The sequence below is a fragment of the Tautonia rosea genome (genome assembly GCF_012958305.1).
GTDB classification, from domain to species: domain Bacteria; phylum Planctomycetota; class Planctomycetia; order Isosphaerales; family Isosphaeraceae; genus Tautonia; species Tautonia rosea.
In genome coordinates, this window is the sequence record NZ_JABBYO010000005.1 from 461,372 (window position 1) to 519,042 (window position 57,671).

The following is a 57,671-nucleotide window of genomic DNA, read 5'->3' on the forward strand; positions in this document are numbered from 1 at the left end:
CCCCTCCGGGAGCGAGCGGTTTCCAGGGACAACCCGGCGCGGAAGGGTACCCCGGGGCTGCCGGTGCAAGCGGGTATCCCGGAGCTGCCAGCGCAGAAGGGTATCCCGGAGCTGCCGGCGCAAGCGGTTACCCTGGGGCTGCCGGCGCAGGCGGTTATCCTGGGGCTCCGGGCGTAGCAGGTGCTCCCGGAGCACCCGCCGGTCCAACTACGATCCGTATTTCCCCAACACTGATTCCTTCGCCCGACTCCCTCCGACGCTACCTTGGCACGGCCGTCTACTCGGTTTCGGCCGATGAGGGTGGCATCCGGATCGAGGCCCGGGAATCCGTGCCCGGTCAGTGGGGCCTTGATGGCCTCGGTGCCGGACCGGCCCTTTCACTTCCGGCTTCGTCTGCCCTGGGCGGACGAAACTAATCGTCCCGTCTTCGACCGGGCCTGCGGCCTCGGTGCCCTCCGCAAGGGCGATCGAACTCCCGGCTCGGTCGAGTTCTCGGCCTGACCTCTCAGCCCGATCCTCGCTGCGGATTCCCCAGCAATTCAGACGGATCGGGCCGGCCGATCATGTGTGGAGTAGGCTTCTCTCGCCGATTCCCCGCACGATCCCGTTGAGGTCGGACCCGTTCCTGCGTGTCAATCACGTCCTCCGATCCTCATTGCTCGCATCACGCGACTGGAGGCGTCTGATGGAATTCGTTAGCGAAGTGACTGCCCGGCTCGAAAACAAACCCGGTCGGCTCGCCAAGATCTGCGCAGCCATGGCTCATGAGAAAATCAACATTCGAGCCATGTCCGTCATGGATTCCGGCGATCGGAGCGTCCTCCGGATGATTGCCGAGCCGATCGACTCCACGCGCCAGGTGCTCACCTCGCTCGGCGTCGAAGCCGAGTTCCACGAGGTTATGGCTGTCGAACTGGACAACAAGCCCGGTGCCCTCGCCAAGCTGCTCCAACGCCTAGCCGACGAGCATATTAACATCGAATATGCCTACACGTCCGCCGTCGGGCAGGGGCGCGCCCTCGGCATCTTCCAGACCGATACGCCGAAGAAAACCGCTCAGGTCCTCTCCGCCGCCTCGACCTCCGCAAACGGCTCAGACCGAGAGAGTGGCCGTCGGCCGCTCCATACCCGCTGAGTCGATCGGCCTCGGTTTCCTGCCCCTCGGGATCGCTCAAGCCGTTGGCTCGACAGCGGTCCTGAGGGCTTCAATCCGCTCGTCGGCGAAAGCATCATTCAGGCCACCGGGCTGGGGAATCCGACCCCGGCCTTTGCCGATCGCTCCCGAAGAGGTCCAATGACCGACTCAGCCAGCGCAATTCCCCGCTGCTGCGCCTCCGAGCGATGCCGCTCCCAGGCTTCGGGAAAGATCCATCCGGCGGGCGCGGTCCGTCCTTCGAGCGCCTCCGCCACGCGGCGGTGAAACGAGCCGAGCGATTCGAAAGCAGCGACCGCCAGAGCCACAACCACCACTTCCTGCGCCCCCGAGAGCAAGAGCCACGGAGCCACCCGATCGACGATCATCCGCATCGGCTCATCGCCCGTCGTCGGCCCGTCAGTCACCTCGATCTCGCCCCCGGCATCTCCCAGAATCGAGTCAAAAATTAAGGGAACCCCTTCAGGTGCCGGAATTGCGGCCGATTGCGCCGAACCCGGGCCCAGCACCAGACCCAGAAATGGCCCAATCGCCAGATCGGCCGCAATCGCCGCTGCCGGGCCTGCCGAGGGCGGCAGTCCGATCACCCGAACGATCCCCACTCCGGTGTCTCGGGCCTTCTGCCCCGCAATCTCCGCCGCCCTTGCCAGCAATAGCGGCGGCAACCCCCCGGAAGCCTCTAGCACCGCCGTCGAGGCATGCTCCGGACCCACCCGACCCTGCTGCTTTGGGTCAAAATCGCCGTGATCGAGCCGGGTCAGCCAGTCTCCCAGCCCCACAATGCCGAAATCGTGCGCACCGATCGCATCATACCAGAGCAATAAGCGACCCAGAGCCGACGCTCGCTCGCGTGCCAAACCGGCCCGAGAAAGCAACTCGGTCGCCAATCGCCGCAGGTCGTCCGGCCGATAGCGGGGGGATTCGCTCACGATCGTCGCGCTCCAGGGCGGTTCACTCAGACGTTGGCGCTCGCGTCGCCACACCTTCCCAGTTTACCGCAGAACGCTCGAATACCCAATCCCCCCTGCCTCGGCTCACGACTCCAGGATCAGACCCTCGCCGGCTTCTCCCCGCTCCCACTCCTGTCGGACCCGCGAGAGGCCAAAGGCACAGAGCTCAAACTCCATGCTCAATCGCCTCAGGACCGGGGCCTGATCCCCTTCGTAAGTGCTTGCCAGATAATACGATCGCTTTCCTTGCTCCTGAAACGTGATCAGGTGATCCACCGAAAGCGTCGTTCGAAGTTTCGGCAAGGCTTCCGGATACACGCCCGTCCAGAAAAGCGTGAAATCGCCGACATGCCGATGACACTCTCGGCGGCGTTCCTCGTCGCTCGACGATTCCGCTTCGGCAATCATTGCCACCACTTCTGTCAACCGACGCCCCTGCCCGTCGGCAATCGGATAGAACGCCTGCGCGGGCACAAACCTCGCGAGGAGGCCCGCCACATAACCCACCAGATGCGGGTCGGCGATTCCCAGCTCCGCCTGAAACGTGTTCTCGGTGATCCCTCGGAACATGCGGTGCAACGGATGGCGTTCAGGTACGTCTCTCGTCATGGTACGGGCGCTCCTCACCCAGTGGGACGGAAACGATCGTGGGACGCAAGCCTCGTCGAACTTTGCGCGACGCTCGGCCCATGCAAATCCTACGCCAAGACTCAGGATCGGACAACCCTTCCTTCAAACTTCTCCTTCTCGAAGCGCTCCCTTGAAGCAACATGGAACTCTTGGCATGATGAGAGGTTATCGAAATGTTCCGTGTCCTCCGTGTTCGGCGGGCGAGCCCCGACCCTGGGGCCCGGTATGGACGGAGGGAGGAGGGGTCTTGCGTATCTCGTTCCACGGCGCGACGAAGCAGGTCACGGGAAGTGCCCACCTCGTCGAAATCAACAATCGCCGCATCTTGCTCGACTGCGGACTCTTCGAGAGTGACCGATTTAACCCCGAAAGCCCGAACCGCCAGTTCGACTTCGACCCTGCCTCACTCGACGCGGTCATCGTCTCCCACTCCCACAACGACCACATCGGCCGCCTTCCCGTCCTCATCCGCCACGGCTTCAAGGGGCCGATCTACACCACTCCCGCCACCGCCGACATTCTCAACATCATGCTGCGCGATAGCGCTCGCATCCAACGCGAGGATGCCCGCAACGCCCAGCTTCGCAACCCCGACTCCGAACCGCTCAGCCCTTTGTTCGAGCTCTCCGACGTCGAGTGGGTCATCGAACGCCTCGTCCGACTCCCCTACGAAGAGGCCACCGAGCTCCTCCCCGGCATCACCCTCACCTACCACGACGCCGGCCACATCCTCGGCTCGGCCATGGTCCAACTCGACTTCAAGGAAGGGGACGATCGCCGCCGCTTCCTCTTTACCGGCGACCTCGGCCGGCGCGACATGGGAATGCTCCACAACCCCACCGTCGTCAAGGACATCGACGTTCTGGTTTCCGAAAGCACCTACGGAGCCAAGGAACTCGACATCTACGACACGCTCCTGAAGCAGCTCCACGCCATCGTCCTTCGTGCCATTCGTCTCCAGAGCAAGATCATCATCCCGGCCTTCAGCCTCGGCCGGACTCAGAAGATGATCCACAGCTTCCTCGAACTCTTCCACCAGCACCGCGTCAAGCCGGTCCCCATTTACGTCGACAGCCCGCTTGCCACCCGCCTCACCGAGGTCCACCGCGAACACCCTTCCTGCTACACCCCCGATTCGATCAAGCTCCTCGAATCCGACGGCTCCCTCTTCAGCGCTCCCGAGTTGCACTTCTGCCCCACCTGGGACGACTCCCGTCGCCTGAACTACCTCAACGGCCCGCTCATCATCATCGCCTCCAGCGGCATGTGCGAGGCCGGTCGCATCCGCCACCACCTCCGCCACGCTGTCGAAGACCCCGACAACGCCATTGTCATCGTCAGTTACCAGGCCGAGAAAACCCTCGGGCGCAAGATCGCCGAAGGGGCCGAACGCATCCAGATCATGGACCGTTGGCACGACCTCAACTGTGCCGTCTACGTCCTCGACGGCTTTTCCGGTCACGCCGACCGCAACGACTTCGCCTGGTGGTACGAGCAAACCGGCGGAAACATCTCCTCCGCCTTCCTCGTCCACGGCGAGCCCGAAAGCATGGAAGCCCTCGCCCCCCTGCTCCAGCCCTACGTACAGAATCCCGTCGTCATCCCCGAAAAAGGCCAGAGCTTCGACGTCTAGAGCGTTCTTCGTTTGCCTGTTGAAGGTCCAGGGAACTGGGGACTGGCTCCGAGTCTTCGAGGTGCCCGTCCCCCATGTCCCGGCGAGCCGCTCCGCTCAATCGATAACCGATCTATGGCGGTTTCCGTTCACCTGTTGAAGGCCCAGTGAGTACAGCTGGCTCGGTGTTTTCGTGGGGCCACGCCTCGTTTCCGTCGAGCGGCGATGACCAGGCGGAAGGCGGAAGCCGCTCCGAGTGGTCTTGTTTCGAACGTGACTCCACACACCTCACCAACCCGCCCACGCCGCGACGAGTCACGTCCCCTCGGGAACAGGGAGAAACTGCAATCCCTGGTGACAAGGGTCAAGGGCGATCCGGATTCCTCCGGCCTTGCTTGGTCGCCGCTCCCCGCTGCGGAACATCTCCCCGAGGACCTCGCCGGTTGGGCTCGACCTGAGTAAGTTTCAGACGAAGCACGTTCCCATCCGTCTTGTAGTTGCCTGCGGCGATCGCCATGCCGGGCGGTAGGTTCAATCGCCTGGCGGTCGCACGATCGATCCGGTACGTGCCGTCCAGTGCCATGCGGCTAACCTTCGGCCGACCGGGTCGGAAGCGAATCATCAACGTCTGTGATCGCTCGTTCACACTCGCATCGGCCACCTCCACCACGGTCAGAGGAGCGAGGAGCGCCCTGGTCGCGGACGGGGCCCGGTTCCGGCCAGCTCGACTCGGATTGCTCGTGTCGCCACCCCGTCCGCGATTCCCTCCCGCCGGATTCTCACTCGGTGGATTCTCACTGGGGGGATCGGCGTTCGGTTGACCACCACCTTCTCCTCCGCCACCCTCACCGCCACCACCACCACCGCCACCGCCACCGCCTTCACTGTTTCCCAGAAGCCAGGAGAGCAGATCCTCGAACCAGCTAAACGGCCCCCCTGCCGGGTCTTCATACCGGAGCGACACTTTCCCACCGTTGAGTGTCCCCGAGGTCGGCCCGGTCACCGATCCCGAAGGGAACTCGATCTCGATGTCAACCGTCGTGCACGGAGGATCCGGCTTTGGACCATCGACCTGTGCTCGGGTCGAGGAATCCTCAAGGCAACCGAAAACCACCAGGGCTGCCAACACCTGTCCGTATCGCATCAACGTTTGCATCGATCGATTCTCCAAGGCTTGAGCAAACAGAACCGACGCCTGCGAAGTCCTTGGCGAACAACACGCCCCTTTCCACAGGCCAAGAAGGAATTGCCCACACATGTTCGGCTTCGAGATATCTCTCGTCAAGAAGCTCGCCCCTGTTTGATCTCATCACAATGCGCGTTTCGGGCGAAGCCGAATACATGGGCTCCATCGCTTCGTCCCGGGACAATCAGAAAAAAAAGTGACTATCCCCCCGCTTCATCACGATGATTTTGTGAGGAGGATTCATCACCTGGACCAGCATTCCTGACATGAACGTCCCTCCTCCCTACGGCAATCCTTCAGATTGTTCCCAACGCCTGATGAAGCCCCGAACCGTATTGGTCCAGAACAACGACCAAGAGGGTCCGAAAAACAAACACCACTTTCGTATTGCAACTCTTTGGGCATTCTCATCATGGATACCGTCTCCACCTCCAACGACCGCCGCACCGAAGCCAACCGCCGCAACGCTCAGAAATCGACCGGCCCGAAGACCGCCGAGGGCAAGGCCCGCTCACGTCGCAATGCCCTTCGGCACGGCCTGGCCGCCGAGGTCCTCGTTCCCGAGGCCGATCGTGGCGCCGTGGCCGCCGCAATCGACGAATGGAATCACGAGATCTGGCCGGAAAACGTTGCCGAACGCGCCGTCATCCGTCGCATGGCCGTTGCCGACGTTCGACTGCAGCGCTGCGAACAGGCAACCGAGCGAAACCTCGAAGCCACGGCACGATCGGCCGTCGATCGCTGGCGTCTTCGGAAGCAGAACGCCGCTCGAAAGCGCGCCTGCAACCTGAAGACCGACCCCCTCAATACCTTGCTCGACCTCGAAGATTCCGCCTTCGGCTGCGACTGGCTCATCCGACGCTGGTCGGCCCTCGATCGGACCTTGGAGCAGGGACTCGGCTGGACAGACGACGACCGCGATACCAGCATGCGTCTGATCGGCTACGTCCCCGTCGCCCCCGGCCCCGACGGCGCTCCCGAGGCCCGCCAGATGTGGCGGCTCGGTCGGCTTGCTTCAGGCCTGGAAGTCGAACCGGCCGAACCTGACGAGCCCAACGACCCAGCTTCTGCCCGTCTTGCCCTCCGCGCTTTGATCGCCGACCGGCTCGATCAGCTCGAACAGCGAGCCACCGCATCCTGGAACGCGATCGAAGACCCCGAACGCTCGGCCGTCATTGCCCGCAGCCTCTCCGGCGACGATGGCCCCGAGGCCCAGCTCCGCCACCGCTACGACCGCGATGCCCAGAACTCTTTACTCCGTTCCATCACCATGCTCATCCGCATTCGTAAACGACGCGACGAACTGGCCGAGCACCATCGCAAACAAGCCCGAGACCACCAGGTCGAACGCATCAATGTCGGCGGCGGCTGGTGGAAGGAAAAGGACGCCAACGCATGCCCTCCCGGCTTCCAGCCCATCAACCGATGCTCCTCTCACCCCAGAGAGCCGATTCCCTCGGCCGATTCGTCCACCGCTCCTGATCCACCGATTGATTCACGGAACGAACCCAAACCCGAGGGTTCTTCTCCGAGACCCCCTCACCACAAACCTCACATTCAAAACAACTTGCGATCGTTTCTATCCGATCGTTCTCCTCCTCGTCCCGAGCGCTCCCGGCCCGATCCTCGACCGTTGATCGACCGCCCCGAATTTCCGGATCGAGCTTAGTGCGGTTTCCTCTCGCCTGTGGAAGGTCAGGGAAATGGGGACTGGCTCCGAGTTCGGAAGGTGCCAGTCCCCATGTCATGGCCGGGTTACCCTGAAGAAACGGCTCGCTCCTGACGCAGCGCGCCCTGCGGACGTTCCGGATCGGCTCATGCGTCGCGCGAATGCGGGGAACACCAGGGCAGAACATGCTCACAAACGCGTATCCTTCACCCTCGATCACCAATGCCAAACTCATGGACCGACTCCGATCACGACCCTTCCGCCCCTTCCGGGACGAGCAGCACCATCTCATCGATCTGGAAGCGGCTCGGCTGGTTGTCGTGCTGGAGGCGGAAGCTGTCGATCGGCTCGGCAATCCAGATAACCATCTCACGATCGGGACCAACAGGAAGTGTCCACTGCTGGTACTGCTGGTCCTCCGAAAATTGCTCCTGGCTCGCGTGCTTCCACTGGAGTTTGAAGCGAGCCGAGGTCGCCGGGCCGTTCTCCAGATCGTACCGGATCCGGATGCCGGCCACGAATGTTCGCTCGGGCAATTCGAACGTCGCCCAGGGATCGACACCAGTCGCCTCGATGGTTCCGGTCCTGGTGTCCCAACGAGCCAGGCTAACCCGCTGCGGAGGCCCAACCGGGACTTCCTGGAACGTTGGATTGGGCCTCGCCCCTCGAAACACGCCCCGATTCGCCTCGACGAGCAACGGCAATCCCATACCCAGATCATCATGCGACGAATGCAGAAATCCTGTATGTCGCGCTGCGATGGCGAACGGCGGCAACCCCGCCCGCAGATCGGCCACTACGGCCTTGGAACCGAGTCTGCGCTGTCGACCCTCGTCCAGGCCGATCTTCGTATTCGGCCAAAGCAAGACCAGACTCCCCGTGAACAGGAGCATCAGTACCAACCGCCTCAGCACCCTCGGCCCGAACCGCGCCCACGCCAGACCCACCAGGCACGGAATCTGCGCCGCCAGGGTCACATACCGCGGTTCCAGCCCGCCCCGATCGTTCGTCCCCGATCGACCCCACGCCAGACTTGCTGCCAGGATCCCGAACCCGGCCAGCACTGCCAGCATCCCGAGCGCCCTCGACCGCTCCTCCGGGTTCCGCCAGGCCGTCAGGACGAGCAGAAGCGTTGTCGCTCCCGAGAGTACCAGCACCACCACCCCTCCGATCCGCCACGATGCTCCCGCAGTCGGCCCGAATCCGATGGCCAGGAATTGCAATCCCGTCCGGACCATCGCCCCGATCCCCGGCGCTCGGTCGATCTGCGGCGGCCGCTCGTATCCCACGAAATACGCGACCGTCACCACCACGCCCGGCACCGCCGCTGCAATTGCGGTCCAGCCACCTGCCCTGCCCGATCGCAACCGAACCACGCCCAGCCCGATCAACCAGGCCGCGATCGGCGGGACCATCACCAGGCCACTCGCGGCGCAGAGCGGCAATATCATCAGTGCCGTCCCCAGCCCGATCAACGTTCCCGATCCGATCGCTCCGGATCGGCTCGCGATCATCGCCCCCACCCCGACCGCCAGGAGGGTCGAGAGCCCGAAGGCAATCTGCCAGCTCCAGAGGAGATTGCTGTAATGCCCCCAATTCAAGAGCAAGACTGGAAACCATGCATCAGCATAACTCAATTGACCCCGAGCCATTCGCAACGCAATCATCAGACCTGCGGACAGAACCGACAAACAACCAACCGTAGCAACCATTCCCGCCCGGAAATCATTCCCCGAAAGCGAAGAAGCCCCAATCAGGATCAGTCTCGGCAACGGCACCCGGTGTTCGAAGTGCTGCGACCAGAAAAAGCTCGGGGTGAGCGGCTGCTCTCCCACCAGAGCTGGTACGAGGGCAAAATCATCATAAAAAGGAACAATCGCCCCGAACCGAAGCACAAATCCCACCGCGGTGACGGTCATCAGGAGCCAGGTTCCCCAGACAAACCAACCGGAACCCGGCTCAACCTCGGAAAGAGCTCGGCGACCGTCGGTAACTTCGGCCATCGATTAGCGAACTCCCACCGTCTGGGCCTCGGCAAGCATGGCCAGGGCTTCCTGCTTGGTCGATTCGGCTGCCGAATCGCCCCGAAGCATCGCGGCCAGCTCATCAATCCGGTCGTCTTCAACCAGTTGTTCGATGGTCGTCCGCGTGCGCCCTCGGGTCGTCTGCTTGCGGATGACCCACTGATGCATCGCATAACTGGCCATTTGAGGCAAGTGTGTCACACAAATGATTTGATGATGCTCCGCCAGTGCCGCCAGTTTCTTCCCGAGCACCGCCCCGAGCCGACCGCCGACTCCCGTGTCGATCTCGTCAAAAACCAGCGTCGACACCCGATCCACACCAGCCAGGACCGTCTTGATTGCCAGGGTTACGCGCGACAGCTCGCCTCCCGAAGCAATCTTCCGCAGGGGTCTGGGCGGCTCCCCAGGGTTCGGAGCGAAGCGGATTTCGACCCGATCGGCCCCCCCCTCCGGCGGTGCCGTCGCCGTCGGGTCGTCACCCATCGGCAAGGCCTCGACCAGCACCAGGAGCTTCGCCTGCCCAAGGCTCAGATCCTTGAGATGTCCTTGGACCGCCCTGGCGAACGCCTGGCTCGATTTACGGCGGGCCTCGGTCAATTCCTCAGCGGCCTCCCGAAGTGCGGCCCAGGCCTCGACCAGCGGAGCATCCAGTTGCTGAAGGTCGGCCTCGTCCCGCTCGATACTGGCAAGCTGATCCTCAACCTCATCCCACCGCGCGGCCAGGCCGTCTGGATCGCATCGGAACCGATGACTGAGCTTTCGATACAGCGCCAACCGGGCTTCGAGCTGCTCGAGCCGGCCCGGATTGTCTCCCGATTCGTCAACCAGATCACGAAGCATGTAGGCGACTTCCCGTGCTTCGTCGGCTAGGCGGCTGAGCGTCGCGGCAGCCTCTCCCAGCTCCGGCACCGTCTCACCGAGGGGTTCGAGCCGTCGGGCGACCTTGCCCAGCATTGCCTGGGCCGATCGATCGGCATCGTAGAGCAAGGCGAACCCTTCGGCCGCGGCCTCCCGAATCGATTCGGCCCCAGCCAGGCGCCGGGCCTCCCGGTTCAGGTCGTCGTACTCGCCGGCTTTCGGTTCAGCCGCGGTCAGCTCGTCCCGCTCGAACTCCAGCAGCTCCCTTTCGCGACGGCGACGGTCTGCCGCCTCAATCAATGCCAGGCGACGCTTCCGGAGTGTCTCATGAGTCGATCGTGCTTCCAGATAGGCCGCCACGACTCGGTCGAGCCCGCCATACGCATCGAGCAGGCTCCGCTGGCGGTCGGGATCGAGCAGGGTCTGGGTCTCATGCTGTCCGTGGACATCGATCAGGCGAGCGCCAATTCGTTTCAAGGTCGCAACCGGAACCGGCAGGCCATTGACATGAGCCGAGCTTCGGCCGTTTGCTCCGATCCGACGGGTCACAATCAGCTGGTCATCGTCGATCGGACCGCCGAGGATCGCCTCGACCTCGGCTCGAAGCTCGTCGTCGCCCGAAAGGTCGAAGACAGCCGCGGCTCGGGCTTCGTCCTTGCCGTCGCGGACCAAATCGGCCGACGCCTTGCCTCCCAGCACCAAGCCCAGCGCCGTCAGCAAGAGGCTCTTGCCCGCGCCGGTCTCTCCGGTCCAGGCACAGTAGCCTTCCCGCAATTCGACCCGAGCATCCTCGATCAAGGCCAGATTCTGGACCGACAGTTCTCGGAGCACGGCGAGCGACCTCCGGTTGTCCTCACCGCCGATCGCATCCCGAATTGTCCGGGCCGATCAGCGCAACCCCAGGTTCAGGGCATGAAACCCGACAGCCTCCTGAACGTGGGCATCCCAGTATGCCCAGTCATGACCGCCAGGAAACTCCTCATATTCATGCGGAATCTGCAAGTCGTTCAAATGACCATGAAATGCTCGATTCTGATCGAGCAGGAAGTCTTCGGTCCCACAATCGATCCGAAGCTTCGGCAAGAGCCCGTGATCAATCTGCTCGACCAGGGCAAACGGATCGTCAGAGCCCCCCGACGGTTTGGGTCCGAAAATCCGACCGAACTCGGGACTCAAGGCGCGGCCTTCGCCAATTCCATGAACAAATCCAAGTGCTCCAGAGTGAGAGTTCACGCTCGAAAATCGGTCGTGATACTTCACCCCGATCTTCACCGCGCCGTATCCTCCCATCGAAAGGCCGCCAATCGCCCGCCCCGATCGCTCGGCTTTGACCGGAAACGTTCGATCGACGAACGAGACCAGTTCCAGCAAATCATCCTCGTACGATGCACCTTCAACGGCATTGGTATACCAACCACGCCCCCCATCGGGCATGACAACGGCCATCGGCAACCCGGCGACATACCGCTCAATACTCGTCCGACGCATCCAGATCGTATGGTCGTCCGAGAGACCGTGGAGCAGGTAATACACCGACCAGGGACGGTCAATCCTTGGATCGTCCGGAAAGACGATATTGAACGCCGATGCCTTGCGCAAGGCCTGGCTGAAATACTGGATCGTGGCAAACGCCATCCGGTCGGCCTCCGACGTCGGCCGGGATCGCAAGGGTTGCGATCGGGCCTATTTGACTTTCGAACCCGGCAGGCACTCGGGATCGGCCGGGGTCAGCAGCACGACCTTATCTCCCGAACTGGCCGCGAGCAACATGCCGTTGGATGCTTCACCACGGAGCATGGCCGGCTCCAGGTTATTGACCACCACGATGAGACGACCGACCAGGTCCTCAGGGGAGTAATGCTGCTTGATGCCCGCGACGATCTGCTTTTGTTCGTCGCCCAGGTCCACTTGCAGGAGCAGGAGTTTGTCGGCATTCGGATGGGGACGAGCCTCCAGCACCTTGGCAATGCGGAGGTCGAGCTTGGCGAAATGGTCGTAAGTGATCGGATCGGCCATCGTCGACTCGATTGGCTGCGCCTCGGCGGTCAAGGAATAGACCGCCGGCATGTTCGACACCTCGATCGGAGCACGACACCCGCGCTCCTCGTCGAGCATCCTATCGCTCCATTCATCGGCTCGTCAAGGCACCAGTCTGAACTTGCGTTCACAATTTGGTCGGGATACCTACTTCGGGCTGTTGTCCGACACCCCGAGCCGTTCGACCTTCCCTTCTGGCAGGAGGACCGAGGAATTCCCGAACGATCGTTCCAGGCTTCTCCAGTCCCTCGATCAGCGCGGCGACACCAGGCGGGCGAGCCCTCGACCCAAATCGCGGATCACGGCCCAGGCAATCACGAACGGCGTACTGGGGCGAGTCAGGATCGTCGGCAAATTCCGCTCAAACAGGAAATGACCTGCAAACATGAACGCATAACCGCCAAGAAACAGGCCCAGCGACCACAGCGGTCGGAACGGGAGCACAAGAATTGCCGCCGCGACCATTGGCCAACCCACCCCCACATGCAGAACGTGATTGACGGGGTGGGAATGATCCCGTCGATACTTCTCAATAAAGCGAGCCATCCGGGGGGAGCCAGACGCCGAGGGCATAAACGAAGGCATCAGCGAGCACTCCTTGCGCACTCTTGGCTTGGAGACGAGGATCGGTACCGGTACGTCCCTGGTCTCCGGGACGACCAGAGCGACTCTCACACTATCCTGATGCCCTTTTCACTCCAAGATCATTCCGATTCCGGAAGTCGAGGTTTCCCTCGATCAATCCCCCTCAGCGGCATCATCCTGCGCGGAGATCACGGGCAACGAATTGGGATCGAGTCCCTGCCGGACCTTTGGATCGTCGTATCGGTCGAGCTTGGGATGGGCGACCATGGGCCATCGCTTCGAGAAATCCCAGTGCGGGTCGTTGTCACTATCGTGGCAACGGATGCAGAGGCTTTGCTCAGCTTCCTCTCGGGTCAGGACCATCTGGGAACGATATTCCCAGTTCATCGGGTCGGTGATGTGAAGGGAGCCAGGTCCGTGACAGTTCTCGCATTGCTGGTTTCTCAGGTGGGGCGTCGTCGCGAGATTAACGAACCCAGACTCATACTCGAATCCGGTCGCGTGGCAACTGACGCATTCGGCGTCCATGGTCCGATTCCCGCGAGCCCCTGTCTCGATCGCAGGCCAGGCATAGGCATGCTTGGTGGTCGACCATTTCTGGTAGGTGTTGGGATGGCAGTTCTTGCAGGTTTCCGCGCCGACGAACCGGGCTCCCGAGGGATGGGGCCGTCGGGGGTAGTTCTCCACCACATCGTTCTGATCGAGCCGGTTCAGGTACTCTTCACCCAGCAAAGAGCGGATCGGCTCGATGTCGTGATATCTGGAGTCGAGCCGAACGCGGCGATAGCGCGGACGATCGGGGGTGGCGGCGAACAGGTCGAGTACACCAACTTGCTGGCCTTTTTTCCCGACCAGGACCAAGGTCGTCGTGCCGTCGTGCAACCGTTCCGGACGGGCGGGGGCATACTCATATTCGGATTTACCCACAACGATTTCAACTTCGGGGAAGGCTTCGGCCAGGGTTCGGGCCAAATCACTCGGGCCTTGAACCATCAGGACTTGCAGGTCTGTTTCCGATTGAAGCGATGGCAGGGCAACCTGGACCGACTCCATCGGGTCGAGCACGCGCTGGAAGAAGAAGTCCTGCTCCGGATCGTTCAGCGCGGTAATCGTCCTTGGATCAACGACGGCAAGGATCCCGACGGAAAGCCCTCCGACCTTGACCTGAATCGACTCTCGGAACGTCTCCTCAAGCCCCTCGGCAGGCTGAATGTTGGTGGCCAGCAGGGGAGGAGCGTCGGGCACGCTCAGATACTGACCCACGAACTCCCCCAGACCGATTTCGAGGTCATCGGCGCTCAACGCCAGTGCCTGGTAACCCAGGCGAGCGAGGGCTTCGAGCCCGATACCCTGCTTAATCCGGATCTGATCGGGGCCGGCTCGGGAGCTTGCCGGATCGGCGATGATGCTTCCCAGGTCGATCGCGAGAAGCTCCTGGCCCTGCTCGCGAAGTTGGTTCATCAGGTCGGCTCGTCGCCCAAGGCCGCCCGTTTGTCCCTCGGTGCAGCCGCAGGGTTCGAGGTAGCCGTATTGCTGACCCGAGACGATGAGTACCGCATCAACATGACGGTCATCGTCCTCGATGTCCTCGGCCAGGTCGTCGTTCGGATCGGCCGGAATCGACGGCTTGACACGATCCGTCGCCTCGGGCGGAGTGTTCGAGGAACAACCGACGTAGACCAGGATGGCCGCCCCAATCAGGACCGAGGCGACCGCCCTCCAGGGGCTCCGACTGTCTGTCATCGATTCCAAAGCTCCGTCTCGGTTCGTCGGATGCGAAAGAACGCCACTCCCCCTCCCGGGGAGCAATCGGCGCAAGCCTCAGCCCCCCTCGGGAAGAGTCATTTCCTATCGAGGGGGATCACCTCACCTCGAAACTTAGCCGCCCCGGACCAGGACCTCGACGGGAACCTTCACTTCTTCGGCCTGGGGGTGATCCGTTTCCAGGAGCAGAACGCCCTTGTGAATCCCAGGCCTGGCTCCCTGGGGAATGGTCACTTGCAGGCGATACTGCCGGAACTGGTCGGACGCGTTGACCTCGGAAACCGGCTCGACGGTCCCCTCGACAATCCCTTGAAGCGCATCAGGGACACGGACGGTGAACGTCGTTCGCTCATGGTTCCGCACGTTGAGCATGACCGTGACGGTCCGCCCTTGCTTGCGATCGACACCCGGCAGATAAAGACGTTCGGGCATGGCGGCAATCGGCCCGACAATTTGACCACCGATGGGCAACTCGACCATTGGACGAATTGGGTGGTCGGTCATGAGCGTAATCAGGTCGGAGAATCGCCCCAGCGGCAAGCCGGGCTTCAGGGTAACCGTGACCACGTAACCGGCAGTCACCTTCGGCAGTTCCTCCTCGTGATCATGGCCGGGAGGGGGGCCACCGGGACCATGGGAGTGGCCAAGGACCGACTCGAGACGGGCCTGGTTAAAGATTTCCAGCTCCTCGTCGGTCAGGGGTCGAACCTCGGGAACGACCACGCCGGGCCGAGAGCTGGTCGGGTTCGACTCGATCGAAAGCTCAGGATAGGTGGGCGAGAACACGATCGCAGACAAGGAACTTTCCTGGTCGCTCGGTGCCGCCGGAAAATCAAGCCGGGGCGGATCCACCACGACAGCCGGAGTGATCACCCCCTTGACCATGAAGCTTAAGGTCGGGTGATGCTCATAATCATTTGTAGCAAAACGAGCATAGGTGCTGAACTCTCCAATCTTGTCTCGCGTTTCCCAGGCAACGGCCAGGTCGACCTGTTCGCCGGGTTCGATTTCCAGAGTTTGCCCTTCCGTCAGTGACTGTTTGTCTTCTCCGTACGTGACCCCTGTGCACGTGCATGGTTTTTCGATGAAGCGCAACTGAAGCGTGCCTTCTCCTTCATTGCGAAGGGTCCAGGCACGATCTCCGCGATCCTGTTCGCTCATCAAACCAAAATCATGTGTAGGTTCGCCGTCGAAGACCAACTGGGGAGGTGGTCCCGTCTCTTCATCGAATCGTGAGGAGGGTACGGGGCCAGCCACGTCGGCAGGCAGGTAGCTGACAGCCAGCGGGATGGCCGCCGCCGCGACAACAATCAGCACGGCCAGAATGATCCAGCGGATCATGATCGAGCAGCTCCGTGGCGAGATAAAGATCAAGAAGAATAAGGCGGGCGACAGCGGCCCACTCGACGATTCCGAACGGGTCTGGATTGGGGCGGACAGTTGCCAATCACACGACATGAGGTCCGAGAAAGTTCGGAGGGTGTTCATGTCGGACGATTGGTCAGGGCTGCCAATCAGGTCGGACCGGACCGAAGTAGGACCCCAGCCATTTCCCTGTTGAATTGTAAAGGGCCGTTCGGAAGAGGGTCAAGCAGAGGGAGTCACATCCCGAAGCCCGAAAGTTTTTTCGAAAAGTCGCACGGCAATGGATTGACAGCGGTGATCGAAGGCGTTACTTCTTCAAATTGCCAACGTAGCGATCTCGCCTGCGATGGCATTTTTCGGGGAGTTTTCCCCGATTGGTCGGGAGGAACGTTGGATCGCGTTCGCGACGTCATGATCTCTCATTTCTTCCGTCCCTGTGTCAGGGTGCATCTCGCGGCTGGCACACTCCGATTTCCCATCTCCGTTTGCGCTCGGTGGAGTGCCTGAGTCAGACCCAGGCGAACGTCATGGCGAAGCGACTCTACGTCGGGAACCTAGCCTACACGGTCAACGATGCGGACCTGCTCGCCCTGTTCGAGCAATATGGTGCGGTCCGCTCCGCGCAGGTTCTGAAAGATCGTGAAACTAACCGGAGCCGTGGCTTCGGCTTCGTTGAAATGGATAACGATGACGAGGCCGACAACGCGATTTCCGCGCTGGACGGCCAGGACCACTCCGGTCGTCGCTTGACGGTGAATGAGGCCCGGCCTCGGACGCCCGGTGGCAACGGCGGCGGTGGTGGTGGCTACGGCCGTGGTGGTGGTGGCGGCGGCTATGGCGGCGGCGGCTACGGCGGCGGTGGCGGCTACGGTGGCGGCGGTGGTGGCGGCGGCTACGACCGCTATTGAGTCGACCCCGTACCGTTGGGTCGGGTCTGTCACCCTTGTTTGTGATGATCTGACCCCGTCCAGCTACAACCTTTCGGCGCCGTGGGTTTCGCGGAGGCCCATCCTTGACGATGGCAAACCCTGATCCCAGTCCCTCGATCGATCCTCTCTCGGAACTGCGAGGGAGGCTCGAAGCCGTGCTGGACCGTGACGTTCGTCCTGATCTCCGGGCCGATGGTGGCGAGATTGATGTGGTCGGCATCGACCCGGATCGGATTGTTCAAATCCGGCTTTCAGGTGCCTGTCAGGGCTGTTCGTCGGCTGCGATCGTCCTGGCGATGCAAATCGAGTCGGTTGTGAAGGCGCAAATTCCCGAGATCCGGTTCCTCGAACCGGTCCCTTGAGCGCTTCTCGTGCCCTTGATGATTGGTGCCGTTCCCAACGGATGAGCCCTTGTCGTCCGGAGTCGAGCATGCGATTCCAGGACGCAATGCCTCGAATCGTTCGTATTTTGATCCCTGGATCTCTGACGATCTGATCCGGTGCTCATCCGTCATGACCTTAGGTTCACAGAAAGCTCCGTCCGTCCAATCGAAGGGCGAGCCTCCCTGGCTCCGTCCGCGTTCGCTGTACGTCCACGTCCCGTTCTGTGCTCACAAGTGCGGATACTGTGACTTCGCATCACTCGCCGGGGTTGATGACCTGGCCGACCGTTACCTCGATGCGCTCGCTCAGGAGATGCGACGAGGGCTCAACGACCGGCCCAGCGTCGATACTATTTTCATCGGGGGAGGGACGCCAACCCGCCTTGATGCCCGGCAGTTGGAGCGGTTGTTGGCCCTCATTCAAGACCTGGTGGAATTGACCCCTAGTGGCGAGTGGACCGTGGAGGCCAACCCGGGAACCCTCGACGCGCAGAAGGTCCGGGTCCTGGCTGAAGGTGGGGTCAACCGAGTCAGCCTGGGAGCCCAGTCATTTCAACCGAGTTCGCTGAAGGCACTGGAGCGCAATCACCATCCGGAAGACGTTCCCCGAGCGGTCGAACTCATCCACCCCTGGTTCCAGCGTTGGTCGCTCGACTTGATCTTCGGAGCGCCGGGTTCCTCGCTTGGCCAGTGGAGCGATGACCTGGAACGGGCGATCGCCCTAGGCCCGTCGCATCTTTCCTGTTACGGTCTCGTTTACGAGAAAGGAACGTCGCTCTGGAAGCAGTGGAATGCTGGGGAAGTCCTGGCTGTGGCCGAGGAGGTTGAGCACGACATGTACGCCCTGACAATCGACCGGCTGTCGGATGCAGGGCTTCGTCACTATGAGATCTCCAACTTTGCCCGTCCAGGGCACGAGTCTCAGCACAACCTTGTCTACTGGGCCAACGACGCCTATTACGGCTTCGGGTTAGGGGCGACGAGGTACGTGGATGGGGTCCGATCGTCAAATACGAGGGATTTGCTCGCCTACCTTCGCCGGATCGAGAGCGGCCAGGAGGCCACGGGGCCAACTGAGCGACTCGGCTCGGAAGAACGTGCCAGGGAAACGGCCGTTCTGATGCTCCGAAGGCTCGAACTGGGGATTGATCGGCAGGATTTCCGACGGCGTTGCGGCCTCGACCTCGATGTCCTCTGTGGCGAATCACTCTCCCGCTCGGTCGCCCGAGGGTGGTTGATAGACGACGGCCGTCGGCTGAAACTCTCCAGAAGCGGTCTGTTCCTAGCAGATACAGTCATGAGCGATCTGCTCTGATCGAATCAGATCAGGAGGATCAGGATCTCGCGACTGTCCCAAGGAGGGGACTTCCCGATGGCTCGGATTGTCGTCGTGTCTGCCCTGCTTGTGTGGCTTTCCGGATGTGCCATGACGGGGCACCGGGAACCACTGGATGGTCGAGTGATCCCCTGCCCTTGCGAAGTCTCGGAACTTGCCGTGATCGCGGCGGAGCATCCTCAGGCGATCATCTCGCGAGACTCCGATCTGGCGACTGCTAAGTACCACCCTGGCGCCTTTGTGACGTATCGCGTGTTCGATCCGAGCACCGATGCGATCGCCGGGAATCAGTGTTCCTTTGATCGCAACGGCCGACTAATCGCGGCAGGCCCCGCCGCCGGGACGCCAGACTTCATTTCTCCCGAGCGGAGCGTTCTGGGACACTTTGTCGTCGATGTGCTTCCGTTCCATCGGTTCGGGTGGATGGAGTATCATCGAAGAGGCTGGGCGCCGGTATCGAGGGTGTCCTGCGATTGAATGGCCTCGGCCTGGTCGGCATCGTGCAACGGCTGGCTCGGTCAGGCGAACCGCGATGACGGCCCCGGGCTTCGCACCTTTCGAGACGTCTTTCGATGCTCACCGGCAACCTTGTCCGCGTCCGGGTCTCCAAGAATCGGGTCATCCCGCAGTATCTGGACCGCGACAACAGCTACTGGCTGGAGGTGGCCGAGAGTCTCCTGCTCATTTTTCGCGAAGGGGTCGGGATGACCCGGGGCGAGATCGCCTCGGAGATCGAGGCGGTGATCGGCAAGGGAATGGCGTCGCTCGTTCACCAGGGGTTAGCAAAGGTCCTGGAAGATCGTGCCGAGTTTGAAGTGGTGGCTGATGTGCCGCCCGACCTGCTCCGCGAAAAGGTCTTCACCGCAGCGGCCGAGCAACGCAAGCAGCTTGCTCACTCGTCGAAACCAGGTCTCCGCGACCCGTTTCGACGCGACGAGGTGCTGGACCTCGTGAGTCGTGAGATGGGGATTTCCACCGATCAGGTTGTCGCGGGGATGTTCGCCGACCTGAAGGATGAGAACCGGCTCTTGACGTTTGGCGACCTCTCGGCGATCGCTCTGATCGATCGCTACAACGTCGCGCTGGCTCAGGCGGTCTTGCTGCGATCAGTTCACCTCGAAGCCAATGTACGAGGCGAGAAACCGGCTCGATATCGCCAATTGTTCCGATTCTTGAAATTTCATCGGTTGCTCTATCAGGTCAAGGGGTCGATGACGGGGGGGTATACGTTCTACCTGGACGGCCCCCTGAGCCTGTTCATGGCGACGAACCGCTACGGCTTGCAGATGGCCCTGTTTCTGCCTGCCTTGTTGCGTTGTGCGGATTTCCGGGTCGATGCCGAGCTGCGCTGGGGACCGAAGCGCCAGCCAAGGACGTTTCACCTGGAGGCATCGGACGGGCTCGTATCGCATTACCAGGAGAGCGGCGAGTACATCCCGAGCGAGATCAAGGCGTTTCTGGACCGCTTTCGCCAGGTCGCCCCCGACTGGGAGGTGACCGAAACGACTGAGCTGATTGATCTGGGACGCGAAGGCGTGTGGGTTCCTGACTACAAATTCGTCCATCTTCCAACGGGAACGGACGTGATCGTCGAGATTCTGGGGTTCTGGAAACGATCGGCGCTGGACCGGCTGCTCAGGGTATTGCCGCATCATGGACCACCGCGCTACCTGCTGGCGATCTCTGACTCGATGAAGGTGGACGAAGGGGCGGCCAAGGACCTTGAGGGGCCAGTCCTGCGGTTCAAGGAAATCCCGAACGCCCGTGAGATGCTTGCATTACTCAAGGGGTTTCTTCCAGGGACGCAGCCTCGTTCGCTGATTGATTGAAGGGATCGGGATGAAACTGGCCTGGGCGACGGACATCCACCTGAATTTCGTGTCTGAGGAGGAGACCGCTCGGTTTTGCGAGACCGTCGCGCGGACCGGAGCCGATCGACTTCTGATTACCGGAGACATCGCCGAGTCGCTCGATCTCGGGCCGTTCCTCGGGTTCATGGCCGACCGGCTTGGCAGGCCGATTGACTTCGTGCTCGGGAACCACGACTTCTACGGAGGGCGCATTTCGGAGGTCCGGGCGGCGATGGCCGAAACAACACGGACGATCCCAACCCTGAACTGGCTGCCGGAATCGGGGGTGATCAACCTCGGATCTGGCGTGGCGCTGATCGGTCACGATGGCTGGGGAGACGGTCGACTGGGAAACTTCGCCGGCTCGACCATCCGCTTGAACGATTATCGGCTCATTGGAGAGCTGGCCGGGCTCGATCAGGCAAGGCTCGGGCAAACCCTCGGTCTCCTGGGAGATGAGGCAGCCGCCCACATCCGACGCACCTTGCCCAAAGCCCTCAAACAGTACGAGATGATCCTGGTTGCCACACACGTTCCACCGTTCCGGGAGGCATGTGTCTTCAAGGGAAGGATCGCCAACGACGAATGGATACCGCACTTTAGCTGTGCGGCCGTTGGGAAGGTCCTGGCAGAGATCATGGCTGATCATCCCGATCAGCGCGTGCTGGTTCTCTGTGGGCATGTGCATTCGAGCGGGATGGCCACGATCCGCCCCAATCTGGTCGTGCTCACCGGATCGGCCGAATATCGGCGCCCGGACGTCTTTCGCGTGTTCAACGTGCCCGACGACCTGAACTTCGTGTTCCGGGAAGCAGGAGACCCGCCTTCCGGTTGAGGAAATTCTTCAGAGCACCACGCGTTTGGAGGGAACAGACTGGATGCAAGGAGCCGTGGAGTCATTTCCCCAAGAATTTGGTGTCGATGGTTGACAGGCGAGGACAATAAAGGTTAAACATCTAAGATGAGACTCCCGGCGCGGTTCGAGGAGAACCTGCTGGGGACATGGGCCGAACGGTTCCACGGGCACGGCTCGCCAGAAGAAAGGACCGATTCCTGATGCTGACGATCTTCGGGCGGAAATCGGGCGGCTACTGTGACGGAGTCAGCCGTCGAGGATTCCTGAAAATTGGAGGGCTGGCCTTTGGGTCGAGCCTCATCACCTTGCCGGAGATTCTCCGTGCCGAGGAAGCCGGGCGGTTGGCGGGCAAGCCGTCGAAGCGACACAAGGCGGTCATCAATATCTTCCTGGCGGGTGGTCCTCCGCACCAGGACATGTGGGATCTGAAGCCCGAGGCTCCCGAAGAGATCCGAGGTGAATTCAAGCCGATTGAAACCAATGTTCCCGGCATTTTCGTCGGCGAGTCATTCCCGAAGCTCGCGGGAATGATGGATCGAGCGGCTCTGATCCGGTCGGTCGTCGGTGCGACCGGGCGTCATGACCTGTACCAGTGCAATGCCGGCTATAAATTCGATGACCAGCAGGCCATTGGCGGCTGGCCGAGCATCGGCTCCTTTGTCAGCAAGATGCACGGTCCGGTCGATCCGGCAGTGCCCCCGTTCGTCGGTCTGGCCGAAACGACTCGGCACGTCCCCTGGAGTGACGCCGGTGAGGCTGGGTTCCTCGGACCGGCCTACGCTCCGTTCAAGCCCGACGGCTCGGCCTTGCAAAACATGACGCTCAACGGCATCACCTCCGAGCGGCTGGCCGATCGTCGCAGCCTGCTCCGCAGTTTCGATCAACTGCGTCGCGATGTCGATGCGACCGGTGCGCTCGAAGGGGTTGATTCGGCGACCTCGCTCGCCTTCGACGTGCTAAGCTCCAGCAAGCTGGTCGATGCACTCGACCTGACTAAAGAAGACCCCCGCGTCCGGGACAAGTACGGCGACGGCAAGCCGTACAAGTATCAGTACGATGGCGCGCCGACCTGCAACGACCAGTTGCTGATGGCTCGTCGCCTCGTTGAGGCGGGGGTGCGCTGCGTGACCCTCAGCTACGGCCGATGGGACAGCCACGGGGCAAACTTCGACCTTGTTCGAGACCACGGCGCGAAGCTCGACCAGTGCCTCTCGGCGCTGGTCGAGGATCTGGAAGTGCGCGGGATGCTCGACGACACGGTGGTCATTGCCTGGGGCGAATTCGGCCGCACGCCGAAGATCAATGCGCAGGCTGGCCGGGACCACTGGCCGCAGGTCGGAGCTGCCTGGATCGCGGGCGGTGGGCTGAAGACCGGGCAGGTCATCGGTGCGACCAACCGGCTGGGTGAGCAGGCGGTCGAACGGCCTGTCCACTTCAAGGAAGTGCTCGCAACGCTGTACCACTGCCTTGGTATCGACGTGGATCGCGATACGGTGATCGACCCAGCGGGTCGGCCTCAGTATCCTGTCGATATGCCTGCCATCCGAGAGCTGATTTGAGCACGCTCTGAAAGCTCTGCTCAGCGAATAACCTCCGATCACACGAGACGAGTCGGCGAGCCCCTGGGGCTGCCGACTCGTTTTTTTTTCGAGTGTGAGGCGTTACCTGGCACCCCAGACGGCAATCATCACAGGAACAAGGAGACATGGCGTAAGCGGAGCACCAGACTGATCGTTCGCAAAATCCGGAGCCAGAGAGATGGAACCTCTCCGATCGCCTCGCAACCGCAAAGAATGGATCGATGAGATCAACTCCGTTCCCGTGACCACAAACGAGCGACTGGGACCGATTCTGTCGGGGCTGGGACTGGTCGGGTGGGTGCTGGTTGGCCTGATCTTGAGACTCATCTGGTCGAGTTATGATCAGGCAACGGACATTCTGCTCCTTCAACTCGTGACGAGCAGTCTTGCCTCGGTCCTGGTGCTGTTTGCAGGGGGAGCCGCGAGCGTGACCCTTTCGCTGGTTGGTGGGCTGATCTGTGGGACTCAACTCTTCGTCCGACACGTTGTGGACCACTGGACAATTATCGGCGTGGTTACGTCGATGATCGGTCTTTCGCCGATCGTGATTCTCGGGCTCAAGCTTCTCGGCGGGTGATTGGCGGCAAACGAAACGGCCTGCACCGCTGGGATCATCTCCCGGACCAATGGCCTGGTGATGCGGGCAGACCCTCCCGCAAGGCAAACGCGTCGGTTAGGATCGGACCGTCCGAGGCGGTTTCTGTTCGCAGCAACAGCGATGATCACCCAAGCCAGGGAGCTTTCGACAATGATCAGCCCGAATCCGTCCCGCCGATCATTTCTCAAAGTTGCAGGAGCCGCCGGTCTTTCCGCCGCGGCCGGAAGCGTCGCCCTTGGTCGGGACGACCAGTCGAGCAAGGAACGTCCCGTGGTCGGGACGGGGTCGCATCAATACGAGTGCATCCACGGCTGGGGAGAGGTTCCCGATCATATCAATTGGTTTGAAACCCATGGGGTTGCGGTGGATCGAGATGGCTTGATCTACATCACCCATCGGGCGGGAGGGGATCGGGCGTCTTCTCCCGAAATGGCGCAGGATACGATTGTCGTCTTCGATCCGGACGGAAAATTTGTCCGGTCGTTCGGGAAGGAATACCACGGCGGAGGCCATGGCATCGACATTCGTGAGGAAGACGGCCAGGAATACCTTTACCTTGCCTTTATGTTCCCGATCAACCTCGTCGTGAAGACGGACTTGAAGGGAGAGGTGGTCTGGGTCAAGGAAAAGCCCGAGGAGCCGGGTGTCTATGCCGATCCCGAGGCCCGGTTCAGCCCGACGAACGTGGCGTTCGCGCCGGACGGTGGCTTCTACGTCGGTGATGGCTATGGATCGAATTACATTCATCAATACGACAAGAAGGGTGAGTGGGTTCGGACGTGGGGCGGCACCGGTGAGGAAGCGGGAAAGATGCGCACCCCTCACGGCCTCTGGTTCGACGACCGTCCGGGGCGAGAGCCGGAATTGGTTGTGGCCGACCGTGCCAATGCGCGGCTCCAGTATTTCTCTCCCGAGGGGGAATTCCAGTCGATCCTCGATGAGGTCAGCTTCCCGGCTCACTTTGACATTCAAGGGGATTTGTTGCTGGTGCCCGATCTGCATGCTCGGGTCAGCCTGTTCGATCGTGAGAACAACGTAATCAGCCACCTGGGATACGACCCTGACTGGACCGCCGAGGTGCTCGACGGCTTTACGGTCCGCACCGAGCCAAATCGCTGGCGCCCGGGCCGCTTCGTCCACCCGCATGACGCCTGCTTCGACGCCGAGGGGAACATTTTCGTCGCGGAATGGGTCCGCACCGGGCGGGTTTCCAAGCTGCGTCGACTCTCCTGAACGCGTTGCGGTTGCTCCGCTTGCAACGAAGGCCGGTCCGGCCCCGCGCCGGGATCGGCCTTCTTGACCGAAGGAATTCATTGACACCATGGGCGACCTGGTTGAGACTGAGAATCAAGGTCCCACCAAGGAGCGCCAAACACACATGGGTCAGAATCGATGAATTCGCTGAATCGTCGCGGGTTTACCCTGATCGAGCTGCTGGTGGTCATCGTGATCATCGGCGTGCTGATCGCAATGCTCTTGCCCGCCGTGCAGGCGGCCCGGGAGGCCGCGAGGCGGATGCAGTGCACCAACAACCTGAAGCAACTTGGCCTGGCATTGCACAACTACGAGGGGACCCTCGGTGCTTTGCCGCCGACGCTGGTGATGACCGGGACGAGCCCGACCAGCATCACCTGGACCAACAGCATCGGCGCGCACTCGCGCATCCTGCCCTTCGCCGAGCAGGGCCCGATCTTCGAGGCGATCAATTTCGACATCGAGATGTATTCCCCCGCGAATCGGACCGCCACGTCAACGCGGATCGCCCTGTTCGTCTGCCCAAGCGAGACGGACCAGACGTTCGTCCACGAGCGCGGCGGCGAGATGAGCGTCTGCAATTACGGCTTCTGCCAGGGGGATTGGTTCAACTGGGCCGGCCCGGGCAGCACGCGGAAGAACCGCTCGGCGTTCGGCCCGAACCAGTCGCGCCGATGGTCGGAGTTCCGGGACGGCCTGAGCCAAACGCTGCTCATGTCGGAGGGGAAGGCCTACCAGGCGTACTACCGCGACTGCTCCTCGCGGATGTTGCAGAACATCTCCGGGCCCGACGACATCCCGCCCCCCGACGCCGATCCCTATACGGTCGCGCCGGAGTACCGAGGGGCGGGGGGCTGTGCGGCCCGCTTCGAGGGGCATTCCGAATGGCCCGAATCGGGCGTCCATCACGCCGGGTTCACGACCGCCTGGCCGCCAAACAAGCAGATCCGGGGCGGACCGAACAACGAGCACGAGGACCTTGATCTGAACAGCTTCCGGGAGAAGATGGGCGGCCCCTCCTACGCGGCCATCACCTCGCGGAGTTACCACCCCGGCGGGGTGAACTCCCTGTTCGCCGATGGGAGCGTGCGGTTCGTCAAGGAGACGATCAACGGCTTCACGTGGCGTGCCCTCGGCTCGGTCGCCGGTGGTGAAGTCGTCTCGGCGGATTCCTACTGAGGAGTGAGGTGCATGCACATCAGGACGACGACCCGGACCCTCCGCGAGGCGCTCTTGCTCGCGGCATTCGCGGGGCTTTGCGGTTGCGGCGGATTGACACCCGAGGGAGATTCTGACCGGGTGGTGATCTACGCCGCGCTCGACGAGGAATTCTCGAAGCCGATCCTCGAGGAATACGAGGCGGAGACGGGGGTCCGGGTCGATGCGAAATACGACGTCGAGAGCACGAAGACGGTCGGCCTCACCAACGCGATCATCGCCGAGGCCGACCGCCCCCGGGCCGACCTGTTCTGGAACAACGAGATCCTCAACACGCTCCGGCTCCATCGCCTCGGCCTGCTCGAATCGTTCGCCCCGGAGCACGCCGACGCCATCCCCGACCAGTACAAGGCCGACGACGGGACCTGGTACGGGTTTGCCGCGCGGGCCCGGGTCCTGATCGTGAACACGGACCTCGTGCCCGAATCGGATCGGCCGACCAGCATTCTTGACCTTGCCGATCCGAGGTGGAAGGGGAAGGCTGCCATCGCCAAGCCGCTCTTCGGCACCACCGCCTCGCACGCCGCCTGCCTGTTCGAGGCCTGGGGCGATGAGAAGGCGAAGCAGTATTTCCGCGACTTGAAGGCCAATGAGGTGGCGATCCCTTCCGGGAACAAGCAGGTGGCGCAGGATGTCGCCTCCGGCCGGTTTGCCTTCGGCCTGACCGACACGGACGACGCGATGGTGATGATCGAGCGACTTGGGGCCCCGGTCGCGATCGTCTACCCGGATCAGGACGAGGGCGGGCTCGGGACGCTCTTCATCCCGAACACGCTGGCGAGGATCAAGGGGTCGCCCCACGCCCCGGCCGCGGACGAGCTGGCGAGCGCGATCATCAGCCCGAAGGTCGAGGCCGCGCTCGCCGCGGGGCCGAGCGCCCAGATCCCGCTCCTCGAAACTACCGACGCCTCGGCCCGCGTCGAGACACCGAGGAGCATCAAGGCCATGACCGTCGACTTTGAGGCGGCGGCTGCTCGCTGGGATGAGGTGGCCCAATTCATCCGAGAGGAATTCGCCACCGATTAGACCCAGGTGATTGGCCCGCGAATTGCTCTGGATGGGAGAGCAAGATGTCTCGACTTCCCCCACCGGAGACCCGATCGTGTTTCGCCTGACTCAGGCTCAACCTGATGGGCAGGGCCTGGTGTTCGCCTCGCAAGGCTACGGTCCCTTGCTGCAGCGCGAATACGTTGCCGTGATCGAGGGATCAGACTGCTCGCCCGAGGAGGTCGCCGATCGGGTCCGGACCGACTTTGTGACGTTTGCACCGAGGGAGACGGCCCGTTTCAAGTGCCGATCGCACGAGGAAGGCGAACCTTTGAAGGTGGGCGATGTGCTCGACATCACGCTTTCCCTTGTGGGCGCGTGCCGCGTCAAGGTCGTCCACGTCGACGATCGCAGCCTCACGTTACGGACAATGGAAGGTCATCCCGAAGTGGGCAGGATCACGTTCGTCGCTGATCGAGACGATCAGGGGCGGCAGCGATTCGGCATTATGAGCCGAACCCGGGCAAACGGCCTCACAAACTTTGCCGGGTTCTTGCTGATGGGCAAGCAGATGCAGGCACGTTGCTGGATCAATTTCATCGGCAATCTGGCCGAGGCATGCAACGGGCGAGTGCTTGGTGCTGTCAAGGTCCGCACGAGAGCCGTGGAGGAGACTCCCGCCGATCGCCCTGGTGGTCCGGATGAGCCGACCTGTTCCACCAGGGTCGAGGGTCATTAACATGGCGCAGCCGCACGCGCCCTGGCCCTGGCGATTCGGCCGGGGCTGGTCGGAGTCTGAGTTGCGAACAATGCTCAGCGAACTGGCTCACCGACCAGTGAATTTCGACAGTCCGCCTGAGCAGATGACTGTCGATCATGGGTGGACAGTCGACGGCTCACACGACAGCCTAGGTTTCGAACCCGAAGGCCCCCCCCTGCCCAGGAGCCTGTATGCTCGTGCTCGGGAGGGACTACTCCATTATGATTTCTCGGACCCGTCGATCGTGGAAGGGCACTTTGACCCGGAGGTCAACCCGTTGGGTCGAGATATGTTGCTGGAACTGAAAGTCCTTGGTTTCCGGTTTCTCGGAGGCTGCCGGGTCACTCATCTTCGAGAGGAAACTGATGAGGGAATCACTGCCTTCGGGTTTCGCTACGACACCCTGGCCGGACACATCGAGCGTGGCTTTGAGTGGTTTTTGCTTACCAAGGATCATCAGACTGGCGAGGTCCACTTCCGGATCGAAGCTCACTGGAAACTCGGTGATTTCCCGAACTGGTGGAGCCGGCTCGGATTCCGGATTCTTGGCGAACGATATCGCCATCGCTGGCGACTTCGGGCTCCGGATCGGCTTCGAACGCTCGCAAAATACTCGGGTTCCCCATCGCACTTCGAGGCGGGAATGCTCGCCCATCGAGGCAATCTAGCCCCGCGACGCAGCTCAGATTGATCATTTGAGTGACAAAGAAGCACAGATGACGGAGGAGCCAGGAAGAGGCTCCCCCGAGCGTCACTCGTCAACGCACAGTCACACTATTGTGAGCCGTGAAGCTTGACCATTTTGTTATAAACACCCATAAGCATAATCGTCGAGGGCCATAGTCCGACGAAAAGCGCGGCATTGCGGTGCCCAGCAAGACGAAGGCCGAGCGACAGCCCAACCGCACCAAAGGCAGTGGCAAGGTAGACCCCAGACGGAACCATGCTGGTGTAATGTTCGATCGCCTTGGTCAGATAACCCTCTTCATGCTGATGGGCATGAACACTCATCTCGAATTCAGCGCGAGGTGCGACCATGTTTTCGGGACCTCCAGCAACGAGAGAAATGGACTCAAGTAGACCAAAGACTTGTGAGCAATCCTGGTGCCATGATCACGAGGATTGATCACCCTGGCCCAATGTTTTTGGAGAAGGCAAGGGACGGGATTTGAGGCGATCAATGTCTGCAGCAGTCGGTTCCTGAGCGTCGCGTAGCGCATAGGCGCGACTCCGAGCTCGTTCCCAGTCGCCGGCCCGACCGGCTGTGACGATCGCGTCAAACGCAGCCTCCTCGGCACCGCGAAGTGCCCCTTGAGCACGGAGTGCGTCGATTTCTTCGGCCAGTGATTCGAGCAACACGGGATCGCTCACCGATGTTGCGGTCGCGAGGCGAAGAATCAGTTCTCGATGCTCCGGTTCGACCTGTGGAGGAGCGCACCCTCCCGCAAGCAGCACAAGCGCAATCAATGTAACGGTGGCGATCGTTCCCGGTTGGGTCTGTATGGGAGAGACCCAGCAGGAATCGCACTCAGAATTCGTCGGCACTGACGACCTCCCCTCCTCGGATGGTGGCCATTGCCGCCCAGGCACGTTGATTACAGGTTTCCTTGACGAACCGCACACTCCCATCACCAAACAAGATATTGCATCCACCGGGATGCTCAGCGTACATCTGGCAGACGTGTGCAGAACGGGCATTCGGCGGGTGAATGACAAGATCCTCTCCCACCGAGGGCCCGCTGTGGGACAGGACCAGCGTGGCGGCGTAGTCACAATCGGAGAAGGCAAACTGAGGGGTTGGGCAGACCACTGCACCAGGGACCACGCCCACCCAGGTTTTGTCACTCAGGATGGACGAGTGCTCACCCATGAAGGTGGTATAGGAAAGACCGTCGCGAATGTCAGCAATCGTGGTTTTCGAGTTGCGGAAGAAGGGGCCATCGGCAACACGGCGCTGGTCCTCGATGGTATAGCCCCAGGCCTCATCACGGCCGGAATTGAGGACGTAGTGCGATCGTGAAAACCGAGCCAGAACCGCGCCGGGCTGGTCGAGCACGTCGAACTGTCGACTCGTGTCACTGACCGATGGACAGAGAAAGGTGTCGAGCGAGGTCGTCGTGCCGGTGAGATTCTCCGGAAAATGACAGGGGAGGTCGACATTCAAGGCCTGAGCAAGCGGTTGCTGCTCCATGAATGCGAGCAAGGTCGTTCCATACCCCCATCCGGGTCCGGTATCGAGCGTGGCGGGATCAGGAACGCCATGAACCCCTCCGCCTCCGGGAAGTGTTAGATAGCCCGGCGGAAAACATCCAAAGGCCGACTCGTAATGATGCATTCCGAGTCCGATTTGCTTGAGGTTGTTCGTGCATTGCGCTCGTCGTGCCGCCTCGCGAGCGGACTGCACTGCTGGTAAGAGCAGGGCAATCAAGATCCCGATGATGGCAATGACCACGAGCAATTCGATCAAGGTAAATCCCGAGCGCGTGACCGGCTCTTGCAAACCCATCACCCCTCGACGACGAAGTGCGTTCATCAGATGAGTCCAGCTCAAGAAAGATGTCTCTACGGCGTCGAGTGGACTTCAAACCTCCGGAAGTCGATCCACCTGCGTCATGTCGCAGGTTGGATCTGGAGAGTTCAGTGGCAACCCGCCGGCAACGTCACTCGGCAACCGCTCCTGCGCAAAGCTCTCAGCGAACTGTCATCATACCCCGTTTCTCAGAAACGAAAAGAGAATTTTTTTGGAGTCCCAAAATTCGTTTTGGACACTCCGTGCTAAGATTGAGATTCTACTCTCAATGACACATGCCCCCTCAACGGAGGGTTATTAATAAAACGAGATTGCGAAGAAAACTTCTCTGGACAGAAGCAAGACGTTTTGAGAAGAACATCATCGCACCGATTTTTCGCCTCTGGCGAGAATCAATTGTGTTCCAGGTATCTCAGGAGCCAAGGATGAGCACCCTGATGGAGAAGCGGTTGCGGAATGATTGCATCAGGACCGCGATGACGGTGTTGATGGCGAGCCTGTTTCTGGGAGAACAGGCCGAAGGAGCGGTGATTCGCTCACGGGTTGAGCAGCGGTTGGTGACCTACTCGACCAGCACCACGTTGGGAAACGCGGGGGAACCACCGGTTACGTTGCTTGAGTTCAATGGAGTCGGCAGCATCTCAACTCCCGAGGCACCAGGGGGCATGTTCTCCATGCCAGGAGTCTTTTCGCTTGGCACCTTTACGACCAAGGCGGTTCCTTCGGGAATGAGTGTGTTGCTGGATCGTTTTCCCTTCTCGATCACCTTGAATCTGTTTGGAAATTCACCTGATCGTTCGGTCGTTTCCCAGATCGCGATCAACGGGACTCTGGACGGTGTGCTGTCAACAGCACCGGGAACAGGTCTGATCGCATCCGTGTCGTCGGTTTCGCAAATTGGCACGCCGATTGGGACCCCGCCGTTCCGGGTCGAGGATTTGCAAATCCTCGCACCTCAATTCATCATGCCTGCCGGGTCGTCGCCGTCGATGAACACACCCATCTTTGGGTATGTCAACGCGCAGGTTCCCGAGCCGACCGCGTTGGCGACACTTGGGGTGGGCATCGCCGTGTGGCTGCTCCGTCGTAAGCAGCAGGCACGACGGGTCAGAATGGAGGTGACAGCCTGACTGTCCAGTCAGGTGTGATTGCATTGATACGAAGGGTTCGTTGTCGATGTGAACGCCCGACCCTCAGTGGCAGGTTCGGGCGTTTCTTGGTGGCGACCGGGCGAACCCCACGACACCCAATCAGATCGCTCAGGTAAAAAGCTTGCGAATCGGTCGACCGCCATCCGTGATGGGAACCGGACGGGGTCCACCGGACAGAATGGTCTCGGGATTGATTCCAAGTGCCGCGTGAATGGTGGCATGAACGTCGGGGATGGAAACCGGGTGGTCGAGGATTGTCTTCGAGAGGTCGTCGGTGGAGCCGAAGGCGCCGTGATGACGTAATCCGCCACCGGCAAGAACGATCGAAAATGCAGCGCCTTGATGACCGCGTCCACCCCCGGCGTCGAAGCCGGCGGGACGGCCGAACTCGCTGGCGACGACGATCAAGGTCGAGTCGAGCATCTGCTTGCGTTCGAGATCGAGGATCAAGGACGACAGTGCCGAATCGAGTTCTTGAATCAAAAGGTGCTGCTTCAACTGACCTTCGTTATGGGTATCCCAGCCCGTTCCATTGAGAAAGCCGAGGTTGTGGGACACCTCGACGAACCGAACACCCGATTCGACGAGCCGTCGGGCGAGCAAACAGCGCTGACCGAACTCACCGCCGTAGGATTCCCGGAGTTCGCTTGGTTCCCGATCGAGTTGGAACACCTCGGTAAATCGAGGTCCGGTATATTTCAAACTCTCGGCCACGGCGCGATCATACCTGGCCAGCGGTGCTTCGAGTTGGGAATTCTGACGAAGGACGCCGAGGAGCCGTTCTCGATGCCGCTGCCGATCGTCGGTGACGGTCTCAGGACGTTGGAAACCAGCCGGACCGGATCGGGTCTCGGTTAGGTAGACGTATCCGGCATCTGGCCCGAGAAAGCCAGGCCCTCGGCTGACGTTGGGAAAGCCGATCAGGACATAGGGGGGGACGCCCTCGTGGGAAGCTCCTCGCAGGTGGGCAACGACCGAGCCGATCGACGGGTACGTCAAGGTTCCGATCGTCGGGCGGCCGGTGTGCACGAGGTTGGTCGCGGCGGCGTGCTCGTCGATCATCTCATGATGGACCGTGCGGAGCGCCGTCACGCGGTCCATCACGCGGGCGGTTCGTTCGAGAAACCGACAAACGCGGACACCGGGCACGACGGTTGGAATCGACTCGTAGGCGGAGCCGGGGATGCGTTCCCTGGGATCACCAATCGCTTTCGGGTCAAAGGTGTCGATCTGGGCCATTCCCCCGGCAAGCCAGAGGAAAATGCAATGCTCGGCGGATCCTCGGGGAGCGGTATCGAGTGTGGCTCGTGCCGAAGCTCCCGGCATGATCGCGGCGGAGATCGCCCCGGCAGAAGAGACAAGGAATGATCGGCGGTCGAGCGCCGGGAGGGTCGAAGGCATGGGGAGGGAATCTCCTCGGTCAAAGCAACCGATCAGGGCATGAACAAAAATTCGGGAGCGTTGATCAGGGACCAAAGGACATCTTCGAGCCGACGGCGCCAATCGGGGTCGAGTCGATTTGAGGGAGGGTCACCGCTGCGGGCCTCGGCTTCCCGCTGTCGCTGGATGGTGTCGGCCTCCTCGGTGAGATGGTTGGACCAGGAGACGTAGCGGGGGGGAGTGGGAGTCCGGACCGAGGCTCGGCTTGGAGTGGGCCGAGGTTGGACAACGCGAGTGTCATAGTTGGGGGTCAAGTAAGAGACAAATTCCTCTCGCTCCTCGGTTGAGGGGAGTCGGGTGAAGACGCGGAGAAAAAGTCGATCAACGAGCGTAGTGACCGGTTGATCTTCGAGTGCAAGGGCGGTGATGCCGTGGTCGTCTGAGAGCCGAGTCAGCCAGACTCCCGCGGTGCCGTTCGCGAGGATCGCCGGTTGCAGGACATTTGGCGAGGAGTCTCGGACGGTCAGCGGAGACTGTCGGGTTGGTCGCCAGCCGAACGCCTGAAGGAGATCGACAACCGCCTGGACGCGAGGCAAAGTCAGGCTCGGCCGATCCCGTTCGTTCGAGGTCGAGGCGAATTGCCAGGCCCGTTTGGGAACGCCGAGGCTAATGGAACTGACGATCGGCCGACCACCATCAACATCGAGGTTGATCTCCTCCGTCTTGAGCGGCTTGCCCGTGGCGAGAAACAAGGAATCGACAATCTGTTCGGCCGAGAGCCGACGCCGTGAAGCGCTCGCAAAGGTCGGGTCAGGTTGCAGGAGGTCGGGATCGGCAGCTCGTTGATAGGCGTGAGACTGAAGGATCAATCGAATCGGATGTTTCAGGTCGTACCCACCTCGGACGAGTTCCCGAGCGAGGTAATCGAGCAATTCGGGGTGGGACACCTCGGCCTTTTCCCAATCGTCGACGGGATCAACGAGCCCTCTGCCCATCAGTCGGGCCCAGATCCGGTTGACGATGACCTGGGCAAAACGCTCATTTTCAGGGGTGGTGATGAGTGCGGCGAGGCGATCGCGAGGCCTTGCGTCGCTCGGCAGCCAGGATGGTGACATGTCCGCCGCAATCAGTCTGGGGAACGGCCAGGCGGGGGTGACCTCGGCGCCGGGCTCCAACGTAACCTCGATCAATGGCGGTCGCCCCAGGGCGTGGAGGGCATCGTTCGGGACACTGCTGGTGCGGGGGACAGTGATCGGTTCCTCGGCGAGCATGGCGGCAAGGGAAAACAGTTGTTCCTGTGTCCATTCATGAGCCGGGGCGTCGTGGCAGCGAGCGCAGGTCATGTTGATCCCGAGAAAGGCAGAACCAAGGATGATCCCTTTCTCGGCCATTGGAACATCGTTTTCCGAGGCCATCCCGAAGCCGGCGGGTCCGCCGTCGCGAAGGCTCCCCCCCATTCGAATCAGTTCGGTGACGAACTGATCGACTGGACGATTGTCACGCATAGCCTCAACGATCCACCACCGAAAGGGACCGGTGTTGTTGAGCGTCGGGTTCAGGATATTTGGATTCTCGGCGAGGACGTCTTGCCAGTAGGCGACCCAGTGATCGGCCCATCGGGGGTCGTCGAGCAGGCGGTCGATGGCCAGGGAACGCCGAGTGCTGGGTGGATCGTCAAGAAAGCGGGAGATTTCGTCCTCGGTCGGAATCAGGCCGACGGTGTCGAGCGTCAGGCGACGGAGAAAGGCGAGGTCGTCGGCGGGTGGAGTAAACGGTTTCGGGGCTGATCGTGAGGCCCAGGAGGCTCCCTCGTGAATCCAGGTTCGAAGAAGGTCGATCTCGGTCTCGCCGAGTGGAGGCCCGGTCGGTGGCATGCGATCGAGATCGTCGGCGCTGGAGATGCGGAGGATTAGTTCGCTCTCGTCAGGATCACTGGGAACGACGGCCGGGAAGGTGGAGTCGCCTCCTGCCAGGGCTCCCGCTTCGGTGTCGAGCCGGAGGCCGCCACGAACGGTTTGCCCCTGGTGACACGAGAAACACCGGGCAGCGAGGATCGGTTGGACCTCGGTCGGGAAGTCAATGGTGCCGGTGTTTGAAGCGAGGGCTGACGAGGCCAGATGAGTCACGGCGAGGAAGTGGTCGATCGGGTTCGACGCGGGGTAGCCGGGTGGGCAATCGGGGATGGTGGGCTCGGGCGTGGACTCAAGCCACCTTCGGGCATGGTCGCGGCGCGCGTTCCACTCGTGAGCGTGATTCCGGAAAGCCATCGCCCGGTGTTCCGCGTCGAGCAGGGTGAGTCGAGCTTCCTCTGCCTCGACGAAGGTGGCCCAACTCTCGTCGGTGTACGGGATCGCAAGCTCGGGATCGGGTGAGAGTACCTGGAACGACTGCGAACCCTCGGGAGACCAGGCCACGACGGTCTCTCCCGGTTCGAGTCGCAGCGGATTGGATCCTCGACGGCCGCCGATGATCGATTCAAGAAGGACGCGATGCGCTCCGCCAACGGTTTCGATCGTCGTCCAGTTCTCGCGGTTCCCGGGAGGAGCAAAGCGGAAATCGGGGCTGAGGTTGAGGAAATCGTGAGGAATCGGCGAATGGCCATCGGTGATGGGAGGCGGAAACGGAGTCGTCAACAGCACCTTGCCATCGATCGAAAGGCGAGACGCTCCCCGAGCCCGGAGCAAGATGCGGTGGCGTCCTGCCGGCAAGGTAACGACGGCAGTCGCCCGGATCAGGAGGGGATTGGCACGGTCGGCTCGAATTCCGGTCTCGACGTACCGATGGGGCAGTCGGAAGATGCCAAAGGCAGGGACCTCGTACTGCTCCGAGGGATCGGGATGACCGGAAGGCCATTCACGGGTTTCAGGAATCCCCTCCTCGCATAACTCGACCCTCACGAGATCCAGGGGTTTCCTAGCGACACCAGCGAGAAGGGTATTCGGATCGTCTCCCAGGGCTGCATTGAAGCCAACGATCCCCAGGGCGATGCCGCCTATCATCAGCGGGAGCAGGACGTGTCGCCCGAATCGCAAGGGTTTTCTCATCCGATCGATTCCCAGGGAGGGCGTTGGGCCGGAACAGAGGGGGATTCGCACCGTATAGGGTACTCGAGCGATCGCCCACAGTCACCCAAAGGGTCCTTGAGCGCCGAAACCCTCAAAGCCTTGCCCAGTTGATCAAGCGAGCCCGCGTGACGACCGTGATCGAGCTGAGCGACATGGCCAACGCCGCGAACATGGGTCCATACGTGCCGAACAGGCCGAAGGCCGCGACCGGAATGCCGACGGCGTTGTAAAAAAAGGCCCAGAACAAATTCTGGCGGATCGCCCGCAACGTGGCCCTTCCCAACGCCAGGGCTCGTGGAACACCCCGCAAATCGCCGGTCGCGATGACGACATCGGCCGCAGCCTTGGCAACATCGGTTCCGGAACCGAGCGCGATCCCCACATCAGCCGCAGCGAGGGCGGGGGCGTCGTTGATGCCGTCGCCGACCATTGCCACGCGACGCTCGCGAGTGCTCGCGTTCCCACCATCCCCGGGCTGCTCAAGACGAAGGGACGCGACTCGGTCGGCCTTTTGATCAGGAAGCACTCGTGCAAAAACATGATCATGTTCAATGCCGACTTCCTCGGCCACGGCTTTGGCTGTAGCAGAGTGATCGCCGGTCAGGAGGTACACCTCGGCTCCCTGGTCGCGAAGTGCGGCGATCGCCTCCCGAGCGTAAGGTTTGGGAGCATCAGTCAAGGTAATCGAGCCGGCATAAGTTCCATCCACGGCAACGAGAACGATGATTCGACCCTGACTCAAGTCACCCTGCTCTGGTACGGAGACGCCTTCCTGATCGAGAAACGCCGGCGACCCGACGAGCACGCGAGCGCCATTCACCGTGGCCGCAACGCCTCCTCCTCGAACAGCCCGAAACTGCTCGACCCTGGCGGATCCGGCATACTCGGCGAGTGCGTGGGCAAGCGGATGCTCGCTGCCTCGTTCGGCGGCACCGGCGATCTGGAGCAAACGGTCGCGCTGCCAGCCAGGTTGTGGGATGACCTCGGCGAGAGTCGGCTTCCCCTCGGTCACCGTGCCGGTCTTATCGAGCACGACGGCCCGGATCCGGTCCATCCGTTCGAAGGCCGAGGCATCGCGCACAAGCAAGCCCTCGCGGGCCCCCCTGCCCGTTGCCACCGCTACCGCCACGGGCGTGGCCAGCCCCAGGGCACAAGGGCAGGCGATGATCAGGACCGCCGCGGCGTTGAGGATACCAAATCGCCAGTCGTTGCCGATCGTTCCCCAGCCGAGAAGTGTCAGGACAGCAATGGTGAGTACAACTGGCACGAAGACCGAGGAGATCCGGTCGGCCAGGCGCTGAACCCCGGCCTTCGAGCCCTGAGCCTCTCGGACAAGAGTGACGATCTGTTCCAGGACACTGTCCTTACCCAGCCGAGTGGCCCGGACGAGGATCGTGCCCTCGGCATTGCGTGAGGCCCCCGCCACCCGGTCGCCGGGGGACTTGGAGACGGGCATCGACTCGCCGGTGAGCATTGACTCGTCGACATCCGAAGCTCCCTCGATCACTTCGCCATCGACCGGGATCGACTCGCCAGGACGGACGCGGACGATGTCTCCGAGCGAGACCTGGGAGAGCGGCACGTCGTCCTCGCGTCCACCCTCGCGGACGATCCGGGCAGTTTTGGGGGCGAGGTCGAGCAAGCGCTCGATGGCCTGCCCGGCGGCCCCTTTCGAACGCGCTTCCAGGAACGAGCCGAGGGTGATGAGCGTAAGGATGATCCCGGAGTCCATAAAGAAATGTGCCTGCATGTGATCACCAATGAGAAGGTGATACAGGCTGTAGATGAAGGCCGTCGAGGTCCCCAGAGCGATCAGGGTATCCATGTTGGTCGAACCGTGCCGAAGCCGGTCGATGGCGCCTCGGATGTAGGGCCCTCCCAGAAACACCTGAAGAATCGTCGCCGGCACGAGCATGGCCCAGCCGATCCAGAGGGCATGTTGCCAGGCCCCGCCGATGAGCATCGGACCCAAACCGAGGATGATCAACGGGGTTACGAAGACGATGCCCACAACCAATCGGCGACGCCAGGAGGCGATCCGGTCCTTCCGCTCCCGGCGCATGGCGGCGGCGGCCTGAGTCGGGTCGGCGCGACGGTCAATCGGACGGGCCACGTAACCGGCCTCGGAGACGGCTCGTTCGAGCGATCGAAGGTCGAACTCGGCGGGGTCGATGCGGATCGAGGCTCGCTCGGTGGCCAGGTTCACCCGAGCCTCGCTCACTCCGGGAACCCTGGACAGGGCGTTCTCCACGCGACCCACGCAACTGGCGCAATGCATGCCTGAGATGGCCAGCTCCTGGTTTGAGCCGGTCGAGGCCGGCTCCGTCGCTCGGGCTCCCCGACCCTGGGGCACGATTCCGATCGAGACGAGCGGCTGATCCAACTGTCGAGGAGATGGTTTGTCAGGGTCAAGATTGTCGTCACCGGCGTCCTGATCGCTGGTCTCGGCGTCCTCAACCGGCTGATCGGAACCTGAAGGCGATTCGATCTCGGCCGAGTAACCCGCTCTGGCAACGGCCGATTGTAAACCCTCATGATCGACCCATCCCGGCATCACACGGACCTGGGCCGTCCCCGAGTTCAGATGAACCTGGGCCGATCGCACGCCCGGAACTGCTTCGATGGTCGTTCGAACGGTCCGGACGCAGTGATCACAGGTCATGCCCGTGATCGTCATGCGTAAGGTCGTCCCATCGGGTTCGGTCATGACTCCTCCAAGGATTCTTGGCCCGAGTGCGCTCCCCTGTCCTCCTCCATGCTGATCGGTCTTGAAGGGAAAAGCACTCTGTGAGGTTCGGGGCCTGGACGCATGACTCAGATTTGCGGTTTCGCCAAGGGGGTCTGAGGTCGGTTCTCACAACCCTCTTGCCTTCATAATCCAAACACGAGTGACGAGGTTGACTCCGAGACAGTCTCGTAATCAAGGCGATGCAACATCAGGACCCAAACCCGTCTCCTGGCTCAATGACGGATTGAGCTAAGCCCGGGAGATCAAGGCAATCTGCATCGTGGGTTCGACCGAATTGCTGGACGATCCGATCAACGTGGGGGGGAGGCTCGGGTCTCGGTGGTTGACCAACCACTCCAACACTTGCCCTCCTTATTATTGCGGATACTCGGGACGCTGAACCAGCGTTGATCGGAAAAACGGCATGAACGATTCGCACGGCCACCTTGCGCGGCATTGACCCGTTGGAACTCGGCTCGCGATAATACCCATCCCTCGACCCACGACGGTTCAATCCTTCCTGTGCTCCGGCGGATCGATGACCTGTGTTATGCATCCGCCGCCCTGGCCCCCTTTGTGATCGGCATTGCCTGCCGTTTCCGTAACGAGGACCAACGGTTGGTGATCACCCTTGAGAATTTGCAGCCCGTCCCTGATGCCCTGCGTCGATCAGTGCTCTCAATCGGGAATTTTGACGGCGTTCATCGCGGCCATGCCGATCTGATCGGCAGACTGCGGTTGATGGCCGATGCGCTGAAGGCCCCGGCCATCGCGATCACCTTCGACCCGCACCCAATCGCCGTGCTTCGCCCCGATCAGGCCCCTGCACCGCTGAGCTGGACCGATCGCAAAGCGGCGTTGCTGAAACAGATCGGGGTCGATGCAGTCGCTATCTTCAAGACTGGCCCCTGGTTGCTCGGACTCACGGCCCGAGCGTTCTTCGAACGGGTCATCCTGGATCAATTCGACGCTGCCGGGCTGGTCGAGGGTCCGACGTTCGGCTTCGGACGGGATCGCGTGGGAACGGTCGAGACGCTTGATGACTGGTGCGCCGAGGCGGGCCTCCGGTTCGAGATCGCGGCTCCGTCGGAGCAGGACGGGAGGATTGTATCCTCAACTCGCATCCGTCACGCCTTGCTCGACGGCCTCGCCCACGAGGCTGCCGGGTTGCTCGGCCGTCCTCATCGCCTCCGGGGAACAGTCGTTCGGGGAGAGGGTCGAGGGCGCACCATCGGCTTTCCGACGGCGAACCTGGGCGGGATCGACACGCTCATCCCAGCCGATGGCGTGTACGCGACCCTGGCCTATCTTGACGGCAGCCCCGAGCCAATCCCCTCGGCCACGCACATCGGCCCCAATGCGACGTTCGGCGCGGAGATGAGAACGGTTGAGGCGCACTTGCTCGATTTTGAGGCGAACCTTTACGGCCGTCGGATCGAGCTCGACCTGCTCGCCCGCCTCCGCCCGTCGCAGGCCTTCCACGGGCTTGAGGCGCTGCTGGCCCAGATGGAATGCGATGTGGCTGAGGCCCGCAAGGTGATCGCCGGGCATCGGCTCCTTTGAGCGAGGATTCGGACATTGATCCGATCAGCTTCGTACTGAGCCGATTCGGTCCGGGGTATCAATCAAGATCGATTGCCCTCTCACAAGCGTCCCGGAATCGATCCGAAGTTGTCTGGAATCACCGGAAGAGGACGATTCGGAACGCTCCAGGAAGCCCGTCAGGGTTTCGACGATCGTTCGTGCCACCCGATCCCATCGGTAGTGAGCGTCGAGCGGTTCTTGAGGAATGGCAATCGGCGAGGCTCGACGGAGTTTCTGCCAGGCCTGATCCACGGTGCTAGGTTCGGACGGGTCGAAGAAGTGGATCCCTGGTGTGTCAAATTCACGGAGGGCGCTGTTGTAGCTGGCCAGCACGGGGGTTCCGTGGCGGAGCGAGTCGAGCACCGGAAAACCGAATCCTTCGTAGAGCGACGGATAGATGGACCAGCCGACGGTTCGATAGAGGCGGCAGAGTTCTCGATCGGGCACGACGCCGAGAAACCGGACCCGACGGCCTCGGGGGAGGCGTCGGTACTTCTCCAGAGCCTTGCGTGAGGTGAGCCAACCCAGCGGTCCGACCCACCAGAGTTCGGCCCCATCGGGCAAGGCGTCGGAATCGCGAAACCAGTCGAGCAGGAAGAACGGATTCTTGCGAGGTTCGAGCGTCGAAACGACCAGACCGACATTCGGACGTCGCTCCGGCGTGCTGTCGTCGCAGTGGGATTCGACGCAGAGGCTCGGCCCCGAGTGGGCGACGACAATCCGGTGTTGCGGGAAGGGGGTCAGCCAGCCCGCGTCGGCCTTGGTGGCATGCGAGACGGCCAGAGCACAGTCGGACGAGAGCAGGCTCTTGGCGAAGAAGCCACGGAACATCCCCCGCGTTTTCTCGGAATGCGTCCAGGGGACGACGAGCGGGGTGAAGTCGTGCAGGATGCTCATCTCGACCGGGAAGAGCTTCTCGACAGGCCTTAGGCAGCCGAAGAGCCCGGCGCTTCGAGCGGGAGGAGTCCCGAGCGGCTCGCGACGGCTCGACCAGATCCATCGGCCGAGCGATCCGAGATCCTGGTCGAGGTTCGGGTCCAGTTCCCCGTTGAGGATCAGTTCCTTCCCGTTCGAGAAGAATCGCAAGGGCACGAGACGAGCCAGAGACAGCACGACGCGAGCCGTGTAGCGACCGATTCCGGTCAAATGCCGATCGGCCAGTGGGTTGGCATCGACGTATAGCGTGAATCCAGAATCGGCCGCAGCCCCGGCCTCCAAGCGATTCGGGGTCTCATCCATGATGCTTCCCGTCCGATTCGATTTTCCGAGGAGAACCTATCCGGGACGTTCATACGCCCTTGATCCCCCTTTAGACTCGCCCAAGCGAGACAATCGGTCAACCGCGATCGGCGCCCGCCTGCAGGAGTTTCCGGCCCTTCGACCCGGATGCCGTTCCTCGGCTCGGGGTCAGGACGACGACAAGCGCGACCACGCCAGACCGGCCGCCACGACACCAACGAGTGCGAGACCGCCGAGAATCGCGTTACGATGAATGGAACACTGAAGCTCCCAACGGGGATTTATTGCCTGAGCGTTAAATGCCCCGTGGGCTCCCCGGTCGCCGGGGAGCGGCTCCCAAAGGTTGTGCGGTTGGTCCGGTGCCTGTGGTTCGTCCCCCATTTGGGAGTCGTATCCGTACCGGCTCAGGTACCAGTCACCTACGGCTGGGACGAGTTTGTTCCCGAGAATCACCTGGTAGGTCGGCACTCCGACAAACAACTCGCGGCGGTTGTGATCCGAGGCCCAGAGAATTGCCTCGGCGGCGATTTCAGGCTGGTAAATTGGAGGGACCGGCTGTCCCTTGCGCGGAAGTCGGCTTTTTACCCAGCGAAACTGTGGCGTGTTCATTGCAGGCAGTTGGATCGAGGTCACGCGCACGCGACTTCGTTCGTGCAACAGTTCGGCCCGAAGCGAGTCATTGAAGCCCTGGATCGCATGCTTCGCGGCACAGTATGCCGACTGGAGCGGAATTCCCCGATAAGCAAGGGCTGATCCGACCTGAATGATCTTCCCCCGATCTCTGGGTTTCATCCGTTTCAAGGCTGCAAGGGTTCCGTGAACATACCCCAGATAGGTCACCTCGGTCACCCTGCGAAAATCCTCGGGGGTGATTTCGAGGATGGGGGAAAAGACCGAGACCATGGCGTTGTTGACCCAGACGTCGATCGGCCCCAGTTCGCGCTCGACGGCCTCGGCTGCGTTCTCGACCGCCTGGGCATCAGCCACGTCGCAGGGAAGCACCAGAGCCTGCCCTCCCCGCCGCTCAACCTCCCGCCGGGTCGCCTCCAGCCCGTCCCGACCCCGGGCAATCAGGCCGATGCGGGCACCTCGATCCGCAAAGGCTCGCGACGTAGCGCGACCCACCCCGGCCGAGGCGCCGGTGATCACAACGACAGGCGGGTTCGTTCCAATGCGTGTCATGATGTCCCCTGAATCATTTCTCGGTATCGCTCAACCGAAGCGTTTACGAGGTAAAACATCTTTGGATTTCGTTGAATTCAATTCCGAACGATTCCTTGAACCAAGCAAGCGTCTTCCTTGCATTCATCAAGGACATCTTTAGTTTGGCATTGCAGAAACCAGAAGCGCTCGGGGATGATTGCGAGCAAGTGGCGTGCCCGAATTCGTTCGTCCGACCGCAAGTGTGGCCATCTCCGTTCCTCCTCTGGCTCGATCTGGCGAGGCCATAGGAGAGGTCTTTTCGCCTTGCCGACGGTCGAAAGGTTCTGAAACCGATTCGGTCAATCCGTGGCCAGCGTGATCGAGTCGAAGTCGTACGGACACTCAGCAATTGTTGCTGGTCGGTTTGTTCACGGAAGATCGTCGGCGTTCCGACCCTTCGTGGAGGTTCTTCTGATCATGGCGCGTTCCTTGCATCGACTTCGATCCGTCTGCCTCCTGGTGCCCGTGCTGGGAGTGATGATCTGGATCTCGCCGACCTGGGACTCACTTCGAGCAGAGGATGCCCCTCCAGATCCGGACCCCACACGGTTCGCCAGTGACATTGAGGCGTTCGAGCAAGGCGATCGAGCTAGTCCTCCCGAACCCTCGTCCATCCTCTTTCTGGGAAGTTCGAGCATCAAGCTCTGGGATCTGAATGTTTGGTTTCCTGAGCAAACGCTCCTGAATCGAGGATTTGGCGGATCGCAACTCTCAGACGTGATTCACTATGCGGATCGCCTCATCACTCCGTCGCGTCCTCGATTGGTCATCGTTTATGCGGGAGACAACGACATTGCGGAGGGGAAGTCACCAGAGCGCGTACTGAAGGATTTTCTCACGCTCTCGAGCCGCATCCGAACGCTCTCGCCGAACGCCTCAATCGTATTTCTCTCGATCAAACCGAGTCTTGCCCGAAAAGATCACTGGCCGTCCATGCGTCACGCGAATAGACTCATCAACGAGGCCTGCGACATGAGTGCTCACCTCCATTTTCTCGATGTCGCCAGTCCGATGCTCGACGCCCTGGGAGCCATGAGGCCTGAACTTTATGACTCCGACGGTTTGCATCTGAACAACGACGGATACGCGATTTGGGCCGAGCGGCTTGCTCCCGTTCTTCAACGATTTCTCGACAATTCGTCGGCCCGTTAGGAACGAAAACGCGACACTGCGGAATGAGGTCGATTCGGTCCGCTCACAGAATCTCATCGAGGGCAGGACGGCCTGATCGATACCGCAGAACCTCGCATCGAATTCAACCGTGTCACGATCACCCCGTGTTTCGGCTCTGAAAGATTCCCTTGCGTTCCCACCAATTCCTGACAGAATCCGCTTGAACCGTTCTGTTGATGAGAGGTCGAGCGACGTTGCTCACCGCGTCGGGGAACGGAATGGGAAACCAAATCAGATGGATACAACGGACCCGAAGATCCTGGACACGGGAGACTTTCCCTCGGTTCCCCCAGCGTTGCCACCGCGAATCGAGGTCATCTCGTCAGCTCGGAGCGATGTCGGCAAGGTCCGACGAAACAATGAAGACCACTATTTGGTCGCCCGTCTTCGCCGCTCAATCGACATCGACGCTACGAATCTCGATTCCTTACGGCTTCCTCTGCTCCGCGAGGAAGCCGGACACCTGCTTGCCGTTGCCGATGGCATGGGCGGCATGGCGTCAGGAGAAGACGCCAGCTTCCTGGCCATCAGTGCCGGGTTGGAGTTGCTCCGAGACGCGGCCAAGTGGCACCTGGACGTCTCGGGACCAAATGAGATTGAGGAACTCGTTGCCACGTGCCGGAGTTACATTCAGCAGATAAACCAGCGGGTTTACACCCAGGCCTCCCAGGATGCCTCAAAGGAAGGGATGGGCACTACGCTCTCCGTTGCTTACAGCGTTGGACTTCGACTCTTTGTGGTTCATGTGGGAGATTCCCGTGTCTACCTCGCACACGGCGGAACCCTGCAGCAGATCACCCGAGATCATACGGTCGCACAAGACCTGGCCACGACCGGTCGGATTACACAATCGGAAGTCAAGTCGCATCGCATGCGAAATGTCTTGACCAACTACATCGGATCGCCCGACCAGGGGATCGAGGCCGAGATTCACCGGCTCGAATTGCATCCCGGTGACCGGCTCCTGCTCTGCAGCGACGGTCTGAGCGATCAGGTTGAGGATGCCGAAATCGCTCAGATCCTCGCGAGTGCATCCGAGCCGAAGGCCGCGTGCGACCGTCTGGTCGACGCGGCCTTGAAAGCCGGAGGGCGAGACAACATCACCGTCATCGTGGCCGATTACCGAGTGGAGTCGTCCTGAGCCTGGTCGAGGCTGGGGAGGCCAACGGGCGTGTTGGCACTCGCACTTGCCTTGAGCGTCGTCTGCTCGAACGGTTGAGGTGCCATCAGTACGAAGCGAGCCTGCTGAGGATCGTTGGCATCAATTCCGAACAGGAGCAACCGATCCCGAACGGTCATGAGCCGGAGCGCGTTGACCGCGATCGGAAGTTCCTCAATCATCGTGCTCCAGGTCCCCGATTCAGGGTCGTAGACTTCGATCGAGCGGGCCGGTTCGAAGTGGCCGGACGAACCTGCCGCAAAGCCTCCTCCCATATAAAGCTTTCCGTCGAGCACGACCAGATCGGCAAAGACGCGAGGTTGGCTGGGAGACGGAATCGTCTGCCACGCTTTCGTCTCGAAGTTGAACACATCGACCACATCGACCAGCGTCTGGTCGTCTCCCAGGCCACCGACCAGATAATAGTTCCCGTCCAGAACCGCCCCGGCGAAGGATCGACGGGCCCTCGGGATCTGATGCTCGGTCACCTCAAATGTGCTGTCTTCGGCCTCAACGTCCCAGCGAAGCACCTCGGTCGGGAACCCGCGGTTTTGCGCTTCGGGACGGGGGTCAAAGATGCTTCCGCCGAAGACCCAGATTGCGCCGTCATGGACCGCTGCGCCGAACATTCCGCGATCGTCGGGAATCGACGCCTTAAGGGATTCCCAGGTTGACTCCGACGCCTGACGCCGAACCACCGATCCGAGAGTTCGAACTACCTCCCCATCGTCCGCGATTCCGCCCAGGACGTAGGTATCGAGCTGCCTGCCATCAGGAACTGAAACGACCACACTGGACTGCCGGGCCGAGGGCAAGGCCCCAATCGGTTCGGCTCGTGTTCCATCCAAACGAATAGTGAAGACCTCATCCGTCAGCAGTTCTGACTTGAAATCGTGAGGGTTGGCGCTTCGATTTCCTCCGGCAAGCAGCACCTGAGACCCGACCATGCTGACGGCGTGCGATTGCACCGCCGCTCCCGGAAGTTCGACCGTCCAGGTCACCAGGTCCATCGCCGAGGTGGTGCCATCGAGCGGGATCGACTCGATGAATCGCACGGGCACTCCCGCGAAGTTGCCGCCGACAATCAAGGCGTCTTCGTCGATTCCGGGCAAGAGCCGATGAGTGATCCGGGGGACCGCCTGTTCGGCGATTGCCTCCCACGAATCGGCTGTCTCGGTGAGACGGTAAACCGTGCCATTGCCACCGCTCGCAAGCAGTCGGCCGCCGAGACTGAAGGCCGAGGGAGCAAACCCCTGAATCGGCTCGCCAGGCAGTTCCGGCCCTTGCATCCAGGACTGATCTTCAGGGTCGAAGACAACCACCTCTCGGGTGGTGTCACCATTCTCCAGCAGACCGCCCACCACGAAGATCTTGCCATCATGCGCGGCGACCGCCAGCGCTCGCCGAGGTGTCGGTAGCGAGGGCAACACCTCCCAGCCAGCTTCGGGGTTGGTCAGATCGAGACGCAATGCATCATCAAGAAAGTACGCTCCGTTCGAGTCTCCCCCCGTCATCGACCAGCCACCGACGACGTAGAGGTAATCTCCCAGCACTGCGGCGTCGTGCGTGGATCGGGGTTCCGGCAGCGGAGGAAGATCGGTCCACTCGCTCGTCTCGGGATCAAAGCGAGCCACCTCATCCACAGAAATCAGATCGTGCGGTGATCCCTCCTCATTTCGGGCCAGCATGCCACCCACCCGAATGAGTTTGCCGTCATGAGCAACCAGCGCAACTCCCTGAAGGGCGGTGCCACAAGGCAGCTCTTCCCAGGTCGTCCGGTCTCGAAGGTCGAGCCGATAGAAGTGAGGGTTCGTGGTGCCGGTGTGGTAACGATGAGTCGTCCCTGTGTGACCACTATATACATAAAGAGAATCACCCACGACCGCACCGCCGAAGCTGTTGATCGGCTCGGGGATCAAAGCAAAGGGTCTGGACAATCGGCAGGTATCAGCCACGGCCTTGGTGTCCTGGGAGACAAGGATCGGCGTGACCATGAGGGTCGCATAGTGGCGCGATTCCGGATAGGGAGTGCCGTCCAGTTCGCCCGCGGTTCCATCAATCCATTTGGCAAGCAAACCAGCACGCCCGTCGGCCAAATCAGGACAACGAACACGCCCCTGGTCGTCGGCAATCAAGGTGCGGTCATTACCATCCTCATGATACACCTTGACCTCGGCGCGGGCAGCAGGTTCCCCGTTGAAGCGGACCTGAATGAGGGCCGGTTCTTCAGCGTCCACCAGCCAACTCATCCGAAGACCTTCACCCGCTTCGACGGTTCCGGTAGGGAGCGGTCCGAGCTGCAGGCGCGTTGTATACATGAGCCGGAAGGTCGACTCCCCCCGGTTCATGATGCCGAACTCCAGCTCACCGTCGACGACTCGGGGAAGGTTTTCGGGCAACTGGACGAAGTCGGAGTCCTCTCCTCGATTCAGTGAGAGCGGTTTGCCCTCGATCGAGTAGGTGGCCGAGTCCAGATACTTCAAAAACATCGGCAGATCGGGAACCGTTTGATCGGCGAAGAAGGCGTGGGCGACGACCGAGCCATCCTCTTCCCGTTCGCCGGAGATCCAGAGGAAATGGGCCGAGGACGGCTGGCCTAGCCCGAAAAGGGAGAGGCTCGCGACGGCCGCACACAGGCCTCGCAATCGAACGCATCGAGGCGCTGATCGTTTCATGGGAGTTCCTTTACTGTCTCAGTGTGACGTGTGATGGAAATCGTGGTCAGAACGGGGCGAGGGAGGAGAATCGGCCTCCGCAAGATCGAAGCGAGCCGCTTGGAAGAACATTGCCTCAGCCTCCTGGTTGGCGCGTCGCACGCGCTCATCCTCTTGCAAGGCCCGAGCGTAGCGTTCCGGGTCTTGGTCGGGGGTTGGAGACTGGTTGACACGATTCGAACCGCAACCGACCGAGATCAACAGCATGAGGAGAGAAATCGGGATCCACCGAAAGACGTTCATGGGAAACTCCGGGAAGCGTCGGGAGGGTCCGAAGTTGGTCAAGGCAACTCGTCCACCGAGAGGCCGAGCGCTGCGGCCTCGGCCTCACGATTCTCCTGTTCGATCCGAGCGTCCTCCGCAGTGGCCTGCTCGAAGGCCTCAGGGTTGTCCGCGGCCAGGGGCGATTGATTGACGCCCGCACCTTGCTTCCCGCAACCGAGGGGCAGAGTCAGTGCGAGCAGGAGAACGGCCCGCCGAATCGTTCGAAAATTCACAGTCATGATGAGAAAATCTTTCTTCTCAGCGCTTGCGAAAAGATTGCTAGCATTTGTTAATATTGATCGGACGAAACGATTTCTCCGCCAGCCACGGTTGAAAGCGCCATGTAGGATTGGGCGTTGATTGTTTCCTTAACGAACTTCACGCTGCCATCGGCGAACAGGAAGTTGGCCCCCCCTGGATGCACGCTCCGGAAGTTCGGGAGAGTTTGGCCGCTGGTCGGGGAGACCGGGAACCCGTTCGGGCCCGGGAAACGGGTGGTATCCGAAGGATAGCCGCAATCGTTCAAACCGTAGAAGACGCCGATACGGTCGGTTGTCTTCCCGATGATGCCCCCGACGATGAACTCTGATCCCCAGCTCCGTCGGCGTCCGAAGGCCATGAACATCACGTTGTCATAGAAGCGGCCCTGATCGAATTGTTCGAGCGGGACACAGACCCGGTTTTCGGCCGATCCCACGGCAACGAACGGGTTGGCGGCGTTGCCGCCGGCCGATTCTCCCATGAGGAAGGTCTGGCTCGTCCCGTCTCGGACCTCAGCCAATCGGGTGAAGGTGTCGATCCCGGCGATTCCCCTCAGGCTTCGGTTGACGTACGGCGGCGAGACATAGTTGTCAGCCCCTGCGCTAAAGATGTAGTCGGTCACCGCGACTCGGTCGAGGGCCCAGGAAACTCCGGCGAAGTTGAAGGTCGAGCCGACCTCGCTCATGTTCCGGTTCGACGGGCAGAGAAACGTGCTGACTTGCGTCGTGATTCCGGTCGTCTGGGCCGGTAACGACCAGCCGAAATACGTTCCTAACGTCGGCGAGGCGAACGCTTGCTCGAAATTAAACGCCGAGGAGAGCGCCGACTGCTCCATGTAGGGCAGAACCGAGTGATAGCCTGTAAAATTCCCGTAGAGTTGAGCAAACCCACCGTGCATAGCCGCCGGAAAGACCTGATGGGTGCTTTCATAGTTGTGCAATGCCAGACCAATCTGCTTGAGATTGTTCACACATTGCGCCCGACGAGCCGCCTCGCGAGCCGACTGGACGGCCGGCAGCAGCAGGGCAATGAGGACGCCGATGATCGCAATGACCACCAGCAGCTCAATCAGCGTAAATCCATACCGACGACGCTTCTGAACCGTGTTCATCGTGGTGATTCCGAGGGGGAATTGAGGGAACTCATTTGAGTCTCTTTGGAGTGTTGCGGAGCGCAATGCCCGCCCTCGGGACCGCTTGGTAACGTTGCCTGAACCTCCCTCGTCCCGGTCATTCCGGGGGGCACGCCGCCGGAGAGTGGTCCCGCATCGTCCCGGAACAACCGGGCCAGATGCCTCCCCGGCGGTCGTGCCTGCCGTCATGAAACCGGATCGCTCCGGAAGCATGACGGTGGCTCAGGGGTCGACACGCTCGGACCTCGACTCCGCGTGCCGATCGCGTCGATGCGTACGACCACACCTCATCAACGCTCCGGGAAACACGCCATCCGGCGGGACCAGCACCGATTCGACCACTTCCCGGCTGTGACATTGAGACTTCGTCTCAGCGAGACTCCTGAACAAAGGCCTCCTCGGAGGCCAGGTCTTATTCTGGACGAAGAACCGACCGAAATCTCACACCCCGACGATTCCCCGAAAACGTCCCGAACGGCAGAGCGACTGCATCGGAGTGACTCGAACTCCGCCGTGGCACTGAGACTCAGTCTCAACGAGACCGTACGTTACGATTCTTCGTCCTCTCCTGTCAATGACCGAGTCCCCACGATTCGAAAAAAACGGGGAGCAATCCCGTGTGAACAGTGGGCCAAAACCCCGCAAAGTGAAACAGAGGATGATGATGGGAGAAGTAAGTGTCAGAACGAACGTGCCTGACCGAGGAGGAAAACCCCGGCCAGGCACGTTGTGAGAAACCCGGAGTTTTATGGTTTGAGACGACTGAGAGTCACCATGGGTCAACCATCGACACTGGCTCCGGCCCCTACCGGCTCGGCTTCGGTGTCGGCATCTTCATTCTCCGTGGGAGGGCTGATTTTCCGAGGTCGTTCATCGGCCTCGGCAATCGCCCAACCGAGTCGATAGGCAGCCCGGGAAATGCGAATCGCCTTGCCCACGTCGGTCTTCTCGAAGTCATCGCCGGGTCGGTGGTAGTCGTCGTGGATTCCCGCGAAGAAGAAAATGACAGGAATGCCCAGGCGGGCAAAGTTGAAGCTGTCGGTCCGGGCGTAGAACTGGTCGGCGTCGAAATCAGATGCCATCGCTTCGAGTTCGAGCGCAGCAACGGCAGCGGGAATGATCGTCGAGTAGTCGGGATGCTCGGGAGACGGGGTGAGACTGACACGACTGGGGTCGTTGCGAGAAATCATGTCCATATTGATATTCGCAACCACTTCATACCCTTCCGGCAAAGTCATGTGTTCGCTCCACCAGCGCGAACCGAGCAATCCTTTTTCCTCTCCCGAGACCCAGAGGAATGCAACCGATCGGCGCGGCCTTGGCCCTTCCGCAATGGCCTGGGCAATCTCGATCAAGGCGCTGGTTCCCGATCCGTTATCGTCGGCTCCGTTGTGGATCTCTCCATTGATCACGCCAACGTGGTCGTAATGGGCGCTGAAGACGATGACTTCGTGCTTCAGCTCCTCGTCTCGACCGGGGAACATGCCAATGACATTCCGGTCCTCAACCAACTCGACCGTACTGGCAAAGACAAACCGGGCTCGGGCGCCTTCGAGCTCTCGAGGCGTGGTGGGATCGTCCGACAGATTCAGCGATTCCTCAATCGCATCACGCAGGTGGTCTTCGAGGAAGATCAAGGGGGTTCCGTTGGTTGAAGACGCCCCGAGGCTCATCGATCGTCGGCCGAACATGCGGAGGGCAAAGGGGTTCGACTCGGCATAGGGACGGGCCTCCTCAGCTTCGAAGGGATGCATGACGAGCAGGGCAAGGGCCCCGCGATCCCGGGCCGCTTGAAGCTTGGCGAAGGAACTGGCTCCAGACACCTGAGCGTTGCGGCGTCCCCCCTGGTCCTCTGCTTCCTGACCGGGGGGGAGACCATCCAGCACCAGGACGATCCGATCCTTGACCTCGACCGTGTCGAAGTCATTCGGCTCACCCCCGGTCCCAGTCCGACCATACCCGAGAAAAACAACCGGTGCTTCGATCGCTCCAGGCGCGAGGTTTCTAGGGACCAGGATAAAATCCTCCTTGACCTTTCCGGCGACTTCCCGGACGGCATCATTCGCTGTGATCGTGAGTGTCAGCTCGGTGCCTTCGACCTCTGGGGTCGAGAATTCGAGCGGGAAGTGAGCAAAATAGGTCGGTGAGTCGCCGTCGAGGTCGCCTGCCGGATCGGCGCCGAATGTTGAGAGACGGGTCGCGAGGTACTCCGAGGCAAGCTTGATTTCGTCACTCGCCGTGTCACGACCGTTCATCAGGTCGGAGGAAAGAAATTGAAGGTGCCCGGCCAGTTCCGGTTCGGTGATGGTCGCAGTCGCCGGAGCCGACTCGACCAGTGCAGCCGGCTCGGAGATGGCAGGAGCATCGGCTCGGACATGACCGAGAGGAAAGCAGGCCCCGAACGCGAGGGCCAACCGGGGGAACTTTGGAACGTGCATCGGCGGTCTTTCGCTCAGGTAGAGGTGACGGCGTCGAGAATCCAAAGACTCTAGGATATCGAGCGTTCGAGCCGTTCCGACAGTCCCCCGTTCCGATCAATCCGATTCGGCCGGGCCCATGAGGAAGCGTGGCCGATCCGATGCGGAGTGGCTAGGATGGGACCAGCCACCTTCGGCCGACTCAAGCGGTTCCGTCACCCGCATTCGGCGAGACACCGGCCGAGATGTCTGGAGAGTCCCGGCTTATGCCTGTCAGCTTCGTCATTGATATGGATGGAGTGATCTATCACGGCCACCGCTTGATCCCCGGTGCCCGAGAGTTCGTCGATCGTCTCCGAGGAGGCGGACATCCGTTTCTCTTTCTCACGAACAATAGCCAGTGGACTCCTCGCGATCTGAAGCACCGCTTAGAGCAGCTGGGGATCGGGGTCGAGGACTCTGCCTTCCACACGTCGGCCCTGGCCACCGCCGAGTTCCTTAGGACGCAACGGCCAGGTGGGTCAGCGTTCGTCATTGGCGGGGCAGGACTGACCAACGCTCTGTATGAGGCCGGCTATCACCTGACGGAGCGCGATCCGGATTACGTCGTCGTGGGGGACACACGTCGCTATGACTACGAAACGATCGAACATGCCATCCGCTTGATTCTCGGTGGTGCCCGGTTCATCGCAACGAACCCGGACCTGACCGGGCCCTCGGAGGCCGGCCTGCAACCGGCCTGCGGGGCACTGGTGGCTCCGATTGAGTTAGCGACCGGACGTAAGCCGTACTTCGTGGGCAAACCGAACCCCCTGATGATGCGCACGGCGTTACGAAAACTTGGGGCGCATTCGTCCGAGTCGTTCATGATCGGGGACCGGATGGACACCGACATCATCGGCGGGACCGAGACGGGGATGCAGACGATTCTCGTCCTTTCGGGCGTCACAGACCGCAATGAGATCGAATCGTTCCCGTACCGCCCGACCTTCGTCTTCGACGACGTGGGCCAGATCCCAATTGATCAGCTTGTCGCTCAACAACGCGATGCGACAGACTGATGCCTCGGTGTGCGATGGGGTGACACACCGAGGCACACTCACATCTCAATTCCGTGATTCACACCCGTATTCCCCAGCCTTCCTGCATTCAGGTTCGAACCAGCAAGGTGAGGGGCCTCAGCCCGCATCGAGGGCGAAGCCGTGTTGCTCGCGGTGATAGGGGCCGTCGTACTGCTTCGACGATTTGTAGAGTTCGAAGCGGCCATCTCCGGCGACCTGAAGATACTCCTCCTCCAGGGCGAGCCGCTCGGCTGGGTCGAGGGGGACGAAGTTGCGGATCATCTCCAGATCTTGCTGGAGAATCTCTGGAGAGTCGATGCCGCAGACCAGCGTGGTGATCGGTAATGACCAGACATAGCGGCGACATTGATCTACGGTCAGCCCAGTATTCGAGGGAATGATCCCCCCCTTGATCTTCGGCCCCCCGCCTAGACTCTTCATGCCGATCGCGGCAATGCCTCGCTCTCGGAGGACCGGCAAGACCTGATGCTGGAAGCTCCGATAGCGGCCGTCGAGCACCGTCAAGGGCATCTGGACGGCATCCCACTCGAAGCCGGCGTCGAGCATTTTAAGATGGATCGACGGATCTTTATGCCCGGTAAAGCCGATGTAACGCACCTTTCCTTGTTCCCGAGCCTTGCGGGCGGTTTCGATCGCACCACCGGGGGCGAAGATCCAGTCAGGATCGTTGTCGTAATTGATCTCGTGGAATTGCCAGAGGTCGATTCGGTCGGTTTTCAGACGTCGGAGACTCTGTTCGAGATGTTCCTGAGCGGTCTTCGCGTCTCGGGCGCAGACCTTCGTCATGAGGAAGGTCTTGTCGCGCCGTCCTCCTTCGGCGATGGCCTTGCCCATGCGTTCCTCGGAGCCGCCGTCGTGGTAGTCCCAGGCGTTGTCGAGGAAGGTGATCCCTTCATCAATGGCCTGCTGGATGAGTCGGATGTCATCCTTCTCGTCCTCGGCCCGACCGACATGGTGACCCCCGAGGCAGATGGCGGTGACCTTCTCCTCAGCGTATCGGCCGAAGGGGCGCATAGGGATGCCGCCGTCGTTTGTCGGTGTGTTCTGATCGCGTGCCGCCCCGACCATCCCGGCGGTGGTCAAACCCACAACTCCCGCCTGGAGAAATGCTCGGCGATTGGGGTCTGGCTTCGAATGCATGGTGATGCCTCAATCTCGCTGATGGAGAAATGGGTTCAAGCGTTCCGGCTCGGTCAACTCCTTGAGGACGCTGCCTTCATGCTGTCGTACGGAAACTCATCCCGCAAGCACCATGCCGAGGTCGGCGGCACACGTCTTGCATCGATAAAGACTACCGCGTGAGTTTCGTGCTGTTGATGCGACTCCGAGGAGGCTTCCTCAGGCGATCGGTGAAGATCGACGGCCGGATGCTCCTCCAGACACTCTCAACTGAGGATTGAATCATGGCAGAAGAAATGAGACGGCCCGATCCGACCGATCTTCTCGCGGTCCGAAGTCGGGTCAGTTGGCAGGCCATTTTTGCAGGAGCGATGGTCGCCATTACGTTCTACGTGGTGTTGATGTTGCTCGGGCTCGCATTGCTGGGTGAAGCGGTGGCCCGCGATGCCCAGGGAACACAAATTGGTCTGGGATCGGCCATCTTCACGGCCGTTACGCTTCTGATCTCGTTCTTCTTCGGCGGATGGGCCACCAGCCGTCTGGCCGTGGGGGAAAGCAAGCTTGAGGCCGTGCTTTATGGCCTCATCCTTTGGGGATTGCTGTTTATTGGCATGCTAGCGCTGCTGGCCTCGGGGGTCCGCGCGGGCTTCAGCGGAATGGTTGGAGGCGCGACCGGGGCCTATGCGGAGAGTTCGGTGGCTGAACCCGGCAACAACGTCGACCGGATGGCCGGTTGGATGGAGCGAGCAGGATTCTCGGCCGAGCAGGTCAGTCAGTTCCGCGAGTTCGCGGAGGATCCTGCCAATGAGATCAACCGCGAGCAGGTTACCCGCGTTTCTCGGGAAGCGGCCTGGTGGTCCTTGCTCGGGGTCTTCGTCTCGCTTGCCTCAGTGATCATTGGATCGCTCGTCGGCTCGGGAGAACTTCCGGTTCCCATTCCGGTGATTGGAGTAAAACGGACCACGATGATCACCCGTCGTTGAGTCTTCGAACGTTGCTTCACGTACAACGCTTATCGTGCCACGCCTCGAATGCCTCGGGGTGTGGCATCGAAACGCTCACCTTGGTCACTTCTTGACGAGCTGAAATCTCCCCCCACCCCCCGACGTGTTGAGGACTCCTCAATTGGCCGATCGCACTGTTCGCCTCCAGATGAATCACCCGGTCATTGTGACCGTTTTGATCCTGGCGGTCATCGCCTTTATGTATCTTGCGGCCGAGGTGCTACGCCCGCTGGCCTTGGCGGTCTTGTTCAGCATGGTACTGGCCCCCTTGGCCTCGTGGCTCGAACGCCGGGGAATTCCCCGGGCGGTGGCCACCGGCGCGAGCGTTCTGGTCGTGCTTGGTGCGCTTGGCGGGCTTGGCTCGATGGTCTTCATGCAGTTCGGAGACCTTGCGGAGGAAGTCGTTGCCCAGAGCGATGAGATCAAGGTCAAGGTTCGAAGCCTGTTTCAGGGCCAATCTCCCTCAGCCGTTGGCCAGGTCGGTCAGGTCGTCGAGGAAGTCACCCGAGAGGTCATGGAGGAGACCCCTGAAACTGACGGAGACGAACCCCCGAACGAGATCATCCTGTCACAATCGCCCGCTTCTCCGGGATTGACACTTCCTGAAACCAGCCGATCCACCCTTCAGGGCGATCCCATCATTCCCGTTGAAGTCGTCGATCGCCCCTCCATTCAGGACCGCTTCCGGACTGCCGTGGGACCGCTCCTGGGACCAGCGGCGATCTTCTTCCTGGTTTTGATTCTCACGCTCTTTATCCTATTGACTCGAGATAACCTAAATGCTCGATTGATTCAGGTCATCGGCACCAGTCATGTCAGCCTGACCACCCGAACCCTGGAAGAAGCTGGCCAACGGATCAGCCGATACCTGACGATCTTTTCGCTCTACAACGCTGCCTGTGGCGCCATTCTCGGGCTGGGCCTGTACCTGATCGGGATTCCGTATGCGGTCCTCTGGGGGTTTCTCGCGGCCGTCCTACGATTCATCCCCTATGTCGGCCCGTGGACGGCCTTCGCCTTACCGCTCGCCTATTCGGTTACACTCGGAGAAGTGGGTGACGGCTGGAAAGAACCGCTTCTGGTCATCGCACTGTTTGGCACCCTCGAAATCATTTCCAACTCGATTCTTGAACCCATCATCTACGGGCGGACGGCGGGGATCACCGCAGTCGGATTGCTCGTCATGGCCATGTTCTGGACCTGGCTTTGGGGTCCGATTGGGCTCTTGCTTTCAACCCCGCTGACGGTCTGCCTGGCGGTTCTTGGGAAGTATGTCCCCGCCCTCAATGTGTTCGCGACGATGCTCGGCGAAGATGTGGTCCTGGAGCGGCACGCTCATTATTACCAACGTCTTCTCGCGCATGACTCCGACACCGCCTTCGAGGTCGTCGAGACGGCTCTTGAGGATGGATTCACCCTGGAGCGGATCTTCGACGAGATTTTGATTCCTGCCCTCTCCCGGGCCGAGTCAGATCTGGCTCGAAGCGTCATCGAAGAATCGGACGAACACGTCATCTGGACCACGACCCGGACCATCCTTGACGATCTCGAAGCGCGGGAGGAAGACAACGTCCAGGCGGACCTGATCCGCCCCAAGCATCGCAAAACCGGGAAGGTCCTGGGCATCGCCAGCGGGAATGAGGCCGATACGATGGTCCTGCGGATGGTTCAGATCTCATTGAGGCCGCTCGGCATCCCGGTTGAGATCGTCGATGCGTCTGCCTCTCCGCTGGAAGCCTCCGAGCACCTCTCCGGCTCGAAGAATCAGATCGTCCTGCTCTCGTACCTTCCGCCGGTCGGACTGACCTCGGCCCGCTATCTTGTCCGCCGGATCAAGGCACTCGACCCGAAACTGCCTCTCTGGGCCGGTCGCTGGGGAGCAGAATCGAGTGGCGAGAAAGCGCGCAACCGTCTGACCAAGATGGGTGCTGATCGTATTGTCTTCCGTGTTGCCGAGGTCAAAGAACACCTGCCCGAAGCGCTTGAGTTGCTTCAAAACGGGCACCCGAAAGAGCCGAAGCCCAACGCAGAGGCGACCGCTTTGCCTTGAGGACGGATCCCTCGGTCCGGCTTTACGGTTCCATCGGATCGTACTGCCGGCCGATCACCCCCGCGCGACGATCGCTCGGAATCGGTTATGATGGACCCTTGCCTTGCTCCGGACGTGATCGCCACTCGACGGCCCTGGAGTCAACACGGCGAGCCCCACCCGACCGATCGGAGGCGAATTCGATGCGCGTGACCCTCGACTACGGACGCACCGGCCTTGAGGTCGAGCTGCCCGACGACCGGGTCATCGGCCCCTTGGAAATTCAGGACGTTCCCCCGCTCGACGATCCTCATGCAGCCGTCGTCGCGAGTCTGGAAGCCCCGATCGGCGCTCCGCCACTTCGCGAGGTCGCCCGGGGGAAGAAAACCGCCTGCATTCTCGTTTGCGACATCACCCGGCCCGTTCCCAATGAGTTAATCCTCCGACCAACCCTCGACATCTTGCACGAGGCCGGAATCGCTCGCGAGGACGTTCTGATCCTCGTCGCCACCGGCCTGCACCGGCCCAGTACCGAAGCCGAGCGGATCGAGATGCTCGGCGCCGCGATTGCCCGGGATTATCGGGTGGAAGACCACCACGGAACCGTCCTCGACGAACACACCTTCCTCGGCACGACCCCCAAGGGAGTTCCTGTCTGGATCGACACTCGATACGTCAACGCCGACCTGAAAATCGCCACGGGCCTGATCGAGCCGCACCTGATGGCCGGTTACTCTGGCGGTCGCAAGCTCATCTGCCCCGGCATCGCCGCCTTCGAGACGGTCAAGATCTGGCACGGCCCCGACTTTCTCGAACATCCGAAGGCCGATTGCGGCTTCCTGGAGGGGAACCC

General features: G+C 61.3%; 49 protein-coding genes (2 of these 49 running past the window's edge). 25 read left to right on the top strand and 24 right to left on the bottom strand.

Going from position 1 to position 57,671, the window contains the following annotated elements; genetic code table 11:
- On the top strand, positions 1-416 hold the 3' end of the coding sequence (locus tag HG800_RS11475; RefSeq protein ID WP_169976751.1) for a collagen-like triple helix repeat-containing protein. 2,137 nt of this gene lie to the left of the window's left edge; the window shows 416 of its 2,553 coding nt (coding positions 2,138-2,553); its start codon lies off the left edge, out of view; the stop codon is at positions 414-416.
- Between the two features lie 269 nt (positions 417-685).
- Positions 686-1,135 carry an ACT domain-containing protein gene (locus tag HG800_RS11480; RefSeq protein ID WP_169976752.1) on the top strand — a complete coding sequence of 150 codons (450 nt, stop codon included), beginning with the start codon at positions 686-688 and terminating at the stop codon, positions 1,133-1,135.
- A 98-nt stretch (positions 1,136-1,233) separates the two neighbouring features.
- On the opposite strand, the gene HG800_RS11485 is transcribed toward HG800_RS11480, so the two are convergent.
- Together HG800_RS11485 and HG800_RS11490 are read right to left on the bottom strand one after the other, a co-directional pair.
- Complete coding sequence (locus HG800_RS11485; protein ID WP_169976753.1) at positions 1,234-2,082, bottom strand: Ldh family oxidoreductase; 849 nt, start codon at positions 2,080-2,082, stop codon at positions 1,234-1,236.
- A gap of 105 nt (positions 2,083-2,187) precedes the next feature.
- Positions 2,188-2,712 carry a hypothetical protein gene (locus tag HG800_RS11490; RefSeq protein WP_169976754.1) on the bottom strand — a complete coding sequence of 175 codons (525 nt, stop codon included), beginning with the start codon at positions 2,710-2,712 and terminating at the stop codon, positions 2,188-2,190.
- A 268-nt stretch (positions 2,713-2,980) separates the two neighbouring features.
- Between HG800_RS11490 and HG800_RS11495 the strand changes: the two genes are divergently transcribed.
- Positions 2,981-4,366: an MBL fold metallo-hydrolase gene (locus tag HG800_RS11495; RefSeq protein WP_169976755.1), complete on the top strand. Its 1,386-nt coding sequence runs from the start codon at positions 2,981-2,983 to the stop codon at positions 4,364-4,366.
- Positions 4,367-4,709: 343 nt separating this feature from the next.
- Here HG800_RS11495 and HG800_RS26925 read toward each other — a convergent pair whose 3' ends face one another.
- Positions 4,710-5,501, bottom strand: coding sequence for a hypothetical protein (locus tag HG800_RS26925; RefSeq protein WP_182830364.1), 792 nt, complete (start codon positions 5,499-5,501; stop codon positions 4,710-4,712).
- A gap of 442 nt (positions 5,502-5,943) precedes the next feature.
- On the opposite strand from HG800_RS26925, the gene HG800_RS11505 reads away from it, so the two are divergent.
- The gene (locus tag HG800_RS11505) at positions 5,944-7,200 is read left to right on the top strand and encodes a hypothetical protein (RefSeq protein WP_169976374.1); all 1,257 of its coding nucleotides are present in this window, start codon (positions 5,944-5,946) and stop codon (positions 7,198-7,200) included.
- A gap of 248 nt (positions 7,201-7,448) precedes the next feature.
- On the opposite strand, the gene HG800_RS11510 is transcribed toward HG800_RS11505, so the two are convergent.
- From HG800_RS11510 to HG800_RS11540, 7 genes are all read right to left on the bottom strand, one after another.
- The gene (locus tag HG800_RS11510) at positions 7,449-9,203 is read right to left on the bottom strand and encodes a hypothetical protein (protein WP_169976756.1); all 1,755 of its coding nucleotides are present in this window, start codon (positions 9,201-9,203) and stop codon (positions 7,449-7,451) included.
- 3 nt (positions 9,204-9,206) lie between these two features.
- Positions 9,207-10,913 carry a DNA repair protein RecN gene (gene recN / locus HG800_RS11515; protein ID WP_169976757.1) on the bottom strand — a complete coding sequence of 569 codons (1,707 nt, stop codon included), beginning with the start codon at positions 10,911-10,913 and terminating at the stop codon, positions 9,207-9,209.
- 57 nt (positions 10,914-10,970) lie between these two features.
- A complete protein-coding gene (locus HG800_RS11520) occupies positions 10,971-11,717 on the bottom strand; it encodes an alpha/beta hydrolase (protein WP_169976758.1) in 747 nt (248 codons plus the stop codon).
- Positions 11,718-11,765: 48 nt separating this feature from the next.
- Complete coding sequence (gene metG / locus HG800_RS11525) at positions 11,766-12,197, bottom strand: methionine--tRNA ligase subunit beta (protein ID WP_169976759.1); 432 nt, start codon at positions 12,195-12,197, stop codon at positions 11,766-11,768.
- Between the two features lie 174 nt (positions 12,198-12,371).
- On the bottom strand, positions 12,372-12,704 hold the full coding sequence (locus HG800_RS11530) for a DUF962 domain-containing protein (RefSeq protein ID WP_235963605.1): 333 nt from the start codon (positions 12,702-12,704) through the stop codon (positions 12,372-12,374).
- Between the two features lie 153 nt (positions 12,705-12,857).
- Positions 12,858-14,447, bottom strand: coding sequence for a multiheme c-type cytochrome (locus tag HG800_RS11535; RefSeq protein ID WP_169976760.1), 1,590 nt, complete (start codon positions 14,445-14,447; stop codon positions 12,858-12,860).
- Positions 14,448-14,582: 135 nt separating this feature from the next.
- Entirely contained in the window at positions 14,583-15,809 is a 1,227-nt protein-coding gene (locus HG800_RS11540) for a DUF1573 domain-containing protein (protein WP_169976761.1), read from the bottom strand.
- Between the two features lie 551 nt (positions 15,810-16,360).
- Between HG800_RS11540 and HG800_RS11545 the strand changes: the two genes are divergently transcribed.
- The 13 genes from HG800_RS11545 (at position 16,361) to HG800_RS11605 (ending at position 28,275) form a co-directional block, all read left to right on the top strand.
- Positions 16,361-16,741 carry an RNA recognition motif domain-containing protein gene (locus HG800_RS11545; RefSeq protein WP_169976762.1) on the top strand — a complete coding sequence of 127 codons (381 nt, stop codon included), beginning with the start codon at positions 16,361-16,363 and terminating at the stop codon, positions 16,739-16,741.
- Between the two features lie 110 nt (positions 16,742-16,851).
- Positions 16,852-17,124, top strand: coding sequence for a NifU family protein (locus HG800_RS11550; protein ID WP_169976843.1), 273 nt, complete (start codon positions 16,852-16,854; stop codon positions 17,122-17,124).
- Between the two features lie 151 nt (positions 17,125-17,275).
- Complete coding sequence (gene hemW, locus HG800_RS11555) at positions 17,276-18,460, top strand: radical SAM family heme chaperone HemW (protein WP_169976763.1); 1,185 nt, start codon at positions 17,276-17,278, stop codon at positions 18,458-18,460.
- A 57-nt stretch (positions 18,461-18,517) separates the two neighbouring features.
- Positions 18,518-18,958, top strand: coding sequence for a hypothetical protein (locus tag HG800_RS11560; RefSeq protein ID WP_169976764.1), 441 nt, complete (start codon positions 18,518-18,520; stop codon positions 18,956-18,958).
- A 95-nt stretch (positions 18,959-19,053) separates the two neighbouring features.
- A complete protein-coding gene (locus HG800_RS11565) occupies positions 19,054-20,310 on the top strand; it encodes a DUF790 family protein (protein WP_169976765.1) in 1,257 nt (418 codons plus the stop codon).
- Between the two features lie 10 nt (positions 20,311-20,320).
- Positions 20,321-21,166, top strand: coding sequence for a metallophosphoesterase family protein (locus tag HG800_RS11570; RefSeq protein ID WP_169976766.1), 846 nt, complete (start codon positions 20,321-20,323; stop codon positions 21,164-21,166).
- A gap of 221 nt (positions 21,167-21,387) precedes the next feature.
- Positions 21,388-22,746, top strand: coding sequence for a DUF1501 domain-containing protein (locus HG800_RS11575; protein ID WP_169976767.1), 1,359 nt, complete (start codon positions 21,388-21,390; stop codon positions 22,744-22,746).
- 199 nt (positions 22,747-22,945) lie between these two features.
- Positions 22,946-23,344 (top strand): hypothetical protein, encoded by a 399-nt coding sequence (locus HG800_RS11580; protein WP_169976768.1) that lies wholly within the window; start codon positions 22,946-22,948, stop codon positions 23,342-23,344.
- Positions 23,345-23,515: 171 nt separating this feature from the next.
- Positions 23,516-24,598 carry a twin-arginine translocation signal domain-containing protein gene (locus tag HG800_RS11585; RefSeq protein ID WP_169976769.1) on the top strand — a complete coding sequence of 361 codons (1,083 nt, stop codon included), beginning with the start codon at positions 23,516-23,518 and terminating at the stop codon, positions 24,596-24,598.
- A gap of 159 nt (positions 24,599-24,757) precedes the next feature.
- Complete coding sequence (locus HG800_RS11590; protein ID WP_169976770.1) at positions 24,758-25,798, top strand: DUF1559 domain-containing protein; 1,041 nt, start codon at positions 24,758-24,760, stop codon at positions 25,796-25,798.
- A gap of 12 nt (positions 25,799-25,810) precedes the next feature.
- Positions 25,811-26,863, top strand: coding sequence for an extracellular solute-binding protein (locus HG800_RS11595; protein ID WP_169976771.1), 1,053 nt, complete (start codon positions 25,811-25,813; stop codon positions 26,861-26,863).
- 76 nt (positions 26,864-26,939) lie between these two features.
- Positions 26,940-27,563: a DUF1990 family protein gene (locus HG800_RS11600; RefSeq protein ID WP_169976772.1), complete on the top strand. Its 624-nt coding sequence runs from the start codon at positions 26,940-26,942 to the stop codon at positions 27,561-27,563.
- A 1-nt stretch (position 27,564) separates the two neighbouring features.
- On the top strand, positions 27,565-28,275 hold the full coding sequence (locus tag HG800_RS11605) for a DUF1990 family protein (protein WP_169976773.1): 711 nt from the start codon (positions 27,565-27,567) through the stop codon (positions 28,273-28,275).
- 83 nt (positions 28,276-28,358) lie between these two features.
- Here HG800_RS11605 and HG800_RS11610 read toward each other — a convergent pair whose 3' ends face one another.
- From HG800_RS11610 to HG800_RS11620, 3 genes are all read right to left on the bottom strand, one after another.
- Positions 28,359-28,622, bottom strand: coding sequence for a hypothetical protein (locus HG800_RS11610; protein WP_206352221.1), 264 nt, complete (start codon positions 28,620-28,622; stop codon positions 28,359-28,361).
- Positions 28,623-28,697: 75 nt separating this feature from the next.
- Positions 28,698-29,129, bottom strand: a complete 432-nt coding sequence (locus tag HG800_RS11615; protein WP_169976774.1) for a hypothetical protein — start codon at positions 29,127-29,129, stop codon at positions 28,698-28,700.
- Entirely contained in the window at positions 29,113-30,117 is a 1,005-nt protein-coding gene (locus tag HG800_RS11620) for a DUF1559 family PulG-like putative transporter (protein ID WP_169976775.1), read from the bottom strand. Before HG800_RS11620 ends, HG800_RS11615 begins: the two co-directional genes overlap by 17 nt.
- 422 nt (positions 30,118-30,539) lie before the next feature.
- Here HG800_RS11620 and HG800_RS11625 point away from each other — a divergent pair, with 422 nt between their 5' ends.
- Entirely contained in the window at positions 30,540-31,244 is a 705-nt protein-coding gene (locus tag HG800_RS11625) for a PEP-CTERM sorting domain-containing protein (protein WP_169976776.1), read from the top strand.
- A gap of 129 nt (positions 31,245-31,373) precedes the next feature.
- Here HG800_RS11625 and HG800_RS11630 read toward each other — a convergent pair whose 3' ends face one another.
- The 3 genes from HG800_RS11630 to HG800_RS11640 form a co-directional block, all read right to left on the bottom strand.
- Positions 31,374-32,666 (bottom strand): DUF1501 domain-containing protein, encoded by a 1,293-nt coding sequence (locus tag HG800_RS11630; RefSeq protein ID WP_169976777.1) that lies wholly within the window; start codon positions 32,664-32,666, stop codon positions 31,374-31,376.
- A gap of 32 nt (positions 32,667-32,698) precedes the next feature.
- Positions 32,699-35,689: a DUF1553 domain-containing protein gene (locus tag HG800_RS11635; RefSeq protein ID WP_169976778.1), complete on the bottom strand. Its 2,991-nt coding sequence runs from the start codon at positions 35,687-35,689 to the stop codon at positions 32,699-32,701.
- A 112-nt stretch (positions 35,690-35,801) separates the two neighbouring features.
- Complete coding sequence (locus HG800_RS11640) at positions 35,802-38,417, bottom strand: heavy metal translocating P-type ATPase (protein WP_169976779.1); 2,616 nt, start codon at positions 38,415-38,417, stop codon at positions 35,802-35,804.
- A 642-nt stretch (positions 38,418-39,059) separates the two neighbouring features.
- Between HG800_RS11640 and ribF the strand changes: the two genes are divergently transcribed.
- Entirely contained in the window at positions 39,060-40,001 is a 942-nt protein-coding gene (gene ribF, locus HG800_RS11645; RefSeq protein WP_169976780.1) for a riboflavin biosynthesis protein RibF, read from the top strand.
- A gap of 24 nt (positions 40,002-40,025) precedes the next feature.
- Here the strand turns inward: ribF and HG800_RS11650 are convergent, their stop codons facing one another.
- Both HG800_RS11650 and HG800_RS11655 read right to left on the bottom strand, forming a co-directional pair.
- The gene (locus tag HG800_RS11650; RefSeq protein ID WP_169976781.1) at positions 40,026-41,261 is read right to left on the bottom strand and encodes a glycosyltransferase; all 1,236 of its coding nucleotides are present in this window, start codon (positions 41,259-41,261) and stop codon (positions 40,026-40,028) included.
- 168 nt (positions 41,262-41,429) lie between these two features.
- Complete coding sequence (locus HG800_RS11655; RefSeq protein ID WP_169976782.1) at positions 41,430-42,443, bottom strand: SDR family oxidoreductase; 1,014 nt, start codon at positions 42,441-42,443, stop codon at positions 41,430-41,432.
- 438 nt (positions 42,444-42,881) lie between these two features.
- Between HG800_RS11655 and HG800_RS11660 the strand changes: the two genes are divergently transcribed.
- Both HG800_RS11660 and HG800_RS11665 read left to right on the top strand, forming a co-directional pair.
- Complete coding sequence (locus HG800_RS11660; RefSeq protein WP_169976783.1) at positions 42,882-43,616, top strand: GDSL-type esterase/lipase family protein; 735 nt, start codon at positions 42,882-42,884, stop codon at positions 43,614-43,616.
- Between the two features lie 256 nt (positions 43,617-43,872).
- Positions 43,873-44,778, top strand: a complete 906-nt coding sequence (locus HG800_RS11665; protein WP_169976784.1) for a PP2C family protein-serine/threonine phosphatase — start codon at positions 43,873-43,875, stop codon at positions 44,776-44,778.
- Here the strand turns inward: HG800_RS11665 and HG800_RS11670 are convergent.
- From HG800_RS11670 to HG800_RS11690, 5 genes are all read right to left on the bottom strand, one after another.
- A complete protein-coding gene (locus HG800_RS11670) occupies positions 44,757-47,471 on the bottom strand; it encodes a Kelch repeat-containing protein (RefSeq protein ID WP_169976785.1) in 2,715 nt (904 codons plus the stop codon). The genes HG800_RS11665 and HG800_RS11670 overlap by 22 nt on opposite strands.
- 18 nt (positions 47,472-47,489) lie before the next feature.
- Positions 47,490-47,753, bottom strand: a complete 264-nt coding sequence (locus HG800_RS11675) for a hypothetical protein (protein WP_169976786.1) — start codon at positions 47,751-47,753, stop codon at positions 47,490-47,492.
- Positions 47,754-47,791: 38 nt separating this feature from the next.
- Positions 47,792-48,013 carry a hypothetical protein gene (locus HG800_RS11680; protein WP_169976787.1) on the bottom strand — a complete coding sequence of 74 codons (222 nt, stop codon included), beginning with the start codon at positions 48,011-48,013 and terminating at the stop codon, positions 47,792-47,794.
- Between the two features lie 50 nt (positions 48,014-48,063).
- Positions 48,064-49,146, bottom strand: coding sequence for a DUF1559 domain-containing protein (locus tag HG800_RS11685; protein WP_169976788.1), 1,083 nt, complete (start codon positions 49,144-49,146; stop codon positions 48,064-48,066).
- 800 nt (positions 49,147-49,946) lie between these two features.
- On the bottom strand, positions 49,947-51,605 hold the full coding sequence (locus HG800_RS11690; RefSeq protein ID WP_169976789.1) for a M20/M25/M40 family metallo-hydrolase: 1,659 nt from the start codon (positions 51,603-51,605) through the stop codon (positions 49,947-49,949).
- A gap of 245 nt (positions 51,606-51,850) precedes the next feature.
- On the opposite strand from HG800_RS11690, the gene HG800_RS11695 reads away from it, so the two are divergent.
- Positions 51,851-52,645, top strand: a complete 795-nt coding sequence (locus HG800_RS11695; RefSeq protein ID WP_169976790.1) for an HAD-IIA family hydrolase — start codon at positions 51,851-51,853, stop codon at positions 52,643-52,645.
- Between the two features lie 117 nt (positions 52,646-52,762).
- On the opposite strand, the gene HG800_RS11700 is transcribed toward HG800_RS11695, so the two are convergent.
- Entirely contained in the window at positions 52,763-53,806 is a 1,044-nt protein-coding gene (locus tag HG800_RS11700) for an aldo/keto reductase (protein WP_169976791.1), read from the bottom strand.
- A 263-nt stretch (positions 53,807-54,069) separates the two neighbouring features.
- Here HG800_RS11700 and HG800_RS11705 point away from each other — a divergent pair, with 263 nt between their 5' ends.
- The 3 genes from HG800_RS11705 to larA form a co-directional block, all read left to right on the top strand.
- A complete protein-coding gene (locus HG800_RS11705; RefSeq protein ID WP_169976792.1) occupies positions 54,070-54,768 on the top strand; it encodes a hypothetical protein in 699 nt (232 codons plus the stop codon).
- Positions 54,769-54,910: 142 nt separating this feature from the next.
- A complete protein-coding gene (locus HG800_RS11710; protein WP_169976793.1) occupies positions 54,911-56,839 on the top strand; it encodes an AI-2E family transporter in 1,929 nt (642 codons plus the stop codon).
- Positions 56,840-57,021: 182 nt separating this feature from the next.
- A protein-coding gene (gene larA, locus HG800_RS11715) for a nickel-dependent lactate racemase (RefSeq protein WP_169976794.1) crosses the window boundary here: on the top strand, positions 57,022-57,671 show its 5' portion. The gene runs 625 nt beyond the window's last position; 650 of the gene's 1,275 nt are visible here — the first part of the coding sequence; its start codon is at positions 57,022-57,024; its stop codon lies off the right edge, out of view.

Coding starts and splice junctions, on each gene's coding strand:
- HG800_RS11480 (WP_169976752.1), top strand. CDS start 686: ATGGAATTCGTTAGCGAAGTGACTGCCCGGCTCGAAAACAAACCCGGT.
- HG800_RS11490 (WP_169976754.1), bottom strand. CDS start 2,712: ATGACGAGAGACGTACCTGAACGCCATCCGTTGCACCGCATGTTCCGA.
- HG800_RS26925 (WP_182830364.1), bottom strand. CDS start 5,501: ATGCAAACGTTGATGCGATACGGACAGGTGTTGGCAGCCCTGGTGGTT.
- HG800_RS11505 (WP_169976374.1), top strand. CDS start 5,944: ATGGATACCGTCTCCACCTCCAACGACCGCCGCACCGAAGCCAACCGC.
- HG800_RS11510 (WP_169976756.1), bottom strand. CDS start 9,203: ATGGCCGAAGTTACCGACGGTCGCCGAGCTCTTTCCGAGGTTGAGCCG.
- HG800_RS11520 (WP_169976758.1), bottom strand. CDS start 11,717: ATGGCGTTTGCCACGATCCAGTATTTCAGCCAGGCCTTGCGCAAGGCA.
- metG (WP_169976759.1), bottom strand. CDS start 12,197: ATGCTCGACGAGGAGCGCGGGTGTCGTGCTCCGATCGAGGTGTCGAAC.
- HG800_RS11530 (WP_235963605.1), bottom strand. CDS start 12,704: ATGCCTTCGTTTATGCCCTCGGCGTCTGGCTCCCCCCGGATGGCTCGC.
- HG800_RS11535 (WP_169976760.1), bottom strand. CDS start 14,447: ATGACAGACAGTCGGAGCCCCTGGAGGGCGGTCGCCTCGGTCCTGATT.
- HG800_RS11540 (WP_169976761.1), bottom strand. CDS start 15,809: ATGATCCGCTGGATCATTCTGGCCGTGCTGATTGTTGTCGCGGCGGCG.
- HG800_RS11545 (WP_169976762.1), top strand. CDS start 16,361: ATGGCGAAGCGACTCTACGTCGGGAACCTAGCCTACACGGTCAACGAT.
- HG800_RS11550 (WP_169976843.1), top strand. CDS start 16,852: ATGGCAAACCCTGATCCCAGTCCCTCGATCGATCCTCTCTCGGAACTG.
- hemW (WP_169976763.1), top strand. CDS start 17,276: ATGACCTTAGGTTCACAGAAAGCTCCGTCCGTCCAATCGAAGGGCGAG.
- HG800_RS11560 (WP_169976764.1), top strand. CDS start 18,518: ATGGCTCGGATTGTCGTCGTGTCTGCCCTGCTTGTGTGGCTTTCCGGA.
- HG800_RS11565 (WP_169976765.1), top strand. CDS start 19,054: ATGCTCACCGGCAACCTTGTCCGCGTCCGGGTCTCCAAGAATCGGGTC.
- HG800_RS11570 (WP_169976766.1), top strand. CDS start 20,321: ATGAAACTGGCCTGGGCGACGGACATCCACCTGAATTTCGTGTCTGAG.
- HG800_RS11575 (WP_169976767.1), top strand. CDS start 21,388: ATGCTGACGATCTTCGGGCGGAAATCGGGCGGCTACTGTGACGGAGTC.
- HG800_RS11580 (WP_169976768.1), top strand. CDS start 22,946: ATGGAACCTCTCCGATCGCCTCGCAACCGCAAAGAATGGATCGATGAG.
- HG800_RS11585 (WP_169976769.1), top strand. CDS start 23,516: ATGATCAGCCCGAATCCGTCCCGCCGATCATTTCTCAAAGTTGCAGGA.
- HG800_RS11590 (WP_169976770.1), top strand. CDS start 24,758: ATGAATTCGCTGAATCGTCGCGGGTTTACCCTGATCGAGCTGCTGGTG.
- HG800_RS11595 (WP_169976771.1), top strand. CDS start 25,811: ATGCACATCAGGACGACGACCCGGACCCTCCGCGAGGCGCTCTTGCTC.
- HG800_RS11605 (WP_169976773.1), top strand. CDS start 27,565: ATGGCGCAGCCGCACGCGCCCTGGCCCTGGCGATTCGGCCGGGGCTGG.
- HG800_RS11610 (WP_206352221.1), bottom strand. CDS start 28,622: ATGGTCGCACCTCGCGCTGAATTCGAGATGAGTGTTCATGCCCATCAG.
- HG800_RS11620 (WP_169976775.1), bottom strand. CDS start 30,117: ATGAACGCACTTCGTCGTCGAGGGGTGATGGGTTTGCAAGAGCCGGTC.
- HG800_RS11625 (WP_169976776.1), top strand. CDS start 30,540: ATGAGCACCCTGATGGAGAAGCGGTTGCGGAATGATTGCATCAGGACC.
- HG800_RS11630 (WP_169976777.1), bottom strand. CDS start 32,666: ATGCCTTCGACCCTCCCGGCGCTCGACCGCCGATCATTCCTTGTCTCT.
- HG800_RS11635 (WP_169976778.1), bottom strand. CDS start 35,689: ATGAGAAAACCCTTGCGATTCGGGCGACACGTCCTGCTCCCGCTGATG.
- HG800_RS11640 (WP_169976779.1), bottom strand. CDS start 38,417: ATGACCGAACCCGATGGGACGACCTTACGCATGACGATCACGGGCATG.
- HG800_RS11650 (WP_169976781.1), bottom strand. CDS start 41,261: ATGGATGAGACCCCGAATCGCTTGGAGGCCGGGGCTGCGGCCGATTCT.
- HG800_RS11655 (WP_169976782.1), bottom strand. CDS start 42,443: ATGACACGCATTGGAACGAACCCGCCTGTCGTTGTGATCACCGGCGCC.
- HG800_RS11660 (WP_169976783.1), top strand. CDS start 42,882: ATGGCGCGTTCCTTGCATCGACTTCGATCCGTCTGCCTCCTGGTGCCC.
- HG800_RS11665 (WP_169976784.1), top strand. CDS start 43,873: ATGGATACAACGGACCCGAAGATCCTGGACACGGGAGACTTTCCCTCG.
- HG800_RS11670 (WP_169976785.1), bottom strand. CDS start 47,471: ATGAAACGATCAGCGCCTCGATGCGTTCGATTGCGAGGCCTGTGTGCG.
- HG800_RS11675 (WP_169976786.1), bottom strand. CDS start 47,753: ATGAACGTCTTTCGGTGGATCCCGATTTCTCTCCTCATGCTGTTGATC.
- HG800_RS11680 (WP_169976787.1), bottom strand. CDS start 48,013: ATGACTGTGAATTTTCGAACGATTCGGCGGGCCGTTCTCCTGCTCGCA.
- HG800_RS11685 (WP_169976788.1), bottom strand. CDS start 49,146: ATGAACACGGTTCAGAAGCGTCGTCGGTATGGATTTACGCTGATTGAG.
- HG800_RS11690 (WP_169976789.1), bottom strand. CDS start 51,605: ATGCACGTTCCAAAGTTCCCCCGGTTGGCCCTCGCGTTCGGGGCCTGC.
- HG800_RS11695 (WP_169976790.1), top strand. CDS start 51,851: ATGCCTGTCAGCTTCGTCATTGATATGGATGGAGTGATCTATCACGGC.
- HG800_RS11700 (WP_169976791.1), bottom strand. CDS start 53,806: ATGCATTCGAAGCCAGACCCCAATCGCCGAGCATTTCTCCAGGCGGGA.
- HG800_RS11705 (WP_169976792.1), top strand. CDS start 54,070: ATGGCAGAAGAAATGAGACGGCCCGATCCGACCGATCTTCTCGCGGTC.